This is a genomic window from Stenotrophomonas genospecies 5 (genome assembly GCF_054473825.1).
This window is the reverse complement of the sequence record NZ_JBTMUW010000001.1, coordinates 1-57,671: the sequence shown is the minus strand read 5'-3', so window position 1 is coordinate 57,671 and position 57,671 is coordinate 1. Positions and strand designations below refer to the sequence as shown.

The following is a 57,671-nucleotide window of genomic DNA, read 5'->3' as shown; positions in this document are numbered from 1 at the left end:
GGAACCCCGGCCGGTCAAGAACACCTTGTCGCCGGCGCGGATCAGCAAGTCGTCTGCCTGGACGATGGCAATCACCTTGCCGCTCTCCAGGTCGCGGACATACACCTCCACGCCCTTGCGCTTGCGCTTGCTCAAGCCGTTCTGAACCGCCGTGCCGGCCACCCCGCCGATGGTCCCGGCCGCAATCCGGGAAGCGTTTCGATAGTTTTTGTTCACCTCTCGCACGGACGCATAACCCACGGCGGCGCCGATTGCGGAACCGGCGTTGAGGCGCTTGTCGGATTTGATGTCCACGCTGCGAACCATGAGCACCTCGCCCAGGCGGGCGTTCTGAACACTCAAGGTTTCACTGGTGCCGTAACGATGGGCGGAACCGTTGTCCGCAGCGGAGGCCGTCAGGGGGAGCAGGCCGACAAGGGCCAGAGAAAGAACCAAAACGCGCATGAGGCCTCCTTTTTTTGAATGGGTTGCACTACCCATAACAAAAGGTTTGGTTTGCGCAAGGGGATCTGGAAAAGAAAAGGCGGCCTTCGCCGCCCTTTCCCTTGGCCTTAGAAGCGCGCTCGCAAGCGAGGGACCTCCTGGGTTTGGCCATCCTGCCCATGGGCCTTCATGGCCGCACCGACCTGGCGTTGGGCGTCGGCCCCAAACCCGCCTTCCGGTGGCTTCCAAGCGTTGGCAGCGGGAAGAAGCTCGTCCAAGAGCTTGGATCGGTTGTGGGCTCGCAGCTCGTTCTCAGCGTTGTTCAAGAACGCCTTGGTCTCTCGGTTGCTCGCAAAATCGATGGGCTTCATACGAGGCTCGTTTCGAAAGCCGTTGACATGGTTGTCAAAGCCTTGCTCGCCGACGAGCTTACACCCCTTGTCCCAGTCCGCCCCTGCGAACACCAGTTCTCGGCAGAGTTCCGTTTTCCCCTGCTTCGCCGCTTCATGGAGGACGCTGTAGCCGGCATAGTTGTTGTAGGCCCAGCCCTCGTCTCCGTCGATGTTGAACGTTCGGTTCCGACTGACCAGTTCTTCGTTGGGATCCACCTGCTCCAGCAGACGTTTGGCGTCGCCGGCCTCAACGAGGGCCACAATGTTGAGCACGCGGTCTTGCTCCTCCTTCGTCTCCTCCGCCTTTTCCGCGGCCTGCTCTTCCGCTTCGGCATCCCAATACCGATCCTCGTGGTAGTAATCGCGGGTCGCATAAGGGGTTTCCCCCCTGTCGTTCTCTACGTGGTGCTGGGGAACGCCTCGCCCCACCCCATCGACCAACTCTTTCATGGCGCGCTCGTCCGCGGTGTGAGCAGGAATGTTTCCCTCCATGTCTTTTGCGTCAACCTGGGCGCCGGCCAACACCAACGCCTGCACCATCTCCCCCGTTTTGACGTAATGAAGCGGGGTTCGGCCCAGCGCATCGGTGTCCCTCACACTGCCGCCCTGCCCCAACGCAGCGACAAGCTCGCTGGGCGTTTCGGCCAGGAAAATCGGGTCGGTCGCCGCATCGACGCGCTCACGCGGCGAACAATCGTCTCGGTGGTTCCGAGCGTTTTCTCGATAAAGCACCGGATCATGTTTGAGCGCTGGCTCGCCACTGGAGTTCAGCAGGGAGGGATCGGCCTTGGCATCCAGCAAGCGCAGCACAACGCCTAGATCGCTGGCCAGGTGGAGCGGGGTGTCTCCCCCGTCCGCCCGCAGATTCACGTCGGCGCCGGCATCGACAAGCATGTGGATATCGCCTTCAAGCCCTCGCTTCGCAGCGACATGCAGAGCGGATTGCCCTTGGCTCAGGGCATTGACATCCGCTCCGGCCTTCGCCAACAACGCCAAACCTTCCGCAGTAGGTTTTTCGGACCAAGCGGGTTCCCTTTGGTAGGTGCTCAACAGGCGATCAAAAGGCGAACGCCCTTGTTTGTCCAACGCGTGAACATCCGCCCCAGCCGAGATGAGCAGCTCCATCTGCCACGGTTCCTGACATTTATGCAAGGCGGAATCGCCGCGCGAGTCGCGATACCCTTTCACATCGGCGCCGTCTTCGATGGCCTGCCTCACCTCGTCCTCGAAGCGACCCTTCGTCTTCAGACCAGCAAAGGCCAAAGTGCTCCCCAACCGATCCGTTGCCTCATCGTTGAAGGGCACACTTTGAGGGCCCTCAACGGGCGAAAGGGTTGCCGGCTCCGCTGAAGCCACTGGCCGCTGGCTTGAATCGTCCAAGCGCTCCCGGACCGGGGGTTCAGGCGGCTCAGAAGGAGCCACGCCTGGAAGTTCCGTGTCCTGTTGACGGATGAAGGGTCGAAGTAGATTTGAAAAGACGTTGCCAGCCATGGTTCCTCCGCTTGATGAGTGATACCCATGTCTTAACAAAGAAAGGGGGACGCGCAAGGGGCTGCAAAGAGAAAAGGGGCGGCGTTCGCCACCCCTCTCAACCCAGCGTAAGAAGCTCAAGAAACAACATGGCGCTTAGTTAACCGACCTGAGAAATCACTAACTAAGCATTCTTTCCACCCCGGCGCCTGCAACCACCGGAAACCACCAAAACAGCAAGGATAACCACCCAACCACCCCCTAACTGCTCACCGTGGAAAAGTTCTCAGTTAGAAGTAGAGGAATCGGACCACAGCCGGGACTTCCCCCAGCACATTCATTTCTAACTCGAAACCTCAAAAGGTCAACCCCCCCACCTGCGTTAAGCAACCTGGCGTTCCTTGCGTCGCGATGGAGACCTTCGGCCGGCTTCCGCCTTCCGCCCCTGATCCATGTCCTGCTCCTTTTTGACCTGCGGCAGCGGCTCGCGTTCAAACGCCGGGATGTCCAAAAAGGTCATGACCTTCTCCGCTTGGCTGGCTGCACGGAACAGGGTCCTGGGGTCGTCGGCCAGAGCTTTCATCCAGGACTGCAGGTAGGCAGCGTGTTGCTCTTCGTGCTCCTTGCCCAGGGCAATCCCCAGTCGCTCGGAAATGAACAAACTTGAGAGCTCGGCTACCAGCTCCTCTTTGGCATACCCCTCCGTCCCGAATCGCCCGGTTAGATCGCGGTCGAGCCGGTGCTTGGCCCCGGTCCAATGGGCCAGTTCGTGGAGCACGGTTGACGCATAACTAATCGGATCTTGAAAGCTGCCGGCTTTCGGAACGTGGATGCTGTCGGTAGCAACGGAGTAGAAGGCCCTGTTCCCGCCATCGTGATGAAGTTTTGGCTGGTGCTTGTCCAACAACTCTCGCAGACGCAGGTTGCGGATCGACTCGGGCATGATGAAGGGCGGCGGGGGCTCGGGCATGCCATCCATTTGGCTGGCATTGAACACCGTGGCGACGAACACCGATGGCCCTTGGTATCCGTTCTTCTCTTTGCCCTCGGTCAACGGCTCAGCCCCGTCTTTGGCCTTGCCCGTCTTGCTGAAGTCCCAGTAAGCGATCTGCTGGCCCTTTTCGCCGCGCTTGACTTGGGCCCCAATGCTTTCTGCCTGCCGATAGGTCAGCCAGCGGTCGTCTCGGTAGCCGCGGGTGAGTTGGGCACGGCGCAAGATGAGTGTGTTGCTGCCGCGATAAGCCTTGCCCGTGGTCGGGTTCCAGGGCCCGCTGATCGCGCCGTTCTGCGGGGCATCGGGATCGTTCCATGGGCGGCGCCAGGGGATGGTGCCCTGCTTCATCAAGTCGAGCATGCGCCGGGTTTCGGTTTGGATGAGATCGGAATACTTAGACATGGGGTGGTTGCCTCAAATCTTTTTCAACCTCCTGCGCCTCCAAGCGGGTGGTTGTGGGTGGGGTCGGGTCAGAACTCGATATGAAGGGTCAGACTCTTGCGGTGATACAACGCTCGCCGCACCAGCTCGGCGATTTCGTCCTCGCTGCGCAATCCCTGGTCGCCGTCTTTTCCCAGACGGACATGGAGACCAAACCCGCTCTGCACGAGCAAGTATTGCGGGTCCGCTTCCGGCGTCTCTGGGCTCTCCAGATCGGCAGCGGTGATAGCTTCTTCGTGGAAAGCGTCTTCGGGGATGTGGTCGGGCGATGGCATGGGGGCTCCGTTTTGGTTTGGATACCCCTTTGCAATAGCGCAACGTCGCCGGTTGTAAAGGCCTACGCGGCTTCAGCCATCGGTGCGCCCGACAGGAGGTCGATGGCTTCCATGGCCTCTTTGCTCAGAGGGTCACCCAACGGAACCTCCTCGTCCGGGATGGACTGGGGAGCCCCGCCCTCCAGGCGCGGCTTCAATCCCCCCACGCGCAGGTTGACCCAGCGCTCGGCCTTCGATCCCTTCGTCGCCTTCTTCTGCTTCTGCTGGAGCCCCGGCATCCGTTCGCGCACCCGCTTCCAAAGCTCTTCAGCACCCACCGGCTTGCGGCCCAGCTCATCCAGAACGTAGTTTCGGTAGTCTGCATAGATGTCGTTCTTGTCGGTCCACGTGCCTTCTTCTTCGATGACCATGCGCTCGGCGAAATAAGATGCCGTGGTGTCCGTCTCGTGCCGGGTCTGCTCGGCCAGCGCTTTGACGGCCTCGGGCATTTCCTCGGGCAGGCCGCCACGCTCAATGAGGCGCATGGCCCCCTCCAGCAGCCAGTCGATGATCACGGCCATTTCCGCCGGGTCCTCGGTCAGCTTCTTGTGGAAGTCCGGATCGCGGTCCTTGTCGTTCTCGGCCAGGCGCACATTGAACGGGATCATGCAAATCTTTCGCCAGAAGCCGTGTTCGTGACTCGTCACCGAGAACATGGCGTTCAGTGCCAGGAAGAGCGTGCCGCGCGGCACCGTGGTGTAGGCATCTTTGCCCTTGTTCTCCGCTGACATGGGATCGCGCGAGATAAGCGCCTTCAAGACCTGCTGGATGGGATCGGAGAGGACCTTGGGCGCCTCTGTCGCCAGATAAAGAGTCTTGGAAGCGAGAGGTGCCATGGCGAACTGCCCATCCAGCTTGTCGATGCGGACCGCAGTGTTCTTGGGGTGGATGGCTCGCAGGACGTGAAGCAAGGTGCTCTTGCCGTTGCTGCCGCTTCCCAGCAACAGGAAGGCTTTTTCCAGGCACATCGGCATGACCGACGACGCCATGGCTTCTTGAAGCAACCCTCGCACGGCCATGTCAGGCATGAAGCGATCCAGATATTTGGCCCACCGCGACTTGGGGTCCAACGGCTTGGGGGTGTAACGACCCGACTTCACCTGGTCCAGGTTGAGCTTCGCTGGAACAAGAGATGTGATCCCGTGTTTGGGGTCGGCCGGCAGGTATTCGATGTAGGCCTTCTTGTTAGCGTCCTTGAGGATCTCCAGGTAACCGCCCTTCAGCGGCACGATGGCCCGATGCTGGCTTTCAGGCAACTTCATGCCAGGCAAGCGGATCATTTCGAGCATGGCCGTCTTGACGCAGCTGGTCGCGCTGCTCTGCTTGGCGTCCTCCGGGGCGTGCTTGCGCATCCAGTCCAACGCGTGGGCTTCTACTTCCCGGGTGGCTTGCAGGGCCCAGATGCCTTCGGACTCATCCCACTGATACAGCGAAAAATCGATCTCGCCGTTGTCCATCTTGCCGCCAATGCGGAAACAGTTGGCGCGGCGCATATCGTCGGCATAAGCCAGCTCAAACGAGAGGTCTTCCCCAATAACGCCCAGGTCATCCGTGGCGTCGTTGGGATTGGCATCGGCCCCAAAGGCCTTGCCCTTTTTCTTAGGAGCCTGATCAACGGCGTCGCCATTGGCCTCCCCGCCCTTGACAGGGCCAGTCTTCGACTTACTCTTCATGTTGTAATCCCTAGTAGTAAACGCCCCGGTTCGCACCCGGGGTTTTTTATGCCGCTTGACTGGGGCGATGCACCCACTCTTGAAGCGCCTGACGCATGGCCTCGGAAGGGGTTTGCCCACGGGCCACCGCCGTCTCCTCCACCAACGCCTTAAAACTTTTGCTGACCCGGGCCTTCAACAACTCATCCCGTGCGGTCTTTTCGCGTTTCGTCTTCACTGCCTGCTCCGTTTCTTGATTTGTGGTCCTGTTGTGGCCACAAATCCATCTAAGCAGGCTTTACGGAACTGGCAAGGGCTCGCGCCAACGGATGTTCGTTTCTGCTTTCGATGCTCCAGAAACACTTGAAAGTGTGAAATACCTCAAGCATCAGCCTGGGAGGTAGCAAGTGCTTGTTACCCACTTGTTACCCTTCAAACCCTTATGTTTACTGGGGGTAACAGGTGGTAACAAGGTAACAAGTGGTTTAAGAGATCCACGCAAGAAAAATCCACTCACCGCTCACAACATCCATGCATACATCCATCGGGAGCTCGCGATCCACCCGTTACCCTGTTACCCCTTGTTACCTCCTTATGGGACAAGGCTTTCACGGGTAACAAGGGGGTAACAGGTGCTTGTTACCTGTTAGGAAAAACAAGAGCAAAAGCGGCTTGAAGCAAGAGCCGGCGGCTGCTCGCCGCCGAGTCTTGAAGAGGGAAAGGCGGGCCTCCGGCCTCTACTCGTAGAGGTGGAAGTGGGACCAAAACCCGGGGCGCCTGGGACCGATCAGTTCGTTCCCCACCGTGACTTTGACCGCCCCAAGCGGCAAGAAATGAAACGTTTGATTCGCGTGGATCTGCAAAGCCGTCATCGCTGCGCACAACGGATCGATGTCCCCCGCCAGCACCAGGATTTTTTCGCTTGGAAGGTGTTTCAGTTGACTCCTGATCGCGGCAAGGGCAAGCGAACCCGCGCCGCAACAGCTGTCGTAGACCTTGGCTCCGCTCCCACCAGGCCGATGCCTGGTGGCAAGGGCTTGAACCAGATCGAGAAGATCGCCGGGAGTGAAAGACTGACCCAGCCCTTCTCCACCCTTCCTGGCCAGCAGCTCGGCATGGACCCGTCCCAGGACATCGTCAAACGGCCTGCTTGCAAAGACCGCTTTGATGTAAGCGTTGATGGCTGCCACCACTTCAGGCGCTTCTTCGACATTTTTTTTCAAGGGTCCAAAAGCAAGGACTTTGGTGTCGAGGTGACCCTTGGTTTCTGCGTGGATATGTGCCATTGACATCAGTGCGTGCTGAACGAACGTTTCGAATGCAACCCGCGGATTCCACGGCTTGCCAGGAGTGGAAGGAATGGCGCGGATGGCCTTCACAAGCGCAGTGACCTCATTCATCGTTGGCCGCCCCCACGTCAGTGCGCGACACCCGGCTCACGTGGGCCATGTCGAGGTAGGTTCCGCGAATCAGGCCAGACTCCACTCCCCGCTTGAGCCTGCGCGCGGCTTCAGCACCGTAGCCGATGAACATCGATCCCGCCGGGCAACTCGTGCCCAGGGTCCCATCCGGGCGGCAGAACGACAGACGCCCCTTCGTGAACACCACCGCTGAAACGTTGGGGTGGTTGAGCACCGAGTTCTGCATCCAGCTCGTTTCCATCCGCGCCAACACAAGGGCAATCCCGTTGCCATGCTCTGCGGCCTTCTCCATCCAGCGGTGCTGGCTGGTCAGGCTGTTCTTGTGCCCGCCGTAGGGCGGATTCATCCACACAAACGCCGACTTTGGCCAGGGCGTCTTGAGCCCGTCGTCGCTGGGCTTCAGCATCCGGGTGGCCGTGCGCCAGGGCATGCCCTGCTGCGGGGTGCAGGGATCCAGGTCAAACGGACCCAGGCCGCGGACGATCTTCGGTGGGGTGAGCCAAGTCTCGGTCGTGATGCCTTCCGGCGCCCGGTCGTAGCCAACGTTGTTGGCGACGGCGAGCGAAAGCCTGGTCTGCTTGGGCTTCTTCGCGGGCTTCTTCGGCTTGGTCGAAACAGGGAGGGGGCGAGCAACAACGTTCATGGGAAATCTCCAGGTTTGAGTTTTTTGGGGCAAAGCTCCGCCAGCACGGCTGGTCGGCCGCGTTTCGCGAAAAGGGTTGAGGGGGTTGGGCCTAGGCCCGGGTTACCGCTGCGCTGCTGGCTTAGCCGTTGGCGGCGTCGGCCACGTCCAGGAAGCTGTCCAGCGTTGCCAGCTGCAGGGTAAGCACCTGGCCGGGGTGGAGGCCGCGCATGTCGCGGTTGGGCACGATGACCGACGTGCTGGTGTCAGCGGCGAGCTGGGCCAGGGCCTGAGGCAAGGCGTCGGCCAGGGCGTCGATGAGGACCTGCGGGGTCAGGGTGGAGAAGTGGGTCGAGAGCGAGGGGTCGAGCGAGAGGATGAGCGGTTGCATGAATGTCTCCGTGCTGGTGTGGCTCCATTCTCCAGTCACGATCCGAGCGCTACGATGCCCTAAGAGGGAGACCCCTCTTGGACCTGAACCCTCATTCATCCAGCCACGCTGGGGCGGCGGAGGAAGCCGCTGCCTCCCCGCTTTTATCTTTCCACGACCGAGCCGGCGGGCAGCCGGCGAGACAGGGGCATTGCGCCCCTGAAGGGCCGTCTAGAAGGGCGTTCCCTTTCTGCTCGGGGCAGGGGCGGGAAGCGAGACGTCCAGCAGCTCCGCCCTCGCTTCGTTGCGGGCCGTGAGTGCCATCTTGGCGTCCTTCAGTCGCTCTGCTTCGCGCGCTTTCAGCACCATGGCTGGCGCGGCCTGCGGGTCCTCTTCGGCATCGAATGCAGCCCGGGCTTCCGATGCGTCTTTGATGGCCAGGGATTCCTCCCACGCCATGTAGTCGGAAACGGCACCCAGCCAGTCCTTGTGGCCTTGGAGCAACGCGTCTTTCAGTGCGGGCTGTGCCCAAGGCATGCCGAACGCTTCGGCCAGTCCGCACTTCTCGACCTCGAGTTTGAAGTAGTTGTGTTGATCAACCTCAGCGATGCTCTTGCCTCGGAAGAACATCCGAAGGTGATCCTTCGCGCCCAAGGTTTGACCTGGTCTCACCGACGCCACCACCCGCTCGCCTCGCTCATCGACCCCAATCGTGAGCAGGAGGTCGCCATTGAGCTGCTCTCGAAACGTCGCCAAGCCTTCCGGCAACGTTCGCGTGGCCCCCAAGAGATGGCCTGGCTCCCTCGCGCCCCGCCATGGGCGCCCTGCCGGACGCGTTTTCTCGTCCTCGAGGGCGTCGAGAAGGTCCACCAACGATATGGCTGCGTGGGTGCGTGCCTGCCCCGGCTTGTCCACCACCACGCCCACCTTGCGAGCCCACGCGTTGAAGGCTTCGTAAGTCATGTTCAGCAGGCCCGCGGCCTCGGCTGCGGTCCATGTGTCCATCCACACCGCCTCCCGCTTGCCAGCCGCCAGTTCCTGGCGTTGCTTCTTCTCATCGGCCAGCTCTTTGTCCAGAGCGCGCAGCAACTTTCCCCAGGTTACCCCCCACCCGCCCGCGAACGTGTCATCCACGTGCCCGTAGCGGTCAGCATAGCGACGGATCAGCGCCGCTTCGGTCTTTGCTTTCGAATCAAACGACATACGGGGCAACCACTAGGATCGGTGGGGACTGTAGATGCTTAGAAGCGGAACGGCTTGCGAGTGATTGGGTCCGCCGCGGGCGGCAGACCGTCGTCCAAGCCTTGAGCACGGGCTTGGTTGCGGACCTCCCTCCACGCCGCCTGGAACGCGGATTGTGCCGCCTCCATCGCGTCATCGAATGGCTCGCGCGCCGCAACGCTGGTCCAAGGCTCCAGCAGCGCCTCGGCCAGGGGGGCCTCCCAGATATCGCCCTCTGCCAAGGCGCGATCCAGGGTGTCCTCGTCCACTGTGAGCACGTGCCCGGCGATCAGCCCTCCCACCACCGCCCATGGGTGGGGAATGGCCCAACCTTCGTGGGACGTGATCAACGCAGCGAAGCGCCCTGCGTTCTTGCGCAGCTTTTCCAACGCCACCTTGGCCTCGTGGATCTGCCGCTCCAGCTCCAGCTCTCGTTGCTGTTGGCTCAAGCGCTCCAGCTCAGCGCTCAGCCGACGCTCTTTCGCTGACCTGCCCTGACGCCCATCCTTCCACGCTACCAGTTCGTCGTAGTCGTATTTCACCCGCTGATTGGGGCCATTGACGGCGCTCCCCGTGGCTTTCTGAAAGCGCGGCCCGGTGGGCGGGGTGCGTCGGCGCCACTCGCCCAGCGTGTCAGCGTGGACGCCCAAGAACCACGCGGCGGCTTTGGCGGACACCAACCCGCCTCCAGTGCTCTTCGCCCGGGCCAACTCTGCGTTCCAAGAGGCTTCCGCTTTGGTTTGGAACGCCTCTTCGGTGCGAACGGGCTCAATCCTCGTCATCGAGCGCCACCTTCTGGTTGCGTGCTGCGAAAATCGTCACTGGCGGGTCATTGACCTCATCCAGCCTCGGCTTGTCCGTGCCTTTCCAGCGGTTCCAGACCCGGGGACTGCTCGCCATCATGTGCTCTTCCACCACGGCAAACGCTTGACGCAGGACCGACCACTCCTGCTCGGTGTAGATCGCGTCGGTGGCCGCGGAATCCTTGTCCTTGATCCGGTGGTGAAGCATCTGCGACACGACCCGGGCCTTGGTGCCGTGAATCCGTTCGGCATAGCGCCCCAGGGTGCGACGCAAGTCGTGGGGGGTCAGGCCAATGTCCACCGCCTCGCGCAAATCGACCAGCCCAGCGTCGCGACGCACGTTGGCGATGATGGACTTGCTGTCGGAGTAGTGACCGGTTTTGCTGCGCCGGGACCTTGCCGGAAAGACGAATCGGGTTCGATCCAACGCATGCTCAGCATTGGCCACTGCCACCTCCAAGGCGTCGATCAGCACTCTTTGTCCGCCTCGCTTGCTCGCGGCGCTCAGCGCGGCCTTGGCGGCCTCCAATCCCTGCCTGGCCCCTGTGTCGTCCGCGCGCTCGTTGAAGCGCCGCTGCAGGACGCGCTCGGCGAAGTAGGTGACGGGCAAGAACCGCTGCTCCTTGTTCTTGGTCTCGAAAAGGTAGACCTGGCTGCCCGCCCGCTTGGTGGTCGGGTTGATGTCCTCTGGCCCCGCCAGCCAGACCCAGGACACCATTTCCTGCGACAACTCCCCGGGCGTGCAACGGTCATACCAGCGCAACGGAGCAGCCTCGCTGCGCCGTGTTCCCCAAAGCAAGGTCAGCAGCAGGTAGTCCGCCCCGGCCGCATTGCGCCCGCCTTGTTCGTCCCGCCGTGCTGCAATGGCTTTGAGAACCTTGGGCAGGGTTTTGTCGTCCAGGGGGTTGCGAACCTGCGCGCGGCTGTAATGATTGCGCAGTTCGTGCGCTTCTCGGAGCATGTCCCGGGTATGGATGACCACCAACGGGTTGTAGAACTGGCGTTGGGGTCGGCCAAACTGATGATCGCGGGCTCTTTCCTCATCGATGAGGAAATCCACCGCTCGTCTGGCGTCTGAAAACGTGTGTTCCGTTGAACTCAACCCTGCTGCTCGCACACGCTGGATGTATTTGCCCGTGATCCCCAACGCTTCCAGCTGGGAAACGGTGAGCTTGGCCCAATCCTCCACTTCCGCCAGCTTTTTGCTCATGTCTCGGGGGATGCGATTGGACAGTTGCATGGAACTGATCCGGCAAGCATCAAAGGCTTGTTGGATGACCTCCAACTGCAGTTGGTTCAAGGTTTTGTCCGCCAACCCGACCGTGGGGCGCGAAAGGCGGGCCAAACTGTCCCGCACCGCGTCCACGCTGGCCGGCTTGATCTTCTTGTTCTTTGCGCGCGCGTCCAAGTGGGCGATGTAACGCTCCAATGCCTCGCGCAAGGTCAGATCCCCGAACTCCTTTTCCGATTCTCTCTCCAGCGTTTCCAGCAACTGCTGCCGCTTGACGTGGACGGGGTTCTTTCCCGTTTCCTTCAGCAGCGCCAGGTGCTCCCTGCACGCCTTCCTGGCCTCGTCCAGCCCCATGTCGCTGACGTTGCCCAAGGTGAAGCGGATCGGCGTGCCCGTGGGCCCTCGCTTCTGGCCCACGTAGGTGGTCATCGTGGAACCGACCCGGAAACCAAACCCCGTGGGAGCCCCCGGCCCACCGTCCAGCACCACGTAAGCCTTGCCTTCCGGGCGCGGGACCAAGCGAACCTTTCCTTGCGCATCCAAGGCCGGGCCTTTGTGGACCGACAACCCCAGCACTTGGGCGTAGGTCAAACTAAACTTGAGCGAACCGGCCCTATTGCTCGACTCTGGACTCTTCAACGCATGCCCCTCCGGGTGCCAGTGTTGCTACAGTAGCGCACGCCAGCGGCCGTTGCTACATGCCGTTGCTACACCCGGCCCCACACCATTCCTCGCCCTTCGCTACCTTGTCGCTACATAAAACACCGTCACTCGCCCTCATCCGCCCCTACTGGCCGCCACCGCCCCGAATAACGCAGACAACAAGTGACTGATATTAAAGAAAACAACAGCAACACCAAGGGATCCAAGGAACATACGCCTGCGATGAAGCAGTTCTTCGCAGCGAAGTCCGAGTACCCGGATCTGCTGCTGTTCTTCCGCATGGGCGACTTCTACGAACTGTTCTACGACGATGCACGAAAGGCTGCACGCCTGCTCGACATCACCCTGACCCAGCGCGGCAGTTCCGGCGGCGCCCCGATTCCGATGGCCGGTGTGCCCGTGCATGCCTACGAAGGCTACCTGGCACGGCTGGTGGCGCTGGGCGAATCCGTGGCGATCTGCGAGCAGATCGGCGACCCGGCCCTGGCCAAGGGGCTGGTCGAGCGCAAGGTGGTCCGCATCGTCACCCCCGGTACGGTCACCGACGAAGCACTGCTCGACGAACGCCGCGACACCCTGCTGATGGCCCTGTCGCGCACCCGGCAGGGCTACGGCCTGGCCTGGGCCGACCTCGCCGGTGGCCGCTTCCTGGTCAACGAAGTCGACACCGACGACGCGCTGGAAGCCGAGCTGGCACGCCTGGAGCCGGCCGAGCTGCTGGTGCCGGACGAGGAGAACTGGCCGGACTTCCTGCGCCAGCGCAGCGGTGTGCGTCGCCGCGCGCCATGGCTGTTCGATGCGGACAGCGGTCGTCGGCAGCTGCTGGCCTTCTTCAAGCTGCATGACCTGAGCGGCTTCGGCATCGACGACAAGCCACGCGCCACGGCCGCCGCAGGCGCCCTGCTCGGCTATGTCGAAGAAACCCAGAAGCAGCGCCTGCCGCACCTGACCTCGATCGCGATGGAAACCGCCGGCGAGGCGATCGCCATGAACGCTGCGACCCGCCGCCACCTGGAGCTGGATACGCGGGTCGACGGCGATACCCGCAACACCCTGCTGGGCGTGCTCGACAGCACCGTCACGCCGATGGGCGGCCGCCTGCTGCGTCGCTGGCTGCATCGCCCGTTGCGCCTGCGCGAGGTGCTGGTACAGCGCCACCATGCGGTAGCGACGCTGATCGATCGCGGCAGCGATGGCGACATCCGCGAACAGTTCCGTCGCCTGGGTGACCTCGAGCGCATCCTCACCCGCGTCGCCCTGCGCTCGGCACGCCCCCGCGATTTCTCGACACTGCGCGATGGCCTGGGCCTGTTGCCTGCGGTGCGCGACGTGCTGGCGCCGCTGGACTCGCCACGCCTGCAGGCGCTGTACGCCGCGCTGGGCGAGCATGACGACTGCGCGCAGCTGCTCGCGCGTGCCATCGCTGAAATGCCGCCGCTGAAGCTCAGCGATGGCGGCGTGCTGGCCGATGGCTTCGACGAGGAGCTGGATGAGCTGCGACGCCTCTCCACGAACGCCGACCAGTTCCTGGTCGACCTTGAGCGGCGCGAGCGCGAAAGCAGCGGCATTGCCACACTGAAGGTCGGCTACAACCGTGTGCACGGCTATTACATCGAGATCAGCAAGGGCCAGGCCGACCGCGCACCGGTGCACTACACGCGCCGCCAGACCCTCACCAACGCCGAGCGCTACATCACCGAAGAACTGAAGGCGTTCGAGGACAAGGTACTGTCCGCGCGCGACCGCTCGCTGTCGCGCGAGAAGTTCCTGTATGAGCAGCTGCTGGACACGCTGGGCGCACAGCTGGAGCCGCTGAAGCAGTGTGCCGCCGCGTTGAGCGAACTGGATGTGCTGGCCGCATTCGCCGAGCGCGCGCAGGCACTGGACTGGTCGCGCCCGGAACTGGAAACGGCACCCTGCCTGAAGATCGAGCGCGGCCGTCACCCTGTCGTGGAAGCCGTGCGCGAGCAGCCCTTCGAGCCGAACGATCTGGACCTGCACCCGGACCGCCGGATGCTGGTCATCACCGGCCCGAACATGGGCGGTAAATCCACCTACATGCGGCAGAATGCACTGATCGTGCTTCTGGCCCACATCGGCTCCTTCGTACCGGCCAGCCGCGCCGTGATCGGCCCGATCGACCGCATCCTGACCCGCATCGGCGCCGGCGACGATCTCGCCCGCGGGCAGTCGACCTTCATGGTCGAAATGGCCGAGACCAGCTACATCCTGCATCACGCCAGCCCACATTCGCTGGTGCTGATGGATGAGATCGGCCGCGGCACCTCCACCTATGACGGCCTTGCCCTGGCCGACGCGGTGGCCCGCCACCTCGCCTACGAGAACCGCTGCTACACGCTGTTCGCCACCCACTACTTCGAGCTGACCGCGCTGGCCGACGAGCAGCACGAGGGCGGCCGCAGCGGTATCGCCAACGTGCACCTGGATGCGGTCGAGCATGGCGAAGCGCTGGTGTTCATGCACGCTGTGAAAGACGGCCCGGCCAACCGCAGCTTCGGACTGCAGGTGGCCGCGCTGGCCGGCCTGCCTCGATCGACCGTGGCACAGGCGCGGCGGCGCCTGGCCGAACTGGAACAACGGGGCAGCGAGAGCCATGCGGCGGAGCTGGCCCCTCGGGCGCTGGATGCCCCGCAGCAGTTCGGCCTGTTCAATGCCCCGTCCAGCAAGGCGCAGGAGGCGCTGGCCGCCATCGATCCGGACGAACTGACGCCCAAACAGGCGCTGGAAGCGCTGTATCGGCTGAAGTCACTGCTGTAACCGACATGGGACCGGCGCAACGCCGGCCCCCCTCCCGCCCCCGGTCAGAGCGAGCCTGCGCCCGGCAGCCTTCGCATTTCCGTCGTGCAGGCGGCGTTATGCTCGGGCGGTCCTTCCTTCACAGAACGGAGACCGCCATGAACACCGAATCCCTCGCCGCATCCCTCTTCCAGCAGCTGCAGCAGGGGCAAGGCCTGCAGCAGGTTTCCCAGCAGCTCGGCCTGGACAGCAGCCAGACCACCCAGGCGGTGGGCAGCGCCTTGCCGCTGCTGCTGGGCGCAATGGGCCAGAACGCCAGCGAGCCGCAGGGCGCGCAGTCCCTGCTCAATGCGCTGCAGCGTGACCATCTGGGCACTGGTGGGGGTGGCGGCTTCGACCTCGGCAGCATCCTCGGCGCAGTGATGGGTGGCGGCGGCAGCGGCGCCACCGATGGGGCCGGCATCCTCGGCCACATCTTCGGTGGCCAGCAGCCGCAGGCCGCGCAGGTGCTTGGCCAGAAGACCGGCCTGGACAGCGGCACCTCCGGCAAGCTGCTGGCGATCCTTGCGCCCATCGTCATGTCCTTCCTGGCCCAGCGCTTCGCCCAGCAGGGCAACGCCAGCGAACTCAGCAGCGCCCTCGGCCAGGAGGCGCAGCAGCCCGGCGGCATCGGCAGCATGCTGGGCGGTGTGCTCGATCAGGACGGCGACGGCCAGTTCGGGGCCAGCGACCTGCTGAAGCTCGGCTCGGGGTTGCTCAAGCGCTGATCGCACACACCCGTACAAGCCCCGGACCTAATAGACAGCCACTATCGCATTGGTTGAATCAATCGAATTTACCGATCCACAGGCGCCACCTAATGTGGGTCGGGCCTCCCCCGATTCCACCTTTCGCCAGTCCACAGGTAGAGACCCATGAAAAGCGAAGCGAAGTGCCCCTTCAACCATGCCGTCGTCGGTGACGCGACGACCAACCGCGACTGGTGGCCGAACCAGCTGCGCGTGGACCTGCTCAACCAGCATTCCGCGCGCTCCAACCCGCTCGATGCCGGCTTTGATTACGCATCGGCGTTCAAGAGCCTGGACTATGCCGCGCTGAAGGCAGACCTGAAAGCACTGATGACGGACTCGCAGGACTGGTGGCCGGCCGATTTCGGTCACTACGGCGGCCTGTTCATCCGCATGGCGTGGCACAGCGCCGGCACCTATCGCATCGGTGATGGCCGCGGTGGCGGCGGCCGCGGCCAGCAGCGCTTCGCTCCGCTCAACAGCTGGCCGGACAACGTCAGCCTGGACAAGGCGCGACGCCTGCTGTGGCCGATCAAGCAGAAGTACGGCCAGGCCATCTCCTGGGCCGACCTGCTTATCCTGACCGGCAATGTCGCGCTGGAGTCGATGGGCTTCAGGACACTGGGCTTCGCCGGTGGCCGTCCCGATACCTGGGAACCGGATCAGGATGTGTACTGGGGCCGCGAAACCACATGGCTGGGCGGTGACGTGCGCTACAAGCATGGCTCCGAGGGCGTGGTGGAATCCCACGGCGTGCTGGTGTCCGATGACGATGCCGATGGCGACGTGCATTCGCGCAAGCTGGAGAACCCGCTGGCCGCAGTGCAGATGGGCCTGATCTATGTGAATCCCGAGGGCCCCGACGGCAATCCTGACCCGGTACTGGCTGCACATGACATCCGTGACACGTTCGGCCGCATGGCGATGGACGATGAAGAAACGGTGGCGCTGATCGCCGGCGGGCACAGCTTCGGCAAGACCCATGGCGCCGGCCCGGCAGACAACGTCGGCAAGGAGCCTGAAGCGGCCGATCTGGAGAGCCAGGGCCTGGGCTGGGCCAACAGCTTCGGCAGCGGCAAGGGCGGCGACACCATCACCAGTGGCCTGGAAGTCACCTGGACCCGTACTCCAGCGCAGTGGAGCCATGACTTCTTCGAGAACCTGTTCAAGTACGAATGGGAACTGACCAAAAGTCCGGCCGGCGCGCATCAATGGGTGGCCAAGGATGCCGAGGCGGTCATTCCCGATGCGCACGACGCCTCGAAGAAGCACCGCCCGACCATGCTGACCACCGATCTGTCGCTGCGCATGGATCCCGCCTACGAAAAGATCTCGCGCCGCTTCCTGGCCGATCCGCAGGCGTTTGCCGATGCGTTCGCGCGCGCCTGGTTCAAGCTGACCCATCGCGACATGGGGCCGCGCGCGCGCTATCTGGGGCCGGAAGTGCCGGCCGAAGAGTTCATCTGGCAGGATCCGCTGCCGGCCGCAAAGCACCCGCTCATCGATGCCAGGGATGTGGCCACCCTGAAGCAGGCGATCGCCGCAAGCGGCCTGAGCGTCCCTGAACTGGTCTCCACGGCCTGGGCATCGGCCTCCACCTTCCGTGGCTCGGACAAGCGGGGCGGCGCCAATGGTGCGCGCATCCGCCTGGCACCGCAGAAGGACTGGCCGGTAAACCAGCCCACCCGTCTGGCCAAGGTGCTGGCCGCGCTGGAAAAGGTGCAGAGCGGGTTCAATGCCGGCAGTGAAAGGCAGGTGTCGCTGGCCGACCTGATCGTGCTGGCCGGTGGCGTGGGCATCGAACAGGCCGCCAAGGCCGGTGGACACGACATCAGCGTACCGTTCACGCCGGGCCGTACCGACGCCAGCCAGGAGCAGACCGACGTGGAATCGTTCGCGGTGCTGGAACCGGCGGCCGATGGATTCCGCAACTACCTCAAGGGCGCCTACAGCGTTCCGGGCGAAGCGCTGCTGATCGACCGGGCGCAACTGCTGACGCTGACCGCCCCGGAGCTGACCGTGCTGGTCGGTGGCCTGCGCGTACTGGGTGCCAATGCCGATGGCAGCGCGCACGGCGTCTTCACCGATCGGCCCGGGACACTCAGCAACGACTTCTTCGTCAACCTGCTGGACATGGGCACGCAGTGGAAGGCCACCGGTCGTGAAACCTACGAAGGCCGCAGCCGCAACGACGGCGCCGCACGCTGGACCGCCACCCGTGCTGATCTGGTATTTGGATCCAATGCGGTGCTGCGTGCGCTGGCAGAGGTCTATGGCAGTGCAGACGGCGAGAAGAAGTTCGTGCAGGACTTCGTCGCGGCGTGGACCCGGGTGATGGAGCTGGACCGCTACGACCTGCACGGCTGATCACCGGCAGGCCCGGCGCTGCTGTCGGAAGGCCCACCGGGCATGGCCCGGCGCTACCACTGAAGGGCTCGCCGGGCATGGCCCGGCGCTGCCTTGGGGGCGTTCGCGTTACAGCGCGTCGATGTCGCCCAGCGCGCGGATCAGACGCCGCGCGCGCTTGTCCGGCTTGTGCTCCGGTGGCTGGAAGCCGTCGCGCGCGGCGATGCGCAGTGCGCGCTGCTCGGCGCGCCGTGCCTTCGAGGCCTCGCTCTCGGCATACAGCTGGTGCGCGACCGGGGCAGGCCCGCGCTGGTCGCTCAGGCCCATCACCTGGATCTCGAAATGCTCCTCGCCGCGATCGACCTGCAGGTGCTCACCCACGCGCACCGCGCGCGAGGACTTCGGCCGCTGACCGGCCACGCTGACCTTGCCGGTTTCGATGGCCTGCTTGGCCAGGCTGCGGGTCTTGAAGAAACGGGCCGCCCACAACCAGATGTCCAGACGGACACTGGGCGACAGCGGGGAAAGCTCAGGCATCGGCAGGTACTACTCCGTTCGCTTGTTCAGGGGGCGCGGATTGTCGGGGTCGGTGCGGCAGCCGCTGCCCCCGATCAGGGTCGGTGCTCCGGCAGCGAGATCCTGGCGCTGGCTGCCGACCAGACATTCGGGGCGGTCGGTCGGCCGCACCTGGGTATCGCCCAGCCGGTCTCCCGACGAACATGCGGCCAACAGGCCGCCAATCAAGGCCAACGTCATCGACCTCACCTGCTGTCGTTGATGCATTGCCACACCCCGCGAACCGGCTTGGTGCTAGTGTGCGCCTCCCGGGATTCGATCACCACCCCATGGCCAAAGCGCCGCTTGACCTGACCGCCGGCCCGATCGGCCGCAATCTCCTGCTGTTCTCGCTGCCGATCCTGGCGGGCAACATCGCGCAGTCGCTGAACGGTTCGGTGAACGCGGTATGGGTCGGGCGCTTCCTCGGCGAAGCGGCACTGACCGCCACCGCGAACGCCAACAACATCATGTTCTTCCTGATCGGTTCGGTGTTCGGCTTCGGCATGGCCTCCACCATCCTGATCGGCCAGGCCATCGGTGCACGGGATATCGCCCAGGCACGGCGCGTGGTCGGCACCAGTGCCACGTTCTTCATCGGCCTGTCGGCGATCATCGCCATCGCCGGCTGGTTCATGGCCCATCCGCTGCTGGCGGCGATGGGCACGCCGGCGGCCTCGCTGCCACTGGCCGAGGCCTATCTGCGCATCATCTTCCTGGCAATGCCGACGTTGTATGCCTTTGCCTTCCTCAGCGCCGCGCTGCGCGGTGCCGGTGACTCGCGTACGCCGTTCCGCTTCCTGCTGCTGTCGGTCGTGCTGGACATCGCATTGAATCCGGTACTGATCTTCGGCATGGGTCCGTTCCCGGAGCTGGGCATCGCCGGTTCGGCCTGGGCCACGCTGGTGTCGCAGACCCTCTCGCTGGGCGGCCTGCTGCTCTACATGCGGCACAAGCGCCACACGCTGTGGCTGGGTCGCGCCGACATGCGCCTGTTCAAGCTGGACCTGACCATCCTGAAGGCACTGGTGGTCAAAGGCGTGCCGATGGGCCTGCAGATGGTGCTGATCTCGCTGTCGGTGATCCTGCTGATGACCATGGTCAACCAGTACGGCACCGAAACCGCGGCGGCCTATGGCGCCTCGTTGCAATTGTGGAACTACGTGCAGATGCCGGCGATGGCGATCGGCGCGGCCTGTTCGACGATGGCCGCACAGAACGTGGGTGCCCAGCAGTGGGATCGCGTCCGCGGCACCGCACGCAAGGGCGTGCTGTTCAATTTCCTGCTGACCGGTGCGTTGATCCTGCCGCTGGTGCTGCTGGACCAGTACTCGCTGGCCCTGTTCCTGCCGCAGGGCAGCGAGTCGCTGCAGATCGCGCGCCACCTCAACCATGTGGTGGTCGGCTCGTTCCTGTTCTTCGGCGTGAGCTTCGTGATTTCCGGCGTGGTGCGCTCGACGGGTGCGGTGATTCCACCACTGCTGATCCTGGCCGCGTCACTGTGGGGCGTGCGCGTTCCGTTCGCCGAACTGCTGCAGCCCTATTGGGGCGCAGATGCAATCTGGTGGAGTTTCCCGGTCAGTTCTCTGGTGTCGATGCTGCTGTCGCTGGCGTACTACCGCTGGGGGGGATGGCGCAAGGCGAAGATGATCAGCACACCCGCGAAGGCCGAGGCGATTGCCACACCGTCGGAGATTCCCGCCTGCCCACCGTCACCGGTGGCGGACCCGGATGCCGTGACCCGGTAGCGCCGGGCATGGCCCGGTGCTACCGCTTGTTCTTCGCGGCGTTGTGCTTGGCCGCCGCGCGCATCAGGGTCTTGAACGCCGTGGCATCGGGCATGGTGCCTTCATGGATGTCGATCGCGCGCCGCGTGTTGCCTTCCAGGCTGGCGTTGAACAGGCGCTTCGGGTCTGGCAAGGCCGCCCCCTGGGCGAAGGTCAGCTTCACTGCCTGCTTGTAGGTCTCACCGGTGCACAGGATGCCGTGATGCTCCCATACCGGTGCGCCCCGCCATTTCCAGGTTTCCTGCACCTCCGGCAGCGCTTCATGGATCAGCGCCCGAACGCGTGCCAGCGTTTCACCGCGCCAGTCACCCAGTTCCGCGATGCGCGCATCGATCAGTGCGGCCGCGGGTGTTCCGGCGTCGTCGGGGTTCGGTGCATGCGTGGTCATCGTGTGCTCTCGTCGGCGGAACGTCCGGAATGGCGGGCTTACATGCGTTCGCCGGGCAATGCAGCGGCCTGGCGGACCCACTCGAGGAACTGCGCTTCATCCAGCATGCCCTCCTGCGTGATGTGCAGGTAGCGGGTATCGGCGCTTCTGGACGGCTCCGGTGGCATCGGTTGCAGGGCCGCGCCGCGGAAGAACGCAACCTTGATGTAACGGGCGAAGCAATGGAAGCTGAGGAACCAGCCGGCATCGGCGGCCACCGCGTACATCGGCGAGTTCCACTTCACCGCCTTGTGCACGCCGGGCACGGCTTGGCCGATCAGTGCGTCGAGGCGTGCGCCGATGGGCTGCTTCCAGTCCGGCATGGCGGCGATGTACGCCTGCACCGGCGCATCACCCTCGCCCTTGGCGATCTGCGGATTTCCCCCGGACAGGAGCCTGGGTGCAGTGGAAGGTGCGGCTCGCTTGGAAGGCATCGCACGGCGCATGCATGGGAATGAAGCCGCAGACTAGCGCCATCGGCAGCCTGCGGTCACGGCGCACTGCGCCATCGCTTCAGTCCGCCAGCGAGGCCAGGAACTGGCGCCATTCGGGCAGCTGTCGTTGGCGTTGAAGCGAGCGCATCAGGAGCGCCATCACCACACCGAACAGGCCGCCCGCCAGCAATCCGGCACCCAGCAGCAGGCCGAGTGGACGCTCACCGCCCTGCCACAGCAGCAGCCACATCAGGGCGCACCAGAACAGGCCGAACAGCAGCCCCTGCACCAGCGCGTTGATGCGGAAACCGGCCAGGATCGGCGGCGGCACAGCGACACCCATCCGCCACAGCGTCCGATGCAGCAACGGTGCGGACTGCGCGCGCGGCAGCCCCTTGTCGTCCAGCAGACGAAGCGCCGCGCGGATGCGGTCGGGATAGCGCAGGTCGTTCTTGTTCATCGCACGAACCTAGCGGATGCAGGAGCACAAACGCAAACGGCCGCCCGAAGGCGGCCGTCGCGGCAACAACCGGAGTTGTCTATCAGGCCTTTTCGGCCAGACGGGCAGCCTTGGCCTGCGCAGCGGCAGCCAGGTCTTCCTTGATGCGGGCAGCCTTGCCTTCCAGGCCACGCAGGTAGTACAGCTTGCCGGCGCGGACCTTGCCGCGGCGCTTCACTTCGACCGAGTCGATGATGGCGCTGTGGGTCTGGAAGACGCGCTCGACGCCGTAGCCGTGCGAGATCTTGCGGACGGTGAACGAGGAGTTCAGGCCGGCATTCTTGGTGCCGATCACAACGCCTTCGTAGGCCTGCACGCGCTCACGGTTGCCTTCCTTCACCTTCACGTTGACGACAACGGTGTCGCCCTGGCTGAACTTCGGCAGTTCGCGGGTGATCTGGGCGGATTCGAATTCCGCGACGATGGACTTGTTCAGCTTGCTCATGGGTTACACCGATTCTTGTTCGGGTGGGCGTGTCGATTCGACAACATAGGCTCATGCAGTCACCGGACTGTGCTGCACGTTTGTTTTGGGTACTGCGCACGCCAGCCGGGGCCGGCGGGAATTGGCCATGATAGCCGATAACGCCAGCCCTGCGCTAGGGGCTGGCCTTTTGTTTCCGGGCCTGACGGCCCTGCTCCAGCAGTTTGCGGTCGGTCTTGCCCAGCGCCTGTTCATCCAGCAGGTCCGGGCGCCGCTGGGCGGTACGGACCAGGGACTGCTGGCGGCGCCAGGCGGCGATGGCCGCGTGGTTGCCCGAGCGCAGCACCTCCGGCACGTCACCCAGCGGGTGCTGGGCCGGCTGGCTGTAATGCGGGCAGTCGAGCAGGCCGAGGTCGCCCTCGAAGCTGTCCTGTGCCGCCGATTCAGCGTCGTTCAGGGCCCCCTCCTGCAGGCGGGCCACGGCGTCGATGATGACCGCTGCGCCCAGCTCGCCGCCGGACAGCACGTAGTCGCCTAGGGAAATCTCCTCGTCGACATTGGCTTCCAGGAAGCGCTCGTCGATGCCCTCGTAGCGCCCACAGAGCAGGACCATGCGCGGCAGCGCCGCCAGTTCACGGACCTTGGCCTGGGTCAACGGCGCCCCCTGCGGGCTGAGGTAGATCACCCTGGCCGGGGTCGGATCGGCATTGCGGATCGCCTGCAGGCAGGCCTGCAGCGGTTCGATCAGCATCACCATGCCCGGGCCACCGCCGAAGGGACGGTCGTCCACCCGGCGGTAGTTGCCTTCGGCGTAATCACGGGGATTCCAGCCGTGAAGGCTGAACAACCCTTTCTCCTGCGCGCGTCCGACCACGCCCAGTCCAGCAGACTGGGCGAGGAACTCGGGGAACAGGGTGATGACGTCGAAACGCATGCTCAGAACTCGGGATCCCAGTCGACCACGACCAGGTTCGCCTCGAAGTCCACCGAAACGACGAAGTCCGGCAGCACGAACGGGATCATCCGCTCGCGGTCGCCACGGACCACCACCACGTCGTTGGCGCCGGTGCTGAACAGGTGCGAGACCTGGCCCAGGGCAACGCCCTCGGTCGTCTTCACGTCCAGGCCTTCCAGGTCGACCCAGTAATATTCATCCGGATTCGGCGGCGGCAGCGCGCTGCGCGGCACATAGATCTCGGTGCCACGCATGGCTTCGACCGCGTCACGGTCCTCGACGCCGGGGAAACGCGCGACCAGGTGCTTGCCGCTGTCGCGACCCCGCACACCTTCAATCGTGGTTTCCACGCCGGACGGACTGCGCACGATCCATGGCTGGTAACGGAAAATGGCGGAACGTGGCTCGGTCCAGGACTCGAGCTTGATCTCGCCGCGCACACCAAAAGCGCCGACAATCCTGCCCAGCAGGATGCGGCGCTCGATATCTTTCATCTGCTTCAACCAGGAGGGCCACGCCGGAGCGTGGCCCGTCAGGATCAGGCCGCAGCGGCCTGGGACTTGGTCGCTTCCTTGATCAGGTTGCGGACCTTGTCGGTCGGCTGGGCGCCGTTCTTGACCCAATGGTCAACGCGGGCCAGATCCAGCTCGATGCGCTTCTCGGCGCCCTGGGCGACCGGGTTGTAGAAGCCAACGCGCTCGATGTTACGGCCGTCGCGCGCGCTGCGCACGTCGGTGACGATGATGTGGTAGAACGGACGCTTCTTGGCGCCGCCGCGGGTCAGTCGAATCTTGACCATGGTGTGTTTTCCTATTGCCCAGTCGCCAGGATGGCGAGGTAAGCGGGCGATTATAGCGGCAGAGCGTGACCGAGCCAACCCCATGCGTCACGGTAGCGCCGGGCCATGCCCGGCGGCCGGCAGGCCATGCATCCGTTCAGGAAAGCGGTTGCCACGGCACGCCGGCCAGTACCGCCCGGCCCTGTTCAGCCAACGCCAGCGAGCCGGTCAGGGCCCGCCCATCAATGCTCTGCAGCGCCCAGAGTCCGCTGGCGTTGCAGGCAAACGCAGCCTGCACTCCATGCAGGGCGCCTGCCGGCAGGGGCCGGCACAGCTGCGGTCCGTTCCAATGCTCACGCAGCAGGGCCTCTGCGGTACCCCGCAGCGCGGCGGCGCGTGGCCAGATCAGCTGGTGCCCATCATGCACGGCCACGTTCCAGGTCGTGCCCTCGCTGACGTGCCCCTGCGTGTCCACGAAAAGCGCGTCGTCAAACCCGTCGGCCATCGCCGCGCGCCGCTGCGCGAACAGGCCGAACGTGCCGACGTGCTTGATCTGCGGCAGCTCCCGCTGCCAGGTGACGCTGCGCACGCGCCGCGGCGCGGACAGCGATACCGGCGCGGATACCGCCACCAGCACATCGACCGCCACGCGGGCCAGTGGATCGCGGAAGTCGAAGTGACGCGAGAACACCGTCACCCGCAGCGAGGCGTCGGCAAGACCGGCCCTCTGCAGCGCCTGCGCCATCCAGCCGCGCACCTGCGCCGTGTCCAGCTCGCTGCCGAACAGTTCACGTGTGGCCTGCAACAGTCGAGCCAGATGCAGGTCCAATCCCTGCACTGCTCCGCCACGCACCTGCAGCGAGGTGAAGTGACCGTAATTCACCAGCGCCGGCAGCAGATCCTCCACCTGCGCCGGCTGGCCGTTGCAGGTCAGCATCATCGCAGCAGCGCCTGCGCCTGTTCCCACATGCCGCGCAGCACGTCGGCGGCCGGCTGGGCCGGCGCCATCCACGCCGCTTGCCCGGCCCAGGCCTGCATCGCCGCCAGCCGGTTCTCGCGTGTGGCCTGCGCGCGCATCGGCCCGGTCAGTCCACGCTGTACCGGGTACGGGCGCGGAGCCGGCGCACCGGCCGCCGCAGCGGCGCGTACATAGGGCGTTGCTAGGCCGCGGCCCAGTCGGCCACTGAACGCGCGCGTCGGCCAGGTATCCTCCGGTTCCGTGATCGCCAGCGCGTCGGCCCAGGCCGGCGCCAGTGCTGCCTCCGGTGTGCGCAGGAACGCGGTGCCGATCTGCACCGCGCTGGCACCCAGCGTCAATGCCGCGGCGATGCCACGCCCGTCGGCGATGCCACCGGCCGCGATCACCGGAATTTGAAGATGGTCCGTAAGCCGCGGCAGCAGTGCGAACAGGCCGACCAACTGGCGTTCGGCCAGCGCCGGATCGAAGGCCCCGCGATGGCCACCGGCTTCAGCCCCCTGTGCCACCACCGCATCGGCCCCGGCGTCCTGTGCAGCCCGCGCTTCGGCCAGCGTGGTGGCACAGGCGATCCAGGCAATGCCGGCGTCCTTCAACCGCTGCACATGCGCGGGGGAAAGCACGCCCATGATGGTCGAGGCCACCGCCGGGCGCGCGGCCAGCAACGCAGCGAACTGGTCCTCGAAATCGGCTGGCGTGGCATCGGCCGCACTGGCCGGCACCTCCGGTCCCCACTGCGCGAGGAAGGCACGGCTGGCGGATTCGGCGACCACGTCGCGCGTCGGCGCCGGGTCCGGCAACCACAGGTTCACCTGCGCCGGGCCGGTGGAGATGGCCCGGAACTCATCCATCCACCGCCCGATATCGGCGGCCGAGGAGAGCACCGCGCCCATTGCGCCCATGCTGCCGGCATTGGCCAGCGCCGCCGACAACGGCACCGGACAGGCACCGGCCATGGGGGCGAGGAGGATCGGAAGCTGCAATGAAAAACGCCGACAGAAGGCGTCGGCGCGTTCAAGAATCGGCGATGCGTTCACGCGACATACCTGCGGGAGAGGTCGCCGCCCAGCATACGCCAGTCGTCACGGTCTGATCCGTAGATCCGACCGTGGAGGTCAGCGCGCCGCCACCGCGTAGCTGCGGACCAGTTGGCTGTCCATTTCCTCGTTGAACTGGAAAGTCACATAGCGTGCGTCGTCGGCGGCGAATTCGACATCAGCCGAGGCACGACCGATCTCGGAGCCCTCAGCGTCCAGTGCCCGCGCAACCAGCTTGCCATTGAAGGCCTTGTCAGCCACCACATACACCGCGGCCTCCTTGGAGCCCATGCCACGGCTCTTGCCCAACGTGATGGTCAGGCCGCGCGCAGCCAGGCCTGGATCGGCCTGCAGCGTCACGTTCATGCGCTTGTCCACGCCTTCACCGAGTCCCGCGACGAAATCCGCCGCCGTACCGCTGATGGCGCTGCCAGCCTTTTGCGAGACGGACGTGTCGTCCTTGCATGCGACCAGCCCAAAGGCCAGCGCGATCACCATGATGGTTCTGTTCATGAACATTCCCTTGTCAGACACGCAGGTAGTCAAGCAATTCGGCAGCGGCCGCGCAAGTGCAGATCCCGACACGCACGCGCCCGCCGGTGAAAATCAACGGAACGGCATGCCGCGGCCACCCATGGCGCCCATCATGCCCTTCATGCTGCGCATCATGCCCTTCATGCCGCCGCCGGCCATTTTGCTCATCATCTTTTCCATCTGCATGTACTGCTTCATGAGCTTGTTGACGTCGGCCGGAGTCACGCCCGAGCCCTTGGCGATGCGCGCGCGGCGCGAGCCGTTGAGCAGGTTCGGGTTGCGCCGTTCCTTCTTGGTCATCGAACTGATGATGGCGATCATGCGTGGCACTTCCTTGCCCTGGCTGACCTGCTGCTTGAGGTGGTCCGGGATGTTGCCCAGGCCCGGCAGCTTGTCCATCAGGCCGCCGATGCCGCCCATGTTCTGCATCTGCTCCAGCTGGTCGCGCATGTCGTTCAGGTCGAACTTCTTGCCCTTGGCGACCTTCTCGGCCAGCTTGGCCGCCTTGTCCTTGTCGACCTGCTGCTCTACCTGCTCGACCAGCGACAGCACATCGCCCATGTCCAGGATGCGGCTGGCGATGCGGTTCGGATGGAACACATCCAGGCCGTCCGGCTTTTCGCTGACACCGACGAACTTGATCGGCTTGCCGGTGATGTAGCGCACACTCAGGGCGGCACCGCCACGGGCGTCACCGTCGGTCTTGGTCAGCACCACGCCGGTCAGCGGCAGCGCATCCCCGAAGGCCTTGGCGGTGTTGGCCGCGTCCTGGCCGGTCATGGCATCGACCACGAACAGGGTCTCGGCCGGGTTGACCGCTGCGTGCAGGGCCTTGATCTCGGCCATCATCGCTTCGTCGATGGCCAGGCGGCCGGCGGTATCGACCAGCAGCACGTCGACGAACGACTTGCGCGCATCGTCGATGGCGGCGCGGACGATGGCTTCCGGCTTCTGGTCGGCGCTGGACGGGAAGAACAGCACGCCGACCTGTTCGGCCAGGGTCTTCAGCTGCTCGATCGCCGCCGGACGGTAGACGTCGGCCGAGACCACCATCACCTTCTTCTTGCGCTTTTCCTTCAGGTGCTTGGCCAGCTTGCCCACGGTCGTGGTCTTGCCGGCGCCCTGCAGGCCCGCCATCAGGATGATGGCCGGCGCCGGCACGTTGAGGTTCAGGTCGCTGGCTTCAGCGCCCATCACCGCGGTCAGCTCGTCGCGGACGACCTTGATCAGCGCCTGGCCGGGGGTCAGCGACTTCAACACTTCCTGGCCAACGGCGCGCACCTTGATGCGCTCGATCAGCGCCTGTACCACCGGCAGCGCGACATCGGCCTCGAGCAGCGCGATGCGGACCTCGCGGGTGGCCTCGCGGATGTTCTCCTCGGTCAGGCGGCCACGGCCGCGCAGGCGCTCGATGGTGCCGGAAAGGCGCTGGGTCAGGGACTCGAACATGCGGTGCGACCTGTCTGAAAACGGGGGAGAATAAGGCACACAGTATAGCCGGTCCGCCCCTGCTCCCGGGCTGCGACACGGCGGCCGTCGCCAGCACCCCGGGGGTATGCGAAACTGCCACGATGACAATCGTTCTCATCGCCGTCCTGCTCTACCTGGCCGCCAGCGTCCTGCTGGTGCGCGCGCTCGGCCGCGATGGTGCCGTAGGTTCGCCCGCCTGGCTGTGGCCGGCGCTGCCAGCCATCGTGCTGCATGGCGGCTATCACGTGATGGTGGCGATGCGCACGAACGGCGGGCCGGACATGCATTTCTTCGCGGCGCTGTCGCTGGTCGGCCTGGGCATGGCCTGGCTGACGTCGCTGGTGGGTGCACGCGGCCGCATGTCCGCGCTGGGCGTGGTGGTGTTTCCGCTCGCGGCACTGTTGCTGCTGGCCTATCACGGCTATGGCCACGAGCCGAGCAAGGTGCTGGGCTGGCGGTTGGCCAGCCATGCCTGGCTGGCCCTGCTGGCCTACGCCACGCTGAGCATCGCGGCATTGCTGGCGATCATGCTGTGGCTGCAGGAACGCGCGCTGCGCCGCCGCGAATTCCGGCCCTGGCTGCGCGCCCTGCCCCCGCTGGCCGATCTGGAAGCGCTGCTGTTCCGGGTCATCGCGGTGGGCTTCGCCCTGCTCACGCTGACCCTGGTCACCGGCGTCCTGTTCGTCGATGACCTGCTTGCACAGAAGCTGGTGCACAAGACCGTACTGAGCGTGCTGTCGTGGATCGTTTTCGGCGTGCTGCTGATCGGCCGCCGCCGCTACGGCTGGCGCGGGGTGAAGGCGGTGCACTGGACATTGACGGCCATGCTGTTGCTGCTGCTGGCCTTCTTCGGCAGCCAGTTCGCGATCGAGCTGGTGTTCGGACACTCCCGTTGATCGGATGACAGGTCCGCCGGGCATCGCCCGGCGGCGCAGAGCAGTGGCGCCGGGCCATGCCCGGCGAGCGAGGCGTGCCTACAGGCCGTACCGCTCGATCACGTCCAGATGCGGCTGGCGATCCTGGTCGCAGGCTTCGGCCAGGCGCAGCCAGCACAGCGGATGTGCCCAGCCGGCGGTGGCCTGCTGCAGGAACCGGTGCAGCGCGAGCGGTGCGTGATCCTGAGGCTGGGCGATGGTGAACAGCAGCCCCGGCAGCGTGCCATCCTCGGCCTCCGGGTCGGTCACGGTGTAGTCGGGACGGCTGTGGGCCCAGATTTTCCAGCCCTGCGCCTCCACCGCCTCGACCAGGGCATTCCAGGCGTCCTCACCCGGATGGGCGCCGTCGATCAGCCAGCTGCGGGCGAAGCCGCCCCGCTCCAGCACATGCACCTGTGCGTAGGTCGGGATGAAGTGCTCGCGTGCCTCCTCGTCTTCCGGTGCCGGATGCACCAGCGCTGCGTCGAACACCACCCAGTCACCCACCTGCTGGGCGCGGTTGGCCGGCGCGTTCTCGACGATGCGGGCGGTCACCGGGCCACTGCGCCGGGCGTAGTACTCCATCGGCTCGCCCTCTTCCTCGCTGCGGATGATCACCCAGCCCCACGGCTCTTCGACCACACCCTCGGTGCTGGACAGTTCCATGCCGATCGCCGCCGCCGACCGCCGCACGGCGTCCCAGTCATGCGCGGCGCTGGCGGCACTCATGTGGTCCCAATGCGCGGCATTGGGCTCCTCCAGCAGTTCGATCAGCTGCGCGTAGCAGGCCTGGGCATCGCTGAAGCGTCCGGTCTCCATGTACATGCGGGCCAGCGTGCCACGCGCGCCATGCGATCCCGGCGACAGCTCCAGCAGTGCCTTTGCGGCCAGCTCCAACGCCGGCCAGTCGGACACCCGGCGCGCGCGCTGCACCTCGCACCAGTGGGCGAACACCGGCACGCTGTCGCGGAAGACATCCGCCAACCGGCGCAGGCCGGCGTCATCGCCCTGTTCGGCCAGCCACCGCATCAGCGTGTAGGCCGCGGCACCATCGTGCTGCGGATGCGCCGCCACGAAGTCCCACAGCAGTGCGCGTGCTTCGGCCTGCGCGCCGCAGGCATTGAGCGCCGAAGCCGCCGTGTCGGCCAACGGCTCATCATCGGGACACTGTGCGTGGGCCTGCAGCAACCATTGCGCCTCCTGCTCGGGATCGCGCGCGTGGTTCTGCTCCCCGCGCGCTTCCAGCCACGCCAGCAGCTCCGTGGCCGGCACCGGCAACGGCGCGACCTCCGGCAGGCTTTCCACGCGTGCAGCCAGGGCGGCCACCAGCGCGGACGCGCCGCGGTCCTGGCGCAGCTGCGGAAGGTGGGCACGGGCCAGGCCCAGCTGCCGCTGCGCCACCCAGCGCGCGCCCCGCTGCAGCGCCAGCTCCAGGCTGAGTGCAGCCACCTCGATCAACAGCCGGTGCGAACCGACGCGGGCGAAATGTTCGATGATGGTGTTGAAGCGCGTACCCAGGTCCCAGGTGTTGCGCGCCGGATCGCGCCGGCACAACGCGGCGGCGGTGTTCGCCCACAGTCTCCAGTAGTTCGGCGTCAGCTCGCTCCACGGCACCATCTGCTGCAGCGCTTCTTCGTCGCGGCCCAGCTGTGCCAGCGCCCAGGCCTTGGACAGGCGGCGCGGCACGGTGCAGTTGGCCGGCTCATACTCGCCCGATGCGACCACCTCGGCCTCCCGCTTTTCGATCAGCGCCAGCGCTTCCTCAGCGCGGCCCAGGCCCAGAAGGATCTTGATCTGCATCTCCGGGAAGCTGTCGAACACCTCCTTGCCGCAGGCCTCGATCGCGTCGGCCTGTGCCTGCAGGTAATCCAGCGCCTCCTGGCCCCGATCGTCGTCCAGCAGCGCGTCCGCCTTCTCGCAGCTCAGGCACTGGAAGCAGGCCCAGCTCGGATCGATGCGTGCCAGGGTCTCGTCGCAGACCTCGACCCGTTCGGGCACCCAGCCGGGGCCGTCGATGTTGCCGTAGCAGGCGGCCAGATCCTGGGTCACGCAGATCGACTGCGGGCACTCCAGGGTGTCCTCGCGATGCGCACGCTCGAACAGCGCGACCGCCTCGCCCAGTGCACTTTCACCTTCGACGCGGTTGCCCACGCGGTTGCGCAGCGCCCAGTGGCCGACGTAGACATCGACCCAGGGATTGTCCAGCGCCTTGCCCAGCGCACGCGCCTCGGGCAACAGCGCATCGACGCGGTCGACCTGCAGCTCGCTGACGTCGTCTGCAAGGCGGTTCAGCAGGTGCGCGTTCTGCGCCTGCCCGGCCTGGCGCAGGTCGCCCTGCAGTTTTTCTACCCAGTTCCAGATGTCCATGAGGGGATTACGTGCTCCTGTCTAGCGAAGGCTGGATGAGAGCGGGCGTCAGCGCAGCATCTGCTGCAGCGCGCCCGCGATGTCGGTGAAGGCTCCATTGAGGTCGGGGCCTGCGGTTGCCGTCGTCCGCGCCAGGGGCCTGCCCTGCGCGGCGACGATGATCTTCAGGGAGCGCAGCAGGCGTGCAGCCGCTTCGGCCTGCGGGTGGCCTTCGCGCTGTGCGCGCAGCAGCGCCTGCACCGCGGTGTTGTCGAGGTTGAGATACAGCCGCGACGGTGCACGCGATTCGATGCGTGCAGTGAACTGGCGGGCCAGCCGCAGCGCGGCCATCGACACACGCTTGTCGTTCTCGTCGTCCTCCAGCCGCTGCTTCAGTTCGGCCTCGCGGTCGGGCACCACCACCACCGGCAGTGCCTCCGGACTGAAGCGCGCCGGCAGCAGCTGCTCACCATCGCCCAACTGCTCACGCAGCCAGGCCAGCTGCGCCTCATCGAGGCTGTCATCGGTACGGAACAGCGCGCGGTTGCCCTGCTCGGTGCCCAGTTCCACCAGGCGCAGGCCCTTGGCCTGGGCCCAGCGACGCAGGAACGGAACCACCGCATAACGATGGCCATGCGCGACCGGCACCCCCATCGCGCGGAACAGCATCTCTTCGAAACCGCCACCGTTGTCGAGGATCACATGCACGGCGCCGCGTGCCGGCAGCGCGCTGGCCGGCAGATCGCCCTGCGAGGTCGGCACGCGCACGTGCTCCACCAGCAGTTCGAACAAGCGGTCATCACACAGCGCCGCGCCCAGCAGCGCTTCGTTGTGGCGGGCCAGCACCCGGCGCCAGGCTTCAGGCTGCTGCCGTGCGACCTCGGCCAGCCCATCGATCAACGCTTCCAGCAGGGCGTGCTGCACGGCGCGGTAATGATCATCGCGCTGCAGATCCTCACGACTGGCGGTGGGCGTCAGCCGCGAGGACTCGATCACGCCACCGATGAAGCCGGCCCAGGGCGGGAGCAGGTCACGTGCATCGTCGTCCAGCAGCATGCCGCGCACGAACACTGACAGATTGCGGTTGTCACTGGTGCCATAGGTGGCGCCATCCTGCACCCACAACAGGCCCGTGGCGTCGCTGACGCCATCGGCGCGCAGCGGCAGGGTGACGATGGGCTCGAAGTCATGCTCGAAACGCGCGGCGAACTGCAGGGACTGCCGGCGCGCCTGCACCGGGTGCAGCGCGACCTCGCCCTGCGCCCGCCACGGCGGCGGCTCCGGATTGATCGCCGAGGTGGCGGCACCGATGAAGATTGGTTCGGACAGCAGCGCGCAGTACCGCCCCAGCACCTCGTGCAGGCGTGCTTCGTTGGCCAGCGGCAGGAAGTCGGGGTGCAGTTCCAGCTCCACTTCGGTTCCGATCTCGCGCGCGGGCACTTCGCTGACCGTGTACTGCTCGGCATTGCTGGACACGTACAGATGGCCGAGTTCCGGCGTCTGGTAGGAGGTGGTGCGAACGCTGACCCGACGCGCCAGCACGAAGGCGGACAGGAAGCCGAGACCGAACATGCCGATCAGGCCATCCTCGTCGGCGCCGCCCTGGCGCAGGCCACGGGTGTAGCCGACACCGACGGTCGCCAGGTAATCGTGGATCTCCTGGCGGGTCAGGCCCGCCCCGGTATCGCTGATGCGCAGCACGCCGGCGGTGGCGTCGACCTGGACGGAGATCCGGGAAGGCACGTCCCTGCCCGGCTGCTCGATGCGACGGCGGATGATCGAGTCATGCGCGTTCTGCACCAGCTCGCGCAGGGCCACCATCGGCGTGGAGTACAGGTGCTTGCCCAGCACCGTCATCAGTCCATTGAGGTCGACGCCCGCACGGCGGATTTCGGCGGCGGGGGCGGTAAGCGCGGGGTCCTGCATGTAATCGTTTACTCCTGGGCGCGGAAAGGCGCCACAGGGCGCCTTCGTCGAGCGGGAAAAACTAGCACAGGGAGGCTGACCGTAGCCGCATCTGACGTCTGCAGCGTCTGGCCCCATGCCCGGCGGTCCTTCGCCGGGGAAGCAGACGCGCGTGGGCCGGCTCAACAGGATCGCGGCCGCCGGCGCGCCTCCGATGGAATCACGCTGCGTCGATCGCCTCGGACAGGCGCTCCACGGCGATCACCTCCATGCCCTTGACCGAGCCGCCCTTAGGCGCATTGGCCTTCGGCACGATCGCACGCCTGAAACCATGGGTGGCCGCCTCGCGCAGCCGGTCCTCACCATTGGGCACCGGGCGGATCTCGCCGGACAGGCCCACTTCGCCGAAGGCGATTGTCTTCTCGGCCAACGGCCGGTCCTGCAGCGACGACAGCACCGCCAGCAGCACCGGGAGGTCGGCGGCCGTCTCCTGCACGCGGATGCCGCCGACGACATTGACGAACACATCCTGGTCGCCCACCAGCACACCGCCGTGCCGGTGCAGCACCGCCAGCAGCATGGCAAGACGGTTCTGCTCCAGGCCTACGGCGACACGGCGCGGGTTCGACAGCGGCGACGCATCGACCAGCGCCTGTACCTCCACCAGCAGTGGACGGGTTCCTTCGCGGGTCACCATCACGCAGCTGCCGGGCTGGTGCGTACTTCCACCGGACAGGAAGATGGCCGACGGATTGGAGACCTCCTTCAGGCCCTTGTCGCCCATGGCGAACACGCCCAGCTCGTTGACCGCGCCGAAACGGTTCTTGAACGCACGCAGCAGCCGGAAGCGGCTGCCGCTTTCACCTTCGAAGTACAGCACCGCATCGACCATGTGTTCCAGCACACGCGGGCCGGCGATGCCACCTTCCTTGGTGACGTGGCCGACCAGGAACACGGCGGTGCCGGTTTCCTTGGCGAAACGCACCAGCCGTGCGGCACTCTCGCGCACCTGGCTGACCGACCCCGGTGCGGCGGTCAGGCTTTCCGTCCACAGCGTCTGCACCGAGTCGGCCACGATCAGGCGCGGGCCGGCCTTGGCCGCGTGCTGGAGGATCGACTCGACGCCGGTTTCAGCGAGCGCGTTGACGCCATCCAGGGGCAGTTCCAGCCGATGCGCGCGACCGGCCACCTGGGCCAAAGACTCCTCGCCGGTGACGTAGAGCACCGGCAGCTCGGCCGCCATCCTGGCGACCGCCTGCAGCAGCAGGGTCGACTTGCCGATGCCGGGATCGCCGCCGACCAGCACCACCGCCCCCTCCACCAGGCCGCCGCCGAGCACGCGGTCGAACTCGCCGATGCCGGTGCTGACCCGGCGATGCTCGGTCTGCTCCACGTCCTTCAGGGCGGTGATCTTCGGCGGATCGACCTTGCCCGCCCAGCCGGCCCGCCGCGATGCCGGCGCCTTGGCCGCCGCCGCGCTTTCCAGGACGATTTCCGACAGCGAATTCCAGGCATTGCACTCGGTGCACTGGCCCTGCCATTTGCTGTACTCGGCGCCGCATTCATTGCAGACGTAGGCGGTGCGGGCTTTTGCCATCTGGGAATTTCCTGCGGCGGGGACGGGCGTGGCAGGATAGCCGAGCCCGGTCGCAGGTGCTGCGACCGCTCAAGTACCGCCCACCTGCGCCGATAGGGGTCGCGGGCGTGCGCCTTGCGGGCGCCCCTCCCTTTCCCACTGGATTCAACATGACTGGAAGTTACAGTCAGAGCCTGGTCGCCATCTCTCTGCTGGTGGCCATTCTTGCTTCGTACACGGCCCTGGACATGGCCGGGCGTGTCGCCAGCGCGCAGGGACGCGTCGCCCGCTGGTGGCTGGCTGGTGGCGCCGCCGCGATGGGCCTGGGCATCTGGTCGATGCACTTCATCGGCATGCTGGCGTTCGATCTGCCGATCCCGATCGGTTACGACCTGGCCATCACCCTCTACTCCCTGGCGGTGTCGATCGCCGCATCGGCCTATGCGCTGTGGCTGGTCTCCCGCCCCAGCCTGCCGCGACGGCGGCTGCTGGCCGGTGCGGTGCTGATGGGCACCGGCATCGCCGCCATGCATTACCTGGGCATGGCCGCCATGCGCATGCAGCCCGGCATCGACTACCACCCAGGATGGTTCGCGACATCGATCGTGGTGGCCATCGGCGCAGCCGGCGCTGCGCTGTGGATCGCCTTCCGCCTGCGCACCGAGCAGCGCAACACGCTGCGCCTGCGCCTGCTCGCCTCGCTGGTGATGGGGCTGGCCATCGTCGGCATGCATTACACCGGCATGGCGGCCGCACGCTTTGCGGACGGCAGCATCTGCGGTGCCGTGGTCAGTGGCGGCATCGATGCCCGCTGGCTGGCGGTACTGGTCATCGTCACCACCGTGGCGACGCTTGGCATTGCGCTGGTGGCCTCCCTGTTCGATCGCCAGATGCGGGTCCGTACCGGGCTGCTGGCCGATTCGCTGGCGCACGCCAACAACCGGCTGATCCAGGCCGCGCTGCACGACCCGCTGACCCAGCTGCCCAACCGCATGCTGCTGCAGGACCGCATCGAACAGGCCATCGAGAAAGCCTGCCGGCACCAGCACGCGGTGGCCGTGATGTTCTGCGATCTTGACGGATTCAAGGCGGTCAACGACGCCTACGGTCATCAACTGGGTGATCGCCTGCTGGTCGCCGTCGCGCAACGCATCGGCGGCCTGCTGCGACCGCAGGACACCTTCGCGCGCCTGGGCGGGGACGAATTCGTGATCGTGCTGGCGATCGACATCCCGGATGACGCCGTGGTCGTCGCAGAGCGCATCATCGCCGCGGCCAGCGAGCCTTTCATTCTCGACGCGGCCGAGCTGCAGGTCAGCGCCAGCCTCGGCATCGCCCTGTACCCGGACGACGCCGGCAACGAACGCGAGCTGATGGCCCACGCCGATGCAGCCATGTACCACACCAAGGACACTGGCCGGAACGGCTACACGTTCTTCACTCCCTCGATGCAGCTCAGTGCAAACCGCCAGCTGCGGCTGCTGCAGGATCTGCGCAAGGCCATCGCCCGGGACGAACTGGTGCTGCACTACCAGCCGAAATTTCCCGCCGCCGATGCCCCCGCCAGCGGCGCCGAAGCGCTGCTGCGCTGGCAGCACCCGGAACTGGGCCTGCTGGCACCGGACGTGTTCATCCCGATCGCCGAGCGCAGCGGGCTGATCCTGCCGATCGGTGACTGGGTGCTGGATCGCGCCTGCGCCCAGCTGCGTGCGTGGCATGATGCCGGCCATCGCGGCTGGACGATGGCGGTCAACCTGTCTCCCCTGCAGTTCGCCTCGCCGACGCTGCTGGCCAGCGTGCGTGCGGCGCTGGAACGACACGCCATCGATCCGCCTCTGCTGACGCTTGAGATCACCGAAACGACTGCGATGAAGAATGTCGACGCGAGCCTGGCGATTCTCAACGATCTCACCGCGATGGGCGTGCACATCGCCATCGACGATTTCGGCACCGGCTATTCCAGCCTGCTCTACCTCAAGCGCATGCCGGCCACCGAGCTGAAGATCGACCGGGCCTTCGTGCACGACCTGGAACGCAATGCCGAAGACGCCGCGATCGTCTCCTCGATCATCGCCCTGGGCCGTACGCTGCAGTTGCAGGTGGTGGCCGAGGGCGTGGAGACCCAGGCCCAGCGCGAGTACCTGAGCGAACTGGGCTGCGACCAGCTGCAGGGCTACCACCTGGGTCGGCCGATGGATGCCGAGGAGTTCCTGCGCAAGGTGGGGTGAGGCTGCGCAAGGTGGGGTGAGGCCCGGCGTGCGAGTTCGGAGCCCTCGCCTGCGACATGGGATCCGACCCCATCCACCCGACAACAGAAAGGCCGCCCGGGGGCGGCCTTTCTGCGTGGCAACGTCGCGGGGACGTCAGTGCATCATATGCACGTTCATGTTGTGCATGACCCACAGGGTGCCGACCACGATGATGCCGATCACCACGATGGTGAAGGCAGCAGCGTTGACGTTCCAGCGGCTCTCCGAGGAGCGGTCCAGGTGCAGGAAGAACACCAGGTGGACCAGCATCTGCAGCACGGCGGTGATCGCGATCACCACACCGTTGACGGTGCGGGAGAAGTCGCCCGACATCACCATCCAGAACGGGATGACGGTCAGCACCACTGCCAGCACGAAGCCGATCAGGTACGACTTCACGCTGCCGTGGCTTTCGCCACCGGTGCCATGATCGTGTGCGTGGTTGTCATGTGCCATTACAGCGCTCCATTGAGGTAGACGACGGAGAACACGCCGATCCAGATCAGGTCCAGGAAGTGCCAGAACAGGCTCAGGCACGCCATGCGGGTCTTGTTGGTCGGGGTCAGGCCGTACTTCTTCAGCTGCACGAACATCACCAGCAGCCACAGCAGGCCGGCGCTGACGTGCAGGCCGTGGGTACCGACCAGGGCGAAGAACGCCGACAGGAAGGCACTGCGGTCCGGACCATAGCCCTGGTGGATCAGGTGCTGGAATTCCCACACTTCCATGCACATGAAGCCGAAGCCCAGCAGCCAGGTGATTGCCAGCCACAGGTACATCTGACCCACCTGCTTGCGGTGCAGGGCGATCATGCCCAGACCGAAGGTCAGCGAGGAGGTCAGCAGCAGCGCGGTTTCCCAGGCCACGAACGACAGTTCGAACAGGTCCTTCGGACCGGGGCCACCATCGGTGCCGCCGGCCAGCACCACATAGGTGGCGAACAGCGACGCGAAGATGAGGCAGTCGCTCATCAGGTACACCCAGAAACCGAAGACGGTGTTGCCGCCGGTGTCGTGATGCTCGTGGTCGTCATGGCCATGGGCCGCCGCATGCGCGGCGTGCCCGTGGCTCAGGGTCGAGGTATTGGTGCTCATGCCTTCAGCTCCGACTTCACCAGGCCCTGGGCTTCCAGGTGCTTGCGGTGTTCGTTCTCGATGCGTTCCACCTCGGCGGCCGGGACCCAGTAGTCCACGTCCTGGTCGAAGGTGCGGTAGATGAACGTGGCGATCATGCCGACGAAGCCGACGATGGCCAGCCACCAGATGTGCCAGATCATCGCGAAGCCGAACACCAGGCTGAAGGCACCTATGACAACACCCGTGCCGGTATTGCGCGGCATGTGGATGTCGGTGTACTTCGCCGGCTTCGGCCAGGCCTCACCGCGCTGCTTGCGCTCCCAGAAATCGTCCAGCTCGGTGACGTCCGGCAGCGTGGCGAAGTTGTAGAACGCCGGCGGCGAAGAGGTTTCCCACTCCAGCGTACGGGCATCCCACGGATCGCCGGTCAGGTCGACGGTCTTCTTGCGGTCGCGGATCGACACGGCCACCTGGATGATCTGGCACAGGATGCCGGCACCGACGATGAAGGCACCTGCAGCAGCAACCAGCAGCAGCGGCTCATAGGCCGGATTGACCGTGCTCTGCAGGCGACGGGTCATGCCCATGAAGCCCAGCACGTACATCGGCATGAAGGTCACGTAGAAGCCGATGAACCAGCACCAGAACGCGCACTTGCCCCAGAACTCGTTGAGGCGGAAGCCGAACATCTTCGGCCACCAGTAGGTGATGCCCGCGAACATGCCGAACACCACGCCGCCGATGATCACGTTATGGAAGTGCGCGATCAGGAACAGGCTGTTGTGCAGCACGAAATCGATGGCCGGGATGGCCAGCATCACGCCGGTCATGCCGCCGATGGTGAAGGTGACCATGAAGCCGATCGTCCACAGCACCGGCGTGGTGAACTGCACGCGGCCGCGGAACATGGTGAACAGCCAGTTGAAGATCTTCACGCCCGTGGGAATGGAGATGATCATCGTCGTGATGCCGAAGAAGGCATTGACGTTGGCACCCGAACCCATGGTGAAGAAGTGGTGCAGCCACACGATGAACGACAGCACGCCGATGCAGGCGGTGGCGTAGACCATGCCCTTGTAACCGAACAGGGCCTTGCGCGAATACGTGGCGATCACTTCCGAGAACACGCCGAACGCCGGCAGGACCAGGATGTACACCTCCGGGTGGCCCCAGATCCAGATCAGGTTGATGTACAGCATGGCGTTGCCGCCACCGTCATTGGTGAAGAAGTGCGTACCCAGGTAACGGTCCAGGGTCAGCAGCACCAGGGTGATGGTCAGCACCGGGAAGGCAGCGACGATCAGCACGTTGGTCACCAGGGCGGTCCAGGTGAACACCGGCATCTGCATCAGCTTCATGCTCGGCGTGCGCATCTTGAGGATGGTGATGAAGAAGTTGATACCACTCAGCGTGGTACCCAGACCCGCCACCTGTAGACCCCAGATGTAGTAGTCCATGCCTACGCTTGGACTGTATTCGATCCCCGACAAGGGCGGGAATGCCAGCCAGCCGGTGGCGGCGAACTCACCGATCCACAGCGACAGCATGATCAGCACCGCACCGGCGACGAACAGCCAGAAGCTGAGCGAGTTGACGAACGGGAACGCGACGTCGCGCGCACCGATCTGCAGCGGCACGGCCAGATTCATCAGGCCGGTGATCAACGGCATCGCCACGAAGAAGATCATGATTACGCCGTGGGCGGTGAAGATCTGGTCGTAGTGGTGCGGCGGCAGGTAACCCTCGGAGCCACCGACGGCGATGGCCTGCTGGGTGCGCATCATGATCGCGTCGGAGAAACCGCGCAGCAGCATGACGAAGGCGACGATGAGGTACATCACGCCGATCTTCTTGTGATCCACCGAGGTGAACCACTCCTTCCACAGATAGCCCCACAGCTTGAACTTGGTGATCAGGGCGACGACGCCCAGGCCACCCAGCACCGCACCGACCAGTGTGGTCAGCACGATCGGATCGTGGGGGATCGACTCAAGAGAGAGTTTTCCCAGCATGTTCATTCTCCCGAGCCCGCATGACCGGCGTGGCCGGCGTGCTCGTGTTCAGTGGCATCCAGGTTTTCCCCGGACTCCTTGGACTTGTGCTCTTCGCTCGGGGCGTGGCCTTCGTGCCCTTCATGGCTGGCAGCATCGGCGGCAGCGGCGCCCGCATGGGCGTGCTTCATGCCGTAGTGCTTGTTGTCGCCCATGTGCTTGGCGATGACCCAGTCGAACAGGCCCTCCTCGGACCGGCCGTAGTAGGTCACCGGATACCACTCGGCATTGCGCGCTTCACCCAGGGCCTTGAACGAGGCCTTGTCCAGCGTCTGCTCACCGGCGCGGACCTGGTCCAGCCACTGGCGGTACTCGGCATCGGTGACCGAATAGGCAGTGAAGTGCATCTTGGCGAAGCCCGCACCGCTGTAGTGCGAGGACATGCCCGGGAATTCACCGGTTTCGTTGGCGATCAGGTGGAGCTTGGTCTCCATCGCCGCCATCGAATAGATCATGCTGCCCAGGTGCGGGATGAAGAAGGCATTCATCACCGTGTCGGAGGTGATCTTGAAGTTCAGCGGAGTGTTGACCGGGAACTTGATCTCGTTGACGACCGCGATCTTCTCTTCCGGATAGATGAACAGCCACTTCCAGTCCAGCGAGATCGCCTCGATGGTGACCGGCTTGACGTCCGATTCCAGCGGCTTGTACGGATCCAGCGCGTGCGAGGAGCGCCAGGTCAGCACGGCCAGCACCAGCACGATCATGCAGGGGATCGACCACACCACCACCTCGATCGCCGTCGAGTGCGACCACTTCGGCTCGTAACGGGCCTTGGTGTTGGAAGCGCGGTACTTCCACGCGAAGGTCAGGGTCATGATGATGACCGGGATGACGACCAGCAGCATGAGCACGGTGGCCGTGATCAGCAGGGTCTTCTCATCCTGGCCGATCTGGCCCTTCGGACTGAGGATGGCCACGGCATCGCAGCCGGTGAGCATCACCAGCACTGCGAGCAGCAGGCCCGGGCGCAACCAGCGCCCAAGGGTTTTCAACGGAATCATCGGTCGATCCAATTGCGAGGGAATGCCGTTCCCCGTCCTGCCCGCTCCGGCCAAAGCCGGTCCCACCCGTCCGGAGACAGGCAGGGAGGTGGGGTCGAGTCAGCCTTGCAATTTTAGGCCGTCACCCACCATTTAAGAAAGGCATTGACAATGATCCTCCGCAGGAAAGGCCCCATTCTGGCTGCGACACGTTGTCGCACCGTGCGCGCAGTGGGGCGCGGAGCATCGCAGCCGCAGGTGTCGCCACGCCGGAATCCCTCGTTCGGCAAAGTCGAATGAACGCATTCAGGAACTGTGGCATGCTGACGCGCGTGCGATGCTGTCCGTCTACTGGAGATCTCCAATGGGCAAAGTCGATTTCAAGACGCTTGACCGCACCCTGTACCGGGCGCCGACCGGCGACTTCGTCCTGCTCCAAGTGCCCTCCCTGCCGTTCGTGATGGTTGACGGCCGCGGCGACCCCAACACGGCAATCGCCTACGCCGAGGCCGTACGCTGGCTTTACTCCGTCAGCTATGCGTTGAAGTTCGCCCTCAAGGCGGTGGGACAGGACCATGTGGTTGCGCCGCTGGAGGGGCTCTGGAGCGCTGAGGATCCGGGCAGCTTCGTCGCCCGCCGCAAGGACGAATGGACCTGGACCCTGATGATCCGCACCCCGGATGCCGTCGACACGCCGCGGTTCGCTGCAGCAACGGAGAAGGTGAGGGCGAAGCTCGGTGCGCCACCCTCCAGCCTGCGCCTGCAGCGGCTGGAGGAGGGTCTCTGCCTGCAAACGCTGCACGTGGGCCCCTATGAGGATGAAGGCCCGACACTCGCGAGGCTGCACCAGGAGGTGATGCCATCGCTGGGCTACACGTTTGCCGGCCCGCACCATGAGATCTATCTGAGCGACCCACGGAAGACCGCTCCTTCGCGACTCAAGACACTCCTGCGCCAACCTGTGCGGGCGGTAGAGGCGGATCAGCCGCCGGTGGACGTCCCCGCCCGGCGGGCGAGGACGTCCTCCCTGCATCAGAACCGGTAACCCAGCCCCAGCTGCACACCATTCTGCAGCTGGCCGTCGCGGCGCTCGCCCACATAGTCGACCATCACCGACAGCCGCTCGCTGGCCCGGCTGGTCACACCCAGGTTCCAGCTCAGCACCTGTTCGCCCACCGTCTGGCTGTTGCTGCCGAACACCAGATCCGGCGCCGCCGCAAAGCCGGTGCTGTAGCGGGCCTGCGTATCCCCCAGCTCCTTCTGCCACACCACCCGCGCCCGCGGGGTGATGCGCTCGCCGTTGTTGCCCTCGAAGGTCTTGAACAGCTGCAGGCCCGCACCGACCCGGATGCTCTCCAGGCTGCCGCCACGCCCGGCCAGCGCCGCCACGCCCTGCCCTTCGTTGAACCGCGTCGCGGAGGTGCGCGCATAGTCCACCACCGGCAGCAGCGGCTGGATCACCACGCCCTTGCCGCTGGTGAAGGAGAACGCATGTTCCACCCGCGCGGAGATCGCATCGTTGCTGTACTTCGCACGCAGCGGGTCCTGCAGGCCCTCGATGCCGGCGATGCTGCGCCGGGTGTCGTGGCGCAGGTCGGTGTAGCGCACTGCCGCGGACAGATAACCGCGCGCGTAGATCGCGTCCAGATAACCGCCCACATCCAGCGCACGCACGTCGCCGGTGAAGCGGGAGGCGCCACGGGCCTTGGTCGACATGTCCGCGGCCGCCACGCTCACGCCCAGGCCGACACGGTCATCGGCCAGGCGCGCATCGGCACCGACCACGATGCCGCCCACGGTATGGCTCATCCCGGCCACGCCGGCATCGGCATCGATGCGGCCATGGCTGGCGAAGCCACGTGCCCACAGACCGTGGCCACGCTGGCCATCACCGCTGGCCCCCGCACCTGCTGCCGTCGGCTCGACCAGATGCATTGCCAGCTGGTTGAACAGGGTGCCATGGCGCGTGCCCGGCTGTGCCGACATCGACTGCGCGACCTGCGCGGCCAGGCCATCGGCATCGCCACCGGCACTGCGCATCGCCGCCTGATGCTGCTGGACCACGTTGCCGATGCTGCCCAGCAGGGCGTTGTCGGCCAGGCGCAGGGTGGCGTGCGCATCGCCACGCAGCGCACCGGCCTGCTGCGCGACCACGTCGCGGTCGGCAAACTGCAGTGCACCCAGCAGCGGATCCAGCGCCGACGCCGGCTGCGACGCGGCCGTCCTCAATGCCTGGCCGAGGCCCGCGCCCGACGCCACGTTGGCGAACGGAGACACGTCATCGAAAGCCGGATTGGCGACCGCCCAGATGCCGTCACCGGTCTGCACGATGTTGAACGTGAGCAGCGAGTTCTCGCGCGGATGGAACCTGCGCTGTGCCGTGTCGGCACTGGTCAGATCGGCGCTGTAGCCCGAGCCGTCCTGCCGCTCGGCACGGGTGAAGGCGACCTGTCCGGCCTGCAGCTGCGGCACGCTGGCATCGAACTCGCTGTCACTGTCGTTCAACAGCGCGGTGGTCAGCTCGTTGCCTTCCTTGCTGCCATAGATACGTCCCTGTACCAGCGGGATCGAAAGATCCTGGCGGTAGTAGCCCGGTGCGATATCCAGCGCGAGCTTGCCGACCGTGCCGCCGATCAGGAAGCCCGGCGCAGTGGTGGCCGCCCCGTTTCCGCAATAGTAGTAGCTGCCCTGGCTGTCGCAGCGATGGACTTCGAATGCGTCCAGTACAAGGCCCGCCTGGCGCGTTTCCGGCGTGATGTCGAACAGCAGCCGGCCGGCATTGGGATAGGCGAAGCTGACATAGCCGTTGACCGTCAACGTGCCGCCCTGCGGATGAAGATCGCCACCGGCCACCCTCACCCGCGCCACCTGCGGAACATTCCAGGGGAAGTCGGGATAGTCCGGGTCCCCGACATAGGCCGTCGCGCCGATGGTTCCATGCCCCTTCAGTGCGGCCCCTGGATCCAGCGTCACGACGGCCGTGGAGATTCGACCACCGGCCATCGCCACCTCACCTCCACGCCGGACCAGCAGCGTATCGCTGTTGTCCAGTTCGCCGGTCGAGGCGAGGGACAGCGAACCGTCCACGATCGTGCTCCCGGCCTTCAGCAGACCGTCCCTCACATCGACGGCACCGTTGCGTCCTATCACGCTGTTGCCGGTAAGCAGGCTGCTCTGCGCTGTGATGTCCAGCCTCCCCGAGTCCACCCACAGAATCGACGCACCGCTGTCTTCCGTCGCGGACCAGTGGGCGCCTGCGGTGAGTTTGATCACGCCAAAGGCATCGCCGCCGACGACCTTGTCCACATCCACATCGCGCACATAGGAGAACTGCGCGGGATCGAATGCCGGATTGATGTTTCCGCTCACCTGCTTGCCATCGATGATCAGGACATCGTTGGTCGTTGCATAGTCCATCGAGGTCGCCACCCTGTCGCTGAACAGCGTCACGTCCGGATAGGCCGTGCAGCCACCGTCCTCGCTGGTGTCGCGCGTCGGGCAGAAGCGGGTCGCGATGGCCATCGTGGCCGGATCGAAATAGCGCAGGAAGCCGGAGCTTTCCGTCAGTTCGTAGTGGGCCTGGGTGATCCGGCCTTCAATGACGGCAAAGTCCCTGGCGCCAAACATGTCCCGGTAGTACTGGATGTACTTCTCCTGGCCCGGGTACGGCGTGGGAACACCATCCCGGGCTTCGCCATGAATCCCCAGCACGGTCATGTCGTAACCGTCATACACCGGCAGGGCGAAGCGGGTGATCCGACGATTGACACCGGCGACGAACGCATCGGCACACGCCGAGTAGCAACCACCGTCCAGCACGGTATCCAGGCCATTGCGGCGGATGACCTCGCCCATGCCAACGCCACCGCTGGCAGCACCACCGGGTGAATTGCGGAAGACGATCTGGCGGATGGTCCGTCCCTGCCGGTTCGCCGCGCTGAGAATGCGCTCCAAGGTCCTGGGATCGCTGCTCTCGACGCCGCCGGAGTAGTAGATCGTGTCGCCGTTCAGATGGAAGGTGCTTGCCTGCGCATCGAGCGTGGAGAGTCCCGCCATCAGAGCGAACGACATCGCCATGCTCAGCCTGGACCGGGAAGTGAGGGGGGAGATCGACGAGTTCGACATGCGGGTTACCTGTGTTCGAGAGAGTGCCGCCCCGCCAACGCCCCTGTCGATGCAGGGCCACTGGACGTCGCAGTGCCATCCGTCGCGCCTGTGGCCGACGACAGGAAGCACTAACGGCCGAAGGTCGCCCTCACCCCCAGTCGGGCGGCGAATCGCGCCACCTGCCCTCGCATTCCGCCGGGCATGGCCCGGCGCCACCAGACACAAAAAAGCCCCGACCAGGGCCGGGGCTTTTCATCAAACATGGTGCCGGAAACAGGAGTCGAACCTGCGACCAGTTGATTATGATTCTAAATGAACGAATCCTCAGTCGCTGGATGCACGAGTTTGATCAGCGATAGAGCTGACGAAATCGATGATCTCCTCGATCTCGACGCCTCGTTGATTAGGCTCATCGTCCGATCCCAAACCCGTCTCCGAGAGCTCTTGCAGCAATACATCGATCAGCAACTCTCGGTCACGCTCGAGCAGATGTTTGACTCCTTCTTCAGGCAACTTAAAGCTGTGCCTCGCTGCGATTTCGGCCAACAGCGAATTCAGATGGGAGGAGATGGACTGTGTCATTTTACTTCACCCTCGGGTCTCTCAACCCATCACTATTTTTTGGAATCGCAGTTATGACCTTCCCTTCACCATTCAGGACCACCCTCGCATCCTTCCCGGTGTAGGCAGTCTTGCCACCGGCCTGCTCGGCGACCTTCACAGGTTCTTTTACTGCCGATAGTATGGCCCTTGGGGAGACACCTCTGCCCCCATCGCGGGAGATTGCCTGATTCAACCCATGCTTCGTGTAACCAGTGATCTTTCCCGCCAGCGCGCCTGACGTACCCGTAACGCCAGCAGCTCCTGCACCAATTTCGGCTGCAGTGGCAACTGCTGCTGGATTTGCCATCGCAGATAGACCTACCTCTGCCAGCACTGGAGCGGCCAGAACTGCAGTCAATGCAACGCCAATTGCCGGCCCGAGTCTGTCGTTGGGATTCCTTGGCGGTGGAGTCACCGGCTGCCCATTCGTGGCGTCGTTGACTACCTTGAAGGCTGCACCGCTCTCCCGCCCATCAGGATCCGTGAATCTGTAAGGATTGCCGTTCGCATACCGGTACCGGTTGAACTGCCCAATCGGCTGCTCATACGCCGTCACCGGATCCACCGACAGGAACACCCCAAGCTGCGGGTCCATGTACCGCTGCTGCATGTAGCTCAGTCCGGTCGACGAATCGCTCACATGCCCCGTGTACCCAGGCCCATCGCCGACCTGCCCGCCCACCACCGCCCCGTATGGCTCGTAGACATGGCGCTTGATGACGCTGCCGTTGGCATCGCTCTCGGCCACGACCGAGCCGAGGACATCAGTGTGGACGTAGGTGACCGTCTGTGCAGCGGCATCGAACACCAGCGCCACGACGGCAAGCAACAACAACAGACAGATGCGCCTGATCATCCCGGACATGGTGTGCTCTCCGTTCAGAGGGGCGGATCGCCCGGGTTTTCCGGCTTCGGATCCCGCTCAACCGTGGGCTCGAAAGGTGACGACCAGCCTGAGCAGCCAGCGGCATTGCATGCCCGCACTACATAGGGACTGGTGCAGTATGCAATCGAGTAGCTCTCCCCCTGGATCTCGTTGAGTGGCCCGGAATACATCTGGCCATACACGGTCGTGCCATCGCCTGCATGGAGTTCGTACCGCTCCGCACCGCTCGAGGCAGTCCAGCTGACACTGCAGTTTGCGAACTCGCTGTCGTGCGGTCCGGCGTAGTACCAGTGATGATGTGCATAGGTGATCGTAGGGGTCGACGGCGGACGTATCACATTGACCGTCCTTGTCGCAGACCAGGCACTACACCCGCTGCTGTTGCATGCGGACGCGCGATAGGCATAGCTGCCGGGTGCGCCGGGATTCAACGAAGCGCTTGTACCGGAGTGATCGCCAGCTCCCGCCCACGCAGCGCCGTTCACGCTCTGCTGCAAACTGTAGCGTGTCGCGCCGGTCACCGCTGACCAGCTGACCGTATATGCCGCCGTCGCCGAGGCCGGAGCATTGAGCGTTGGAGCGCTCTGAGGCGGGAGCAGAACCGTGACCATGCCAGTGCTGGAATAGCCGCTGCAGCCGCCCGTATTACAGGCTCTTACCCGGAACGAGTAGCTGCCATTAGCCCGTCCGCTGACCGAGATACTGGTACCTGCGCCGCTCAGGATCTGCGACCACGCCCCGGATGTCAGCTCCTCCAGTCGGTACTCGGTTGTCGCGGCAACCGTCGTCCATGTGACAGTAAAACCGCCATTCGTACTGGATGCAGGCACAGCCAAAGCCGGCGCAGCGGATGGAGGCAGGACCACGACCGTTTTGACCGTTGCAGAGTAGTTTCCACAGCCACTGGCGTTGCAGGCCCGGGCGCGGTACTCATATGAACCGCTTGGCTTGCCACTGACTGCCTTGCTGAGTGCGGAAGCATCCTGCACGTTGGCCCATGCTCCTCCCGCAATACGCTCTTCAAGCTGATAGGACGATGCTGTGGGAACCGACAGCCAGCTCACCGTCCAAGCTCCCGAGCTATTGGTAGCGGGAGCCGTTACGGCGGGCGCGGCGGGCACCAGCAGCACGATGATCGCCTTCTCGGCTGACCAGGCGCTACAGCCACCGGCGTTGCAGGCCTGAACCCGATAGCTCCAGGTGCCGGAAGTCTTTCCGGAAACACTGCGCTGCGTCGCTCCTTCCGCCTGCAACTCCTTCCAGGTTCCAGTCCCCAGCCTTTCCTCCAGCCGATACTCCACAGCGCCGGCAACGCTGCTCCAGCTCACAGGGAATGCTCCGGTGGTGCTGTTTCCGGCCAGTGAAATGGTCGGCGCCCCTGCCGGCGGCAGGAGCACCGTGGTCGAAACGATGTTTGACCAGGGTCCACAACCTGCAGAGTTGCATGCGCGCACCTGGTAGCCGTAACTGCCCGTGGCTTTGCCGCTGATCGCCGCGGACGTCCCAGAAGTACTGGCCAGATTGGTCCAGGCCGCCGTCCCAAGCCGCTCCCTGGGTTCGTACAGGACGCTGCCCGCCACTGGCGTCCAGCTTACGGTGAAGGCACCGGAATAGCTGCTGGCAGGCGCAGTGACAGTTGGCGCGGTGTCCGTCGGGTAGATCACGGTCATCGCCTGCGTGGCCGAATAGGGCCCACATCCAGACACATTGCAGGCCCGCGCTCGATAACTGTAGTTACCGGCCGCCCTTCCACTCAATGTGACACTCAGGGCTGCGGCGTCGTGTACAACAACCCACGCTCCGTTGCCGGCCTGTTCCTCGACAACGTAGCGGCTTGCATCCGCCACGGCCGACCAGCTTATGGTGTGGGTGCCACTGAGACCGACCGCTGGCAGCGCCAACGAAGGTGCCACTGCCGGCACCGGAACATGGTTGACGACGACGGAGCCGCTCCAATCCCCGCACCCGCTTCCCTGACAGGCTCGGACTTGATAGTGGCGTGGACCTTTAGCAACCCCCGAGACAGCGAAGGAAAGCGCACTACCTGCGTAGGCGCTGCTCCAGGATGCACCCGAACTGCTGGACGCACGGAGCTCATAACGATTCGCGTTTCCGATCGAACTCCAGCTGACCGTGTAACTTCCGGTTGCTACAGTGGCTGGGGCAGTGAGGACAGGAGCTACAAGAACAACCGCCGTTTCCACCTGCGCAATCAGATGGCTGCCCAGACTCACGTACTCAAGCTCCTTTCCGGTGCGCTTGTTGTGCTGTCGACGCAGCACTCCATCATTGCCGTAGAAGGAGAGGATGTCTCCGGCCGAGGCGTTGTAACTGCCTACTCGTCGCCCGTGAGCATCGTATGCATAGGTCTCGCGGCCGCCAACGTTACGCAGGCGATTGCCGAGATCAAAACGGAACACCTCACCATTCTTCATGGCAAGGTTGCCCTGCACGTCGTAGTCGAGGCCGATGATGGCACTCCCGTCATCCTGATTCACGGTCGTCATGCGGTTACGTGCGTCGTACCAGTAATTGTGCTGCTTGATGCCGCCCAGCTTGGCACTGCGCAGGTTGTCCAGAACGTCGTACGTGAAGCGATAGATTTTGTCGCCACCGAAGGAGGCCGAGCTGGCCTGCGTCAGGCGATCGGAGGCGTCATACTGCATCTGCCGCGACTTGGTTGCTTCGATCGCGTCCGTGATGCTGGCAACGTTGCCGTTCTTGTCGTAGGCGATGCTGGTGTCCAGAACTCCAGAATCGATCGCACGGGACGGCAGTCCGCGAGTGTTCTGGGCCATGCTGTGGGCGATGCCATTGCCGTAGCTGAAAGCCCGCAGCGCGCCATTGGGATAGTAGGCAACGCCGGTGGCAAAGGTCCCAACCCGGGTTGGTTGACCGAGCGCGTTTGGAGCCAGCGCCACCTGCAGACCACTGGGATACTGCAGACTGGCCAAGGCACCATTGGCGTCGTAGCCATAGCCCATCGCCCAGATTCCCGACCCCGACTGCTGCAGGGTTTCGCTGATGATCAATCCTCGCTTGGCGTAGTCATAGGTATTGATGACCTGCCTTCCGTCCGGATTGCCGGTTACCACCTGCGTCGGAAGACCGGCGCCGTTGTATGACCACACCTGGTCACCACTACCGTCGGCGAAGATGAGCTGTTTCAGCCGATTGCGAGCATCGTAGGTGCGATCGACACGGCGGCCTGAGGCTTGCGCTGCAGCCGAATCACAGGTGTTGGTCGCATTCTGAGTCAGCCCGGCCGCGGACCATGCAAGATTTCCGGCTGCGTCGTAGCCCATGGCCGTCGCGCCAGTTTCGGGCTCGACACTCTTGCAGAGCTCCTGCTGGGGGTTGTAAACGTAGGAACGCGTAACCGACACGCCGCTGGTTGCGTTTCGGCGCTTGATGGATGTCGGCTTTCCGAACAGGTCACGCCCGATGTCGGTGAAAGCGCCACCCGGGTGCTCAATTGCTACCGCCTGATCATAGGATGGCGTGTCGTAGACTCGATGCTGGGTAATAGTTGATTGCCCGCGCGCATCAGTGACACGTACACGCATGCCTGACTGATAGGTCGTCAAGGTGGTCAACAGACCCTGTTCGCTATCGATTGAACTTGACGTTGGCCGTCCCAGCGCGTCGAACTCGCTCCACTGACCGGTGCTTGGACTAGCCCCCGCAGCTGGATAAGACTGGAACGTCGTGCGACCCGCATGGTCATACGTGAATCGTTGATAGCGCCCGGTCGCGGAGGGGCTGTTCGCATCCTGCTCAAGGGTCAATGCAGGGCGCCACATCGCATCGAACCACGTCACCTTGTTGCGGTTTCCGGTACTTGTCGTCAGTCGCCAGTGGCCACCCGCCATTCCATGCTCGACAGCGTCGACCCGCTCGAAGACCTGGGTAGTCGGGCTCCACGCCACGGTGTCGCCCACCGCAAATGCCTTGCGTGTCTGCCTGCCCATCGCGTCATAGTCGAAGCTCGTCTGGTAGCCCAGCTCGTTGGTGACCGAGCGTATCCACCCATTGTCGTCGACACTTGCCGACATCGATGTGCCATCCGCGAAGCCTATCGCCTGTGGGATACCGCGCTTCCAGCTACTCAGTGTCGTGCTGTTGCCACGACCATCGGCAAAGCTGGCCACAGTGCCATCAGCATGGTAACTCAGCGTTTGAAGAAGCTTGCCGAACCGCCGCTGTTCGGTAGGCATGGCCTTTGCGTTGTAGACCGTCTGGACTTCAACCAGACCGGTATTGTCGTTGGTCTGACTGGATACCTGGCCAAGGATCCAGGCACTGGTGTCATTGTAGTAGCCGGTAGTATCAGTGCGACTGGCGCCTTGTGAACTGCTCCGCGTAACGCGCGATGGCCGGCCATAGCTGTCAAAGGCGTCCACGTGCCAGGTCATCGTTACGCCATCGCGTCGGATCTGCCGCGTCCGCAGGGGACGGACGAGCGCTGACGTCCCATCGAATCCGCCCCACGCCCAACCGTACCGGTCGGGGAACGGAAATGATGCCGCCTCAGCAGAAGAAACGTAACTGAGTTCCTCCGTCTCCAGCACCACACCAGATGCGGCCACCGTCTTGCGCCCGAGCAGTTTTCCTTCGTTGTGCTCGAAGACGATCCCGTAGGTCTCTTCGATCCAGCTGCCGTCAGGCTGTGTGATCTTCACGACCTTGGTCTGCGGGCAGCTCGTGCACGGAGTTACCGCCCCCTCCCACATCGGCTGGAAATCACCAGAATCGCCATACGTCCACCGCATCTGAGACAGCCCCGGGCCGTCAATGGTCTTCTCGGTCAATGCCAGCAGGTCGGAGTAATAAGGAACACCGAGCACGTGACGCAGAATCCCCTCTCCCGCGGACTCCGGCGCGCAGTAGTGCACAGGGACGCCGGCCCTGTAATGGCGTTGATGATCGAATCTGAAGTTGCCGACGGCACCGGATGGATGCCTGATGCGAAGGCGGTACACCTTCTCACGCAGGGGCGCGACGCCACCGCACCCTTGGCCGGGGTCCTCCGTCCAGTTTTCATAGGCGATGCGATTATTGTCCAGGTGCTCGATCTCCCAAGATGAGCCATCCGGTTGGGTGACCCGCTGCAGTGCAGCCCCCGCATATCCGTAGTTCCACGTACGCCCGTTCGCCGAAGCACTCTGCAGCTTCGAACCGCTGTAGTTCAGTGTGATAAGACGACCGTCGCTACCGGCGATACTGGTCGGATGCCCGCTCGCGTTGTAGCTGATGCTGACACTGTTCCCGAATCGATCTTCGATTCGGCTTGCGAGCAGATAGACCTCCATCCGTGTCTTGATGTATCCGATGGAGGAATCGACCATCATCTGCCCGACGGTACGCTGCGTACCCACATTGAAGGTGTATTTGATTCCATCCTTTGTCTGCAGGATGAAGCCCTCACCTTCATAGCCCGCCACCATGGGCGTGCAGCTCACCGCGTCCAGTTCGTTGGTCGTCCAGCTCCAGTTGTCCGCGCGCCGGGCATCGGGACGGAAGCTGGCAGGAGGACTGCCGATCAGGGACCGGGCACCATGACCCGGTAGATTCACCGAGTAGCCTGACCAGAGGTCGTTGATTCTGAAGGGCAGCTCGGTGTAGGGAATGAAGTTAGCGCTGCAACGTGGAACCTTGGTCGATCCCCGGTATGTCCACCCGTAATCCGCGTCGAAAACACCGGAGATGTACGGGACGTCGATGTTCCAATCGCCCGCACCGCCGTAGATCTCAGGGTCCTGGCCAAGATGCGGTATCGGACGGATGTTGAATCTGCGGGCGAGTGCCACCGGCAACGCGTTGCTGCCCGGCAACGAGATATCGGTTTGCCGGAAGTGCGCGGCCCGATCGAACGCGTTCACCGAGTCCCCGAACAGATCAGACGTGAGGGGGCCAACCAGTTCCGCCGAGCGCAGCTTTTTGTCGTACTCCTGGTAGGGCTGCTGCACCGCCTGCTGCGCCTGTGCCGCGCCTGCCATCCACAGAATCAGGAAAGCCGCGCTGATGGACTCGAGTACCAGGCGACCACTCTTCTTTGCAGCTGTTTCCATCCCTGTCCCCCTAATCCCTTGATCGAGAATTGTGATCCCACTTCCAGACTTCAGTTACGCTGCGCCCGCGGTTGCAAACAGAACCGCACGGCCTTCCCGCTCGCACCGATACGCCCCCGGCCCAGGGTCGGCGTCAGCGCGGGCATGCTTACTCGAAAAATTCTGACCCCGACTCGTGACCCGGACTCCCTGGGTCACGGAGCAAGATTGCACTAACAGATACGGATCGCGAACACCCCAGCGGCGCCGCCAGCTATGTGGTGCCAATAGCGGGAAGATCGAGCAGGCGCTCTCGACGACGGCCGAGCCAACGGCATCGGTAGGATGTACGAGCGCCGTCTGGGCAAGCACGAACGGCGACAGCCGAGGTCAGTCGGCAGCACACAGCGCAGCCAGCGGCCCGCCGCAGCCAGCGTCCGGATTCGATCTTCAAATCCCCTGAAGCGGATCAACACAACGCCTGCAGTTCCCCCGAACCTGCACATCCTTCCAATCCCTGAAAGAGCCTTGAAGCAAGGCTGGGTATTCATAACACAGAACCGGGGCCTGGATGACGGGACTGCAGCATTGACGCCAGAGGCACCAGCCCGCGCGGCAGCCACCGAGCGCCCGGAAGCCTCGGGAGGGGCCGGATCAATCAACAGCAGGAGGCGCTCCCGGGCTGCCAACCAATCCGTATTCCGCCGGGCACTGCCCGACGCTACCAGAGCAGGAAAAAAGCCCCGACCCGGTCCGGGGCACTTCATGCAACGGGTGCCGGAAACAGGAGTCGAACCTGCGACCTACGCATTACGATCGACCTCTCCCAACCAGTCAATTGCGCCGTGCAACCATGTCGACCAAGCGTCATGGTCATGGGCGGAACTTCGTGACCTTATTGCGAAGGCAGTCAGTTAATCCGTCGATGGCCATACGGACACAGGACTGGTCGACCATGAAGCTGAAACTGGCTGTCACCACCAGACCGGAGAAGTAGCTAAAAGTAAACACAGCTTTATTCGTGGATCGAACAAAGCGCGGATCATCTCCCAAGCCGACCTCAAGCACCTGCCCACCTCCATCTTCAGGCTGGAGCGCGCGCGAGAATGATCCACCGTCATCCAGCCAGTCTACAAAAGACTGCCTAAGCCCTTCCAATGCGTCTCGCGCCACGATGACTTGCGGAAGCACAACGCGAAAATCCTCAGTTGCCTCCCGCCCTCCTCTGGCGCTCGATTCCAGTACTCGCCAACCAGCGTGAAGCGACAGACCATTTCGCGATCTGTGCTCTCCACAACTTCACACTCGAGATTCTCCATTCCTCGATTTGAGGGCAGCGACCATCTACGATCAGTCATCGAGACCTCCCTGTTGGATTTCCCTTGGGTCGGCGAGAATACTCCTCGTTTCTATTGACATTTCTTTCTCCGGCATCGTGTGGAGTTCTTCCCCTGCTCGCATGCCCTCCTTGATCACTTCCGGGCCCACGGTCAGGAATCACCGAGTCGGGATCGCTACTTGAAGCGCCTTCATTTCTTCTCGTTTCAGACTGACGCCCACTTGTACTCTCAGGTGAATATGGATCACTCGGGATGAATGGCGATGGCGATCGTCCCGATTCGCCCCTGCTTCCAGGAATAGGCTGCCCATCTCTCCGCCGCCGCACTGTATCCCGGCCTGCGGGACGTTCAGTGGGCCTCGAAGTTGGCCTTCCACTTGGCCCGCTCTCGCGATTCCCCCCGGATGTATCCTCACTGCGCTGGATGTTTCCACCGGGGTGGGGAACCGGGATGGGAAGGATGTAAGGGCCCGGCATCGGAATCGCCTGCCGTCCATCAGGATCAGTGAACTTGTAAGGATTCCCGTTCGCATACCGATACCGATTGAACTACCCAACCGGCTGCTCATACGCCGTCACCGGATCCACCGACAGGAACACACTCAACTGCGGATCCATGTACCGCTGCTGCATGTAACTCAGCCCGGTGGCCGAGTCGCTCACATGCCCCGTATACCCCGGGCCATCCGTGACCTGACCACCGACCACAGCACCGTAAGGCTCGTAGTCATAGCGCTTGGCCACGTTGCCGTTGGCATCGCTCTCGGCCACGACCGAGCCCAGCGCGTCCGTGTGGATGTACGTCACCGTCGTCTGGGCAATTGCGGCTGGCGACACGCCAAGGCCGAGCAGCAGCACGCAGCACAGCCAGGCGCCCAATGCCCCCAGCTTCCGAATTCGATCTTCAAACCCCCTGAAGCGGGTCGACACACCGCCCGCAGTTCCCCCGAACCTGCGCATCCTTCCAATCCCTGAAAGAGCCTTGAAGCAAGGCTGGGTATTCATAGCACAGGAATGACCGGCTGCGGTTGCCACGTCAGGAACTGTGCGAGGAGCCAAGCGCCCGGGAAGCCGGAGGGGCCAGCGGGTCGCGAGGCTCGGAAGCTGCGGGCTGCCAGCCATGGGTTGGCACTGCTGGGAAACTCGCATTCCGCCGGGCATGGCCCGGCGCCACCAGACACAAAAAAGCCCCGACCAGGGCCGGGGCTTTTCATCAAACATGGTGCCGGAAACAGGAGTCGAACCTGCGACCTACGCATCCATCATAGCGAAGGGCTATAGGCCAGTAGCATTGGCTCTATCAGCTTCAAGCCTCCCTCCAGCCGACCTTCGTCCAGTGCTTCTTTGGAGAGCAAGGCGATCTCCAATCCGGCTTCATCCAGCGGTCCAAGTGAAAGCAGCGCCAGCAGGTTCAGTAGATCGAGCCGATCAACATAGCCATTCTCAAACAGCCACCGCACCATGCTCAAGTGTTGCTTGGGCATCTGCCCGGAAAGGACATGATTCCTTGCAATCCACGTTGATGCTCTTGCAAGAGCCCCTACGTCGTGTTGCGAAAGATAGGAAGCAATGTCGGCATCGATAGCCGAGGGCACACTTACTTCGCCCGACCAGTAGCGGTCCAGCAAGCCAGGAGCCAATTCGCTAGCAGATCCGAGAAGCCCTGTCTCCACAATTATGGCCAGAAGCTCGTAGCTATCACCGTTCATGCGCGAAGTCCTGACCGGTCCAATATGGCTATCGGCGAATAGTGAATTTTCATGGGATCTCCTCTGGATTAGATTACGAGAAAATTCCATTTATCAATGCTGCCGACCTACGGGGAGATTACCGGCCAACTTAGGACAGGATGCGAGGCGGTGATTGGATGCGGATCGTCCGCAGCAAACGTGCTCCGCCAGCCTTTGCATCGAAGCCCTCAACCTTGTTCTCCTATCTATACGGGAAACCAGTCAGCCAGCATTTCCCATCAGTGACTGCAGATTTCGGAAGGCCGCGACGCACTCCGGAACACCATCTGACAAGTCGTCGAAGAAGAAGTCTTTGTAGAAAATATCTGGCCAAATAAGAACGTCACCATCGCGAACTTCGATCCGCCAGAAATCCGGAATTGCTCCATCAATTACATCAAATACGCCAATCGGCGCGAAGATAAGATTCCCATAATCATCGACCAGCTGACAGATTAGCGCCCCCGCTCTATACACACTTGAACTACGATGCAAACTGAGCCCATAAACCGTGTACTCTTTTCCACGAGCCACGAACAGTTTCGGCTTCACCTTACCCTCTGCGCCAAGGTCAGCGAGAACGCTCTCCCAATCATCAATAACTTTAACTCGCATGACCTACTTCCCCTCTTCAATCAACTTTGTTTTTGGCTCAACGACTTGTCCACTCGTCTGATTTCGATATGCGTGGGTAGAAAACTGCTGACCATCTGGCGCCTTATGCGATGAGCTCGACACCTTGGTCCAATCTGATGCCTGCCCTCCATGAACAGCGCTAAGGCGCGGCGAGTCCCGTAATCCGACGCTACCATTACCGCCAGCTATGACCCGCCCTTCGCCTGATATCAGCTCGCCAAGCTGCTGCTCGCTGCCAAGTTGCTTATTCAACCTAACTCCATCCGCTATGTTGTCGGCGCCTTTTATCAGCTTCCCAGCCCCATCCCCTACTACGGGGACAAGCCCAACTCCGGAAACAGGAGTCGAACCTACATTTCATCTCAGTCCCGGGTCTGTCGGTCCAGCGATATTTCCGGTTCCGACCATCCTGTCCAGACTCTCCTCAAATACCTCACCATCTTCAATGTAGAGCTGAACTTCGTGGTCGGATGATAGCCGGATGTCCAGTACCCATACTTGCGGCGCACCAGCAAGCGCATCGCACAGATCACCCGTCGACACCTCTAACGGCCTGTTCACCATCCGCTCTCGAAGATGACCCAAGGTCGCTTTTGACTCCGCTCCCGAAGGGACATCCAAATGCGATAGCAGCCAAATATCATTCGTGCTGAAGTTATCTCTTAACGCCTCAACTACCCTGTCTCCCGTGATTGGGAAGTCCCAAGCGTTTACGGTCATGACTATCCGCCTCCGTTAAGCGGCCGCGCGGGTCCGCGTGAAGGAGTGCCCCCGGTAGCACTCGGCTCATAAGGATGTTCGTGCGGGTTCGTATGACTGCCCGGCCGGCCGTGGTCAGTAAAATCAATAGTCTTTACCGGCCTCCCGTGACCGTCGAATTCTCTCGCCTGGTCGTACTTTCCATTTCTACCATCTCGCTGCCCCAGTTGCGTATGCGGGCCAGCCGCATCCGGTTCTGGTGCAGGCTCACCATTGGGCTTAGTGGGTAGTGGTCGGTCGGGGAAACGATTGGGTATTGGCTGCCCGTCTCGCCCCCGCCGCACTGTATCCCGACCTGCGGGACGTTCAGTGGGCCTCGAAGTTGGCCTTCCACTTGGCCCGCTCTCGCGATTCCCCCCGGATGTATCCTCACTGCGCTGGATGTTTCCACCAGGGTTGGGAACCGGGAAGGGAAGGATCTAAGGGGCCGGCATCGGGATCGCCTGCCGTCCATCAGGATCAGTGAACTTGTACGGATTCCCGTTGGCATAGCGATACCGATTGAACTGCCCTACCGGCTGCTCATATGCCGTCACCGGATCCACCGACAGGAACACACCCAACTGCGGATCCATGTACCGCTGCTGCATGTAGCTCAGTCCGGTGGCCGAGTCGCTCACATGCCCGGTATACCCCGGGCCATCCGTGACCTGACCACCGACCACAGCACCGTAAGG

48 protein-coding genes (1 of these 48 running past the window's edge) are annotated in these 57,671 nt (G+C 64.0%); 7 read left to right on the top strand and 41 right to left on the bottom strand.

What is annotated here, in order from left to right; translation table 11 throughout:
• The 12 genes from ACX9OW_RS00240 to ACX9OW_RS00185 all read right to left on the bottom strand — a co-directional run.
• A protein-coding gene (locus ACX9OW_RS00240; RefSeq protein ID WP_114618573.1) for an outer membrane lipoprotein crosses the window boundary here: on the bottom strand, positions 1-444 show its 5' portion. Its footprint begins 36 nt before the window's first position; the window shows 444 of its 480 coding nt (coding positions 1-444); it begins with the start codon at positions 442-444; its stop codon lies beyond the left edge, outside the window.
• A gap of 107 nt (positions 445-551) precedes the next feature.
• Positions 552-2,306, bottom strand: a complete 1,755-nt coding sequence (locus ACX9OW_RS00235; protein WP_459061729.1) for an ankyrin repeat domain-containing protein — start codon at positions 2,304-2,306, stop codon at positions 552-554.
• Between the two features lie 361 nt (positions 2,307-2,667).
• Complete coding sequence (locus ACX9OW_RS00230) at positions 2,668-3,681, bottom strand: ArdC family protein (protein WP_459061728.1); 1,014 nt, start codon at positions 3,679-3,681, stop codon at positions 2,668-2,670.
• A 68-nt stretch (positions 3,682-3,749) separates the two neighbouring features.
• Positions 3,750-3,995 (bottom strand): hypothetical protein, encoded by a 246-nt coding sequence (locus ACX9OW_RS00225; RefSeq protein WP_040008462.1) that lies wholly within the window; start codon positions 3,993-3,995, stop codon positions 3,750-3,752.
• Between the two features lie 62 nt (positions 3,996-4,057).
• Complete coding sequence (locus ACX9OW_RS00220; RefSeq protein ID WP_459061727.1) at positions 4,058-5,707, bottom strand: DNA primase family protein; 1,650 nt, start codon at positions 5,705-5,707, stop codon at positions 4,058-4,060.
• Between the two features lie 46 nt (positions 5,708-5,753).
• Entirely contained in the window at positions 5,754-5,924 is a 171-nt protein-coding gene (locus ACX9OW_RS00215) for a ribbon-helix-helix protein, CopG family (protein WP_140222693.1), read from the bottom strand.
• A 499-nt stretch (positions 5,925-6,423) separates the two neighbouring features.
• Entirely contained in the window at positions 6,424-7,086 is a 663-nt protein-coding gene (locus ACX9OW_RS00210) for an N-6 DNA methylase (protein WP_459061726.1), read from the bottom strand.
• Positions 7,079-7,750, bottom strand: coding sequence for a DNA N-6-adenine-methyltransferase (locus ACX9OW_RS00205; RefSeq protein ID WP_459061725.1), 672 nt, complete (start codon positions 7,748-7,750; stop codon positions 7,079-7,081). Before ACX9OW_RS00205 ends, ACX9OW_RS00210 begins: the two co-directional genes overlap by 8 nt.
• A 121-nt stretch (positions 7,751-7,871) precedes the next feature.
• Positions 7,872-8,120 carry a hypothetical protein gene (locus tag ACX9OW_RS00200; RefSeq protein WP_459061724.1) on the bottom strand — a complete coding sequence of 83 codons (249 nt, stop codon included), beginning with the start codon at positions 8,118-8,120 and terminating at the stop codon, positions 7,872-7,874.
• Between the two features lie 210 nt (positions 8,121-8,330).
• Positions 8,331-9,302 (bottom strand): hypothetical protein, encoded by a 972-nt coding sequence (locus ACX9OW_RS00195; protein WP_459061723.1) that lies wholly within the window; start codon positions 9,300-9,302, stop codon positions 8,331-8,333.
• Between the two features lie 38 nt (positions 9,303-9,340).
• On the bottom strand, positions 9,341-9,997 hold the full coding sequence (locus ACX9OW_RS00190) for a nucleotide-binding protein (RefSeq protein WP_459061722.1): 657 nt from the start codon (positions 9,995-9,997) through the stop codon (positions 9,341-9,343).
• A gap of 91 nt (positions 9,998-10,088) precedes the next feature.
• The gene (locus tag ACX9OW_RS00185; RefSeq protein ID WP_459061721.1) at positions 10,089-11,945 is read right to left on the bottom strand and encodes an integrase arm-type DNA-binding domain-containing protein; all 1,857 of its coding nucleotides are present in this window, start codon (positions 11,943-11,945) and stop codon (positions 10,089-10,091) included.
• A 294-nt stretch (positions 11,946-12,239) separates the two neighbouring features.
• Between ACX9OW_RS00185 and mutS the strand changes: the two genes are divergently transcribed.
• From mutS to katG, 3 genes are all read left to right on the top strand, one after another.
• Complete coding sequence (gene mutS / locus ACX9OW_RS00180; protein ID WP_459062447.1) at positions 12,240-14,795, top strand: DNA mismatch repair protein MutS; 2,556 nt, start codon at positions 12,240-12,242, stop codon at positions 14,793-14,795.
• A gap of 137 nt (positions 14,796-14,932) precedes the next feature.
• The gene (locus ACX9OW_RS00175; RefSeq protein ID WP_459061720.1) at positions 14,933-15,541 is read left to right on the top strand and encodes a DUF937 domain-containing protein; all 609 of its coding nucleotides are present in this window, start codon (positions 14,933-14,935) and stop codon (positions 15,539-15,541) included.
• A 147-nt stretch (positions 15,542-15,688) separates the two neighbouring features.
• A complete protein-coding gene (katG, locus tag ACX9OW_RS00170) occupies positions 15,689-17,929 on the top strand; it encodes a catalase/peroxidase HPI (RefSeq protein WP_459061719.1) in 2,241 nt (746 codons plus the stop codon).
• 108 nt (positions 17,930-18,037) lie between these two features.
• On the opposite strand, the gene ACX9OW_RS00165 is transcribed toward katG, so the two are convergent.
• Both ACX9OW_RS00165 and ACX9OW_RS00160 read right to left on the bottom strand, forming a co-directional pair.
• Positions 18,038-18,445 (bottom strand): RNA-binding S4 domain-containing protein, encoded by a 408-nt coding sequence (locus tag ACX9OW_RS00165; RefSeq protein WP_053518953.1) that lies wholly within the window; start codon positions 18,443-18,445, stop codon positions 18,038-18,040.
• A gap of 9 nt (positions 18,446-18,454) precedes the next feature.
• Positions 18,455-18,691, bottom strand: a complete 237-nt coding sequence (locus tag ACX9OW_RS00160; RefSeq protein WP_053518955.1) for a hypothetical protein — start codon at positions 18,689-18,691, stop codon at positions 18,455-18,457.
• Positions 18,692-18,753: 62 nt separating this feature from the next.
• Between ACX9OW_RS00160 and ACX9OW_RS00155 the strand changes: the two genes are divergently transcribed.
• Positions 18,754-20,211 carry an MATE family efflux transporter gene (locus ACX9OW_RS00155; protein WP_053518957.1) on the top strand — a complete coding sequence of 486 codons (1,458 nt, stop codon included), beginning with the start codon at positions 18,754-18,756 and terminating at the stop codon, positions 20,209-20,211.
• A 19-nt stretch (positions 20,212-20,230) separates the two neighbouring features.
• Here the strand turns inward: ACX9OW_RS00155 and ACX9OW_RS00150 are convergent, their stop codons facing one another.
• The 11 genes from ACX9OW_RS00150 to ffh form a co-directional block, all read right to left on the bottom strand.
• On the bottom strand, positions 20,231-20,638 hold the full coding sequence (locus ACX9OW_RS00150) for a DUF1801 domain-containing protein (RefSeq protein ID WP_459061718.1): 408 nt from the start codon (positions 20,636-20,638) through the stop codon (positions 20,231-20,233).
• Between the two features lie 38 nt (positions 20,639-20,676).
• Entirely contained in the window at positions 20,677-21,111 is a 435-nt protein-coding gene (locus ACX9OW_RS00145; RefSeq protein ID WP_053518995.1) for a DUF1801 domain-containing protein, read from the bottom strand.
• Positions 21,112-21,190: 79 nt separating this feature from the next.
• Complete coding sequence (locus ACX9OW_RS00140) at positions 21,191-21,571, bottom strand: DUF6404 family protein (RefSeq protein ID WP_053518961.1); 381 nt, start codon at positions 21,569-21,571, stop codon at positions 21,191-21,193.
• Positions 21,572-21,653: 82 nt separating this feature from the next.
• Complete coding sequence (gene rplS / locus ACX9OW_RS00135) at positions 21,654-22,055, bottom strand: 50S ribosomal protein L19 (protein WP_053518963.1); 402 nt, start codon at positions 22,053-22,055, stop codon at positions 21,654-21,656.
• 154 nt (positions 22,056-22,209) lie between these two features.
• Positions 22,210-22,968 (bottom strand): tRNA (guanosine(37)-N1)-methyltransferase TrmD, encoded by a 759-nt coding sequence (trmD, locus tag ACX9OW_RS00130; RefSeq protein WP_053518966.1) that lies wholly within the window; start codon positions 22,966-22,968, stop codon positions 22,210-22,212.
• 2 nt (positions 22,969-22,970) lie between these two features.
• Positions 22,971-23,483, bottom strand: a complete 513-nt coding sequence (rimM, locus tag ACX9OW_RS00125; RefSeq protein WP_053518968.1) for a ribosome maturation factor RimM — start codon at positions 23,481-23,483, stop codon at positions 22,971-22,973.
• A gap of 44 nt (positions 23,484-23,527) precedes the next feature.
• Positions 23,528-23,788 carry a 30S ribosomal protein S16 gene (rpsP, locus tag ACX9OW_RS00120; protein ID WP_005415733.1) on the bottom strand — a complete coding sequence of 87 codons (261 nt, stop codon included), beginning with the start codon at positions 23,786-23,788 and terminating at the stop codon, positions 23,528-23,530.
• Positions 23,789-23,924: 136 nt separating this feature from the next.
• The gene (locus tag ACX9OW_RS00115) at positions 23,925-24,707 is read right to left on the bottom strand and encodes an aminotransferase class IV family protein (RefSeq protein WP_459061717.1); all 783 of its coding nucleotides are present in this window, start codon (positions 24,705-24,707) and stop codon (positions 23,925-23,927) included.
• The gene (locus ACX9OW_RS00110) at positions 24,704-25,780 is read right to left on the bottom strand and encodes an NAD(P)H-dependent flavin oxidoreductase (RefSeq protein ID WP_346475530.1); all 1,077 of its coding nucleotides are present in this window, start codon (positions 25,778-25,780) and stop codon (positions 24,704-24,706) included. Before ACX9OW_RS00110 ends, ACX9OW_RS00115 begins: the two co-directional genes overlap by 4 nt.
• Positions 25,781-25,858: 78 nt before the next feature.
• Positions 25,859-26,293, bottom strand: a complete 435-nt coding sequence (locus ACX9OW_RS00105) for a hypothetical protein (protein ID WP_197572021.1) — start codon at positions 26,291-26,293, stop codon at positions 25,859-25,861.
• A 93-nt stretch (positions 26,294-26,386) separates the two neighbouring features.
• Complete coding sequence (gene ffh / locus ACX9OW_RS00100) at positions 26,387-27,763, bottom strand: signal recognition particle protein (RefSeq protein WP_459061716.1); 1,377 nt, start codon at positions 27,761-27,763, stop codon at positions 26,387-26,389.
• Between the two features lie 122 nt (positions 27,764-27,885).
• Here ffh and ACX9OW_RS00095 point away from each other — a divergent pair, with 122 nt between their 5' ends.
• On the top strand, positions 27,886-28,680 hold the full coding sequence (locus ACX9OW_RS00095; protein ID WP_053518974.1) for a cytochrome C assembly family protein: 795 nt from the start codon (positions 27,886-27,888) through the stop codon (positions 28,678-28,680).
• 78 nt (positions 28,681-28,758) lie between these two features.
• Here the strand turns inward: ACX9OW_RS00095 and ACX9OW_RS00090 are convergent, their stop codons facing one another.
• From ACX9OW_RS00090 to radA, 3 genes are all read right to left on the bottom strand, one after another.
• Entirely contained in the window at positions 28,759-31,065 is a 2,307-nt protein-coding gene (locus ACX9OW_RS00090; RefSeq protein WP_459061715.1) for a hypothetical protein, read from the bottom strand.
• A 48-nt stretch (positions 31,066-31,113) separates the two neighbouring features.
• Positions 31,114-32,970 (bottom strand): ATP-binding protein, encoded by a 1,857-nt coding sequence (locus ACX9OW_RS00085; RefSeq protein WP_164150734.1) that lies wholly within the window; start codon positions 32,968-32,970, stop codon positions 31,114-31,116.
• A gap of 199 nt (positions 32,971-33,169) precedes the next feature.
• The gene (gene radA / locus ACX9OW_RS00080) at positions 33,170-34,546 is read right to left on the bottom strand and encodes a DNA repair protein RadA (protein WP_053518980.1); all 1,377 of its coding nucleotides are present in this window, start codon (positions 34,544-34,546) and stop codon (positions 33,170-33,172) included.
• A 149-nt stretch (positions 34,547-34,695) separates the two neighbouring features.
• Here radA and ACX9OW_RS00075 point away from each other — a divergent pair, with 149 nt between their 5' ends.
• Positions 34,696-36,753, top strand: a complete 2,058-nt coding sequence (locus ACX9OW_RS00075; protein WP_164150733.1) for a putative bifunctional diguanylate cyclase/phosphodiesterase — start codon at positions 34,696-34,698, stop codon at positions 36,751-36,753.
• Positions 36,754-36,888: 135 nt separating this feature from the next.
• On the opposite strand, the gene cyoD is transcribed toward ACX9OW_RS00075, so the two are convergent.
• The 4 genes from cyoD to cyoA are packed head-to-tail and all read right to left on the bottom strand — an operon-like array spanning position 36,889 to position 40,905.
• Entirely contained in the window at positions 36,889-37,230 is a 342-nt protein-coding gene (gene cyoD / locus ACX9OW_RS00070) for a cytochrome o ubiquinol oxidase subunit IV (RefSeq protein WP_053518984.1), read from the bottom strand.
• Complete coding sequence (gene cyoC / locus ACX9OW_RS00065; protein ID WP_065174633.1) at positions 37,230-37,868, bottom strand: cytochrome o ubiquinol oxidase subunit III; 639 nt, start codon at positions 37,866-37,868, stop codon at positions 37,230-37,232. The genes cyoD and cyoC overlap by 1 nt, the downstream gene beginning before the upstream one ends.
• Positions 37,865-39,862 carry a cytochrome o ubiquinol oxidase subunit I gene (cyoB, locus tag ACX9OW_RS00060; RefSeq protein WP_053518988.1) on the bottom strand — a complete coding sequence of 666 codons (1,998 nt, stop codon included), beginning with the start codon at positions 39,860-39,862 and terminating at the stop codon, positions 37,865-37,867. Before cyoB ends, cyoC begins: the two co-directional genes overlap by 4 nt.
• 2 nt (positions 39,863-39,864) lie before the next feature.
• Positions 39,865-40,905: a ubiquinol oxidase subunit II gene (gene cyoA, locus ACX9OW_RS00055; RefSeq protein WP_053518989.1), complete on the bottom strand. Its 1,041-nt coding sequence runs from the start codon at positions 40,903-40,905 to the stop codon at positions 39,865-39,867.
• A 343-nt stretch (positions 40,906-41,248) separates the two neighbouring features.
• Here cyoA and ACX9OW_RS00050 point away from each other — a divergent pair, with 343 nt between their 5' ends.
• Entirely contained in the window at positions 41,249-41,929 is a 681-nt protein-coding gene (locus ACX9OW_RS00050; protein ID WP_414487802.1) for a GyrI-like domain-containing protein, read from the top strand.
• Here the strand turns inward: ACX9OW_RS00050 and ACX9OW_RS00045 are convergent.
• The 9 genes from ACX9OW_RS00045 to ACX9OW_RS00005 all read right to left on the bottom strand — a co-directional run.
• Positions 41,917-44,955: an autotransporter domain-containing protein gene (locus tag ACX9OW_RS00045; RefSeq protein ID WP_459061714.1), complete on the bottom strand. Its 3,039-nt coding sequence runs from the start codon at positions 44,953-44,955 to the stop codon at positions 41,917-41,919. The genes ACX9OW_RS00050 and ACX9OW_RS00045 overlap by 13 nt on opposite strands.
• Before the next feature lie 360 nt (positions 44,956-45,315).
• Positions 45,316-45,573, bottom strand: coding sequence for a hypothetical protein (locus ACX9OW_RS00040; RefSeq protein WP_053520314.1), 258 nt, complete (start codon positions 45,571-45,573; stop codon positions 45,316-45,318).
• 1 nt (position 45,574) lies between these two features.
• Positions 45,575-46,459: an RHS repeat-associated core domain-containing protein gene (locus ACX9OW_RS00035; RefSeq protein ID WP_317233208.1), complete on the bottom strand. Its 885-nt coding sequence runs from the start codon at positions 46,457-46,459 to the stop codon at positions 45,575-45,577.
• A 14-nt stretch (positions 46,460-46,473) separates the two neighbouring features.
• Positions 46,474-52,551: an RHS repeat protein gene (locus ACX9OW_RS00030; RefSeq protein WP_459061713.1), complete on the bottom strand. Its 6,078-nt coding sequence runs from the start codon at positions 52,549-52,551 to the stop codon at positions 46,474-46,476.
• An 852-nt stretch (positions 52,552-53,403) separates the two neighbouring features.
• On the bottom strand, positions 53,404-53,721 hold the full coding sequence (locus tag ACX9OW_RS00025; RefSeq protein ID WP_346480771.1) for a hypothetical protein: 318 nt from the start codon (positions 53,719-53,721) through the stop codon (positions 53,404-53,406).
• A gap of 697 nt (positions 53,722-54,418) precedes the next feature.
• Positions 54,419-54,829: an RHS repeat-associated core domain-containing protein gene (locus ACX9OW_RS00020; protein WP_459061712.1), complete on the bottom strand. Its 411-nt coding sequence runs from the start codon at positions 54,827-54,829 to the stop codon at positions 54,419-54,421.
• A gap of 302 nt (positions 54,830-55,131) precedes the next feature.
• Positions 55,132-55,578: a hypothetical protein gene (locus ACX9OW_RS00015; RefSeq protein ID WP_263177819.1), complete on the bottom strand. Its 447-nt coding sequence runs from the start codon at positions 55,576-55,578 to the stop codon at positions 55,132-55,134.
• 243 nt (positions 55,579-55,821) lie between these two features.
• The gene (locus ACX9OW_RS00010; RefSeq protein ID WP_459061711.1) at positions 55,822-56,214 is read right to left on the bottom strand and encodes a hypothetical protein; all 393 of its coding nucleotides are present in this window, start codon (positions 56,212-56,214) and stop codon (positions 55,822-55,824) included.
• A gap of 1,199 nt (positions 56,215-57,413) precedes the next feature.
• Positions 57,414-57,671 (bottom strand): RHS repeat-associated core domain-containing protein (locus ACX9OW_RS00005; protein ID WP_459061710.1); only part of this gene is annotated, 258 nt, incomplete at its 5' end.

Bases quoted from the DNA above. Each gene is read 5' to 3' on its own strand.
- ACX9OW_RS00235 (WP_459061729.1), bottom strand. From the start codon at position 2,306: ATGGCTGGCAACGTCTTTTCAAATCTACTTCGACCCTTCATCCGTCAA.
- ACX9OW_RS00230 (WP_459061728.1), bottom strand. From the start codon at position 3,681: ATGTCTAAGTATTCCGATCTCATCCAAACCGAAACCCGGCGCATGCTC.
- ACX9OW_RS00225 (WP_040008462.1), bottom strand. From the start codon at position 3,995: ATGCCATCGCCCGACCACATCCCCGAAGACGCTTTCCACGAAGAAGCT.
- ACX9OW_RS00220 (WP_459061727.1), bottom strand. From the start codon at position 5,707: ATGAAGAGTAAGTCGAAGACTGGCCCTGTCAAGGGCGGGGAGGCCAAT.
- ACX9OW_RS00210 (WP_459061726.1), bottom strand. From the start codon at position 7,086: ATGAATGAGGTCACTGCGCTTGTGAAGGCCATCCGCGCCATTCCTTCC.
- ACX9OW_RS00205 (WP_459061725.1), bottom strand. From the start codon at position 7,750: ATGAACGTTGTTGCTCGCCCCCTCCCTGTTTCGACCAAGCCGAAGAAG.
- ACX9OW_RS00200 (WP_459061724.1), bottom strand. From the start codon at position 8,120: ATGCAACCGCTCATCCTCTCGCTCGACCCCTCGCTCTCGACCCACTTC.
- ACX9OW_RS00195 (WP_459061723.1), bottom strand. From the start codon at position 9,302: ATGTCGTTTGATTCGAAAGCAAAGACCGAAGCGGCGCTGATCCGTCGC.
- mutS (WP_459062447.1), top strand. From the start codon at position 12,240: ATGAAGCAGTTCTTCGCAGCGAAGTCCGAGTACCCGGATCTGCTGCTG.
- ACX9OW_RS00175 (WP_459061720.1), top strand. From the start codon at position 14,933: ATGAACACCGAATCCCTCGCCGCATCCCTCTTCCAGCAGCTGCAGCAG.
- katG (WP_459061719.1), top strand. From the start codon at position 15,689: ATGAAAAGCGAAGCGAAGTGCCCCTTCAACCATGCCGTCGTCGGTGAC.
- ACX9OW_RS00165 (WP_053518953.1), bottom strand. From the start codon at position 18,445: ATGCCTGAGCTTTCCCCGCTGTCGCCCAGTGTCCGTCTGGACATCTGG.
- ACX9OW_RS00160 (WP_053518955.1), bottom strand. From the start codon at position 18,691: ATGCATCAACGACAGCAGGTGAGGTCGATGACGTTGGCCTTGATTGGC.
- ACX9OW_RS00155 (WP_053518957.1), top strand. From the start codon at position 18,754: ATGGCCAAAGCGCCGCTTGACCTGACCGCCGGCCCGATCGGCCGCAAT.
- ACX9OW_RS00150 (WP_459061718.1), bottom strand. From the start codon at position 20,638: ATGACCACGCATGCACCGAACCCCGACGACGCCGGAACACCCGCGGCC.
- ACX9OW_RS00145 (WP_053518995.1), bottom strand. From the start codon at position 21,111: ATGCCTTCCAAGCGAGCCGCACCTTCCACTGCACCCAGGCTCCTGTCC.
- ACX9OW_RS00140 (WP_053518961.1), bottom strand. From the start codon at position 21,571: ATGAACAAGAACGACCTGCGCTATCCCGACCGCATCCGCGCGGCGCTT.
- rplS (WP_053518963.1), bottom strand. From the start codon at position 22,055: ATGAGCAAGCTGAACAAGTCCATCGTCGCGGAATTCGAATCCGCCCAG.
- trmD (WP_053518966.1), bottom strand. From the start codon at position 22,968: ATGCGTTTCGACGTCATCACCCTGTTCCCCGAGTTCCTCGCCCAGTCT.
- rimM (WP_053518968.1), bottom strand. From the start codon at position 23,483: ATGAAAGATATCGAGCGCCGCATCCTGCTGGGCAGGATTGTCGGCGCT.
- rpsP (WP_005415733.1), bottom strand. From the start codon at position 23,788: ATGGTCAAGATTCGACTGACCCGCGGCGGCGCCAAGAAGCGTCCGTTC.
- ACX9OW_RS00115 (WP_459061717.1), bottom strand. From the start codon at position 24,707: ATGATGCTGACCTGCAACGGCCAGCCGGCGCAGGTGGAGGATCTGCTG.
- ACX9OW_RS00105 (WP_197572021.1), bottom strand. From the start codon at position 26,293: ATGAACAGAACCATCATGGTGATCGCGCTGGCCTTTGGGCTGGTCGCA.
- ffh (WP_459061716.1), bottom strand. From the start codon at position 27,763: ATGTTCGAGTCCCTGACCCAGCGCCTTTCCGGCACCATCGAGCGCCTG.
- ACX9OW_RS00095 (WP_053518974.1), top strand. From the start codon at position 27,886: ATGACAATCGTTCTCATCGCCGTCCTGCTCTACCTGGCCGCCAGCGTC.
- ACX9OW_RS00090 (WP_459061715.1), bottom strand. From the start codon at position 31,065: ATGGACATCTGGAACTGGGTAGAAAAACTGCAGGGCGACCTGCGCCAG.
- ACX9OW_RS00085 (WP_164150734.1), bottom strand. From the start codon at position 32,970: ATGCAGGACCCCGCGCTTACCGCCCCCGCCGCCGAAATCCGCCGTGCG.
- radA (WP_053518980.1), bottom strand. From the start codon at position 34,546: ATGGCAAAAGCCCGCACCGCCTACGTCTGCAATGAATGCGGCGCCGAG.
- ACX9OW_RS00075 (WP_164150733.1), top strand. From the start codon at position 34,696: ATGACTGGAAGTTACAGTCAGAGCCTGGTCGCCATCTCTCTGCTGGTG.
- cyoD (WP_053518984.1), bottom strand. From the start codon at position 37,230: ATGGCACATGACAACCACGCACACGATCATGGCACCGGTGGCGAAAGC.
- cyoC (WP_065174633.1), bottom strand. From the start codon at position 37,868: ATGAGCACCAATACCTCGACCCTGAGCCACGGGCACGCCGCGCATGCG.
- cyoB (WP_053518988.1), bottom strand. From the start codon at position 39,862: ATGCTGGGAAAACTCTCTCTTGAGTCGATCCCCCACGATCCGATCGTG.
- cyoA (WP_053518989.1), bottom strand. From the start codon at position 40,905: ATGATTCCGTTGAAAACCCTTGGGCGCTGGTTGCGCCCGGGCCTGCTG.
- ACX9OW_RS00050 (WP_414487802.1), top strand. From the start codon at position 41,249: ATGGGCAAAGTCGATTTCAAGACGCTTGACCGCACCCTGTACCGGGCG.
- ACX9OW_RS00045 (WP_459061714.1), bottom strand. From the start codon at position 44,955: ATGTCGTTCGCTCTGATGGCGGGACTCTCCACGCTCGATGCGCAGGCA.
- ACX9OW_RS00040 (WP_053520314.1), bottom strand. From the start codon at position 45,573: ATGACACAGTCCATCTCCTCCCATCTGAATTCGCTGTTGGCCGAAATC.
- ACX9OW_RS00035 (WP_317233208.1), bottom strand. From the start codon at position 46,459: ATGTCCGGGATGATCAGGCGCATCTGTCTGTTGTTGTTGCTTGCCGTC.
- ACX9OW_RS00030 (WP_459061713.1), bottom strand. From the start codon at position 52,551: ATGGAAACAGCTGCAAAGAAGAGTGGTCGCCTGGTACTCGAGTCCATC.
- ACX9OW_RS00020 (WP_459061712.1), bottom strand. From the start codon at position 54,829: ATGCGCAGGTTCGGGGGAACTGCGGGCGGTGTGTCGACCCGCTTCAGG.
- ACX9OW_RS00015 (WP_263177819.1), bottom strand. From the start codon at position 55,578: ATGAACGGTGATAGCTACGAGCTTCTGGCCATAATTGTGGAGACAGGG.
- ACX9OW_RS00010 (WP_459061711.1), bottom strand. From the start codon at position 56,214: ATGCGAGTTAAAGTTATTGATGATTGGGAGAGCGTTCTCGCTGACCTT.